The 57,050-nt window shown below is 65.4% G+C and carries 49 protein-coding genes and 1 tRNA gene (2 of these 50 running past the window's edge); 26 read left to right on the plus strand and 24 right to left on the minus strand.

Features of this window, described 5'->3' with window-relative positions:
• A protein-coding gene (locus EJV47_RS20595) for a WG repeat-containing protein (protein ID WP_126695095.1) crosses the window boundary here: on the minus strand, positions 1-1,323 show its 5' portion. Its footprint begins 948 nt before the window's first position; only the first 1,323 of its 2,271 coding nucleotides appear in the window; it begins with the start codon at positions 1,321-1,323; the stop codon falls past the left edge of the window.
• 220 nt (positions 1,324-1,543) lie between these two features.
• Between EJV47_RS20595 and EJV47_RS20600 the strand changes: the two genes are divergently transcribed.
• Positions 1,544-3,250 carry a glucose-6-phosphate isomerase gene (locus EJV47_RS20600; RefSeq protein WP_126695096.1) on the plus strand — a complete coding sequence of 569 codons (1,707 nt, stop codon included), beginning with the start codon at positions 1,544-1,546 and terminating at the stop codon, positions 3,248-3,250.
• A 195-nt stretch (positions 3,251-3,445) separates the two neighbouring features.
• Here the strand turns inward: EJV47_RS20600 and EJV47_RS20605 are convergent, their stop codons facing one another.
• On the minus strand, positions 3,446-3,949 hold the full coding sequence (locus tag EJV47_RS20605) for a cupin domain-containing protein (RefSeq protein WP_126695097.1): 504 nt from the start codon (positions 3,947-3,949) through the stop codon (positions 3,446-3,448).
• Between the two features lie 177 nt (positions 3,950-4,126).
• Between EJV47_RS20605 and EJV47_RS20610 the strand changes: the two genes are divergently transcribed.
• The 6 genes from EJV47_RS20610 to EJV47_RS20635 all read left to right on the plus strand — a co-directional run bounded on the left by EJV47_RS20610 (position 4,127) and on the right by EJV47_RS20635 (position 9,935).
• Entirely contained in the window at positions 4,127-4,672 is a 546-nt protein-coding gene (locus EJV47_RS20610) for a lipocalin family protein (RefSeq protein WP_126695098.1), read from the plus strand.
• Between the two features lie 237 nt (positions 4,673-4,909).
• Positions 4,910-5,359: a thioredoxin-dependent thiol peroxidase gene (gene bcp / locus EJV47_RS20615; protein WP_207895952.1), complete on the plus strand. Its 450-nt coding sequence runs from the start codon at positions 4,910-4,912 to the stop codon at positions 5,357-5,359.
• Between the two features lie 182 nt (positions 5,360-5,541).
• Entirely contained in the window at positions 5,542-6,429 is an 888-nt protein-coding gene (locus EJV47_RS20620) for a transketolase (protein ID WP_126695100.1), read from the plus strand.
• 235 nt (positions 6,430-6,664) lie between these two features.
• Positions 6,665-8,071 (plus strand): vWA domain-containing protein, encoded by a 1,407-nt coding sequence (locus EJV47_RS20625; protein ID WP_126695101.1) that lies wholly within the window; start codon positions 6,665-6,667, stop codon positions 8,069-8,071.
• Positions 8,072-8,133: 62 nt separating this feature from the next.
• Positions 8,134-8,901, plus strand: coding sequence for a phytanoyl-CoA dioxygenase family protein (locus EJV47_RS20630; protein ID WP_165903853.1), 768 nt, complete (start codon positions 8,134-8,136; stop codon positions 8,899-8,901).
• 77 nt (positions 8,902-8,978) lie between these two features.
• Positions 8,979-9,935, plus strand: a complete 957-nt coding sequence (locus EJV47_RS20635) for a transketolase family protein (RefSeq protein ID WP_126695103.1) — start codon at positions 8,979-8,981, stop codon at positions 9,933-9,935.
• A 188-nt stretch (positions 9,936-10,123) separates the two neighbouring features.
• Here EJV47_RS20635 and EJV47_RS20640 read toward each other — a convergent pair whose 3' ends face one another.
• Positions 10,124-11,236 (minus strand): ligand-binding sensor domain-containing protein, encoded by a 1,113-nt coding sequence (locus tag EJV47_RS20640; protein ID WP_126695104.1) that lies wholly within the window; start codon positions 11,234-11,236, stop codon positions 10,124-10,126.
• A gap of 172 nt (positions 11,237-11,408) precedes the next feature.
• Between EJV47_RS20640 and EJV47_RS20645 the strand changes: the two genes are divergently transcribed.
• Complete coding sequence (locus EJV47_RS20645) at positions 11,409-12,152, plus strand: DUF481 domain-containing protein (RefSeq protein WP_165903854.1); 744 nt, start codon at positions 11,409-11,411, stop codon at positions 12,150-12,152.
• 68 nt (positions 12,153-12,220) lie between these two features.
• Here EJV47_RS20645 and EJV47_RS20650 read toward each other — a convergent pair whose 3' ends face one another.
• From EJV47_RS20650 to EJV47_RS20675, 6 genes are all read right to left on the minus strand, one after another.
• Positions 12,221-12,877 (minus strand): hypothetical protein, encoded by a 657-nt coding sequence (locus EJV47_RS20650; protein WP_126695106.1) that lies wholly within the window; start codon positions 12,875-12,877, stop codon positions 12,221-12,223.
• Between the two features lie 4 nt (positions 12,878-12,881).
• A complete protein-coding gene (locus EJV47_RS20655; protein ID WP_126695107.1) occupies positions 12,882-13,391 on the minus strand; it encodes an RNA polymerase sigma factor in 510 nt (169 codons plus the stop codon).
• Between the two features lie 211 nt (positions 13,392-13,602).
• Entirely contained in the window at positions 13,603-14,259 is a 657-nt protein-coding gene (locus tag EJV47_RS20660; protein WP_207895943.1) for a zinc ribbon domain-containing protein, read from the minus strand.
• 58 nt (positions 14,260-14,317) lie between these two features.
• Positions 14,318-15,403, minus strand: coding sequence for a tetratricopeptide repeat protein (locus EJV47_RS20665; protein ID WP_126695108.1), 1,086 nt, complete (start codon positions 15,401-15,403; stop codon positions 14,318-14,320).
• A 65-nt stretch (positions 15,404-15,468) separates the two neighbouring features.
• A complete protein-coding gene (locus EJV47_RS20670) occupies positions 15,469-16,080 on the minus strand; it encodes a hypothetical protein (protein ID WP_126695109.1) in 612 nt (203 codons plus the stop codon).
• Positions 16,081-16,143: 63 nt separating this feature from the next.
• Positions 16,144-16,638, minus strand: a complete 495-nt coding sequence (locus EJV47_RS20675; protein ID WP_207895945.1) for a DUF2628 domain-containing protein — start codon at positions 16,636-16,638, stop codon at positions 16,144-16,146.
• A 189-nt stretch (positions 16,639-16,827) separates the two neighbouring features.
• Here EJV47_RS20675 and EJV47_RS20680 point away from each other — a divergent pair, with 189 nt between their 5' ends.
• The 5 genes from EJV47_RS20680 (at position 16,828) to EJV47_RS20700 (ending at position 20,926) form a co-directional block, all read left to right on the plus strand.
• Positions 16,828-17,373 (plus strand): RNA polymerase sigma factor, encoded by a 546-nt coding sequence (locus tag EJV47_RS20680; RefSeq protein WP_126695111.1) that lies wholly within the window; start codon positions 16,828-16,830, stop codon positions 17,371-17,373.
• A 30-nt stretch (positions 17,374-17,403) separates the two neighbouring features.
• Positions 17,404-17,886: a hypothetical protein gene (locus tag EJV47_RS20685; protein WP_126695112.1), complete on the plus strand. Its 483-nt coding sequence runs from the start codon at positions 17,404-17,406 to the stop codon at positions 17,884-17,886.
• 36 nt (positions 17,887-17,922) lie between these two features.
• Positions 17,923-18,408 carry a hypothetical protein gene (locus EJV47_RS20690; protein ID WP_126695113.1) on the plus strand — a complete coding sequence of 162 codons (486 nt, stop codon included), beginning with the start codon at positions 17,923-17,925 and terminating at the stop codon, positions 18,406-18,408.
• 453 nt (positions 18,409-18,861) lie between these two features.
• Positions 18,862-20,067 carry an aspartate aminotransferase family protein gene (locus tag EJV47_RS20695; RefSeq protein WP_126695114.1) on the plus strand — a complete coding sequence of 402 codons (1,206 nt, stop codon included), beginning with the start codon at positions 18,862-18,864 and terminating at the stop codon, positions 20,065-20,067.
• Positions 20,068-20,248: 181 nt separating this feature from the next.
• On the plus strand, positions 20,249-20,926 hold the full coding sequence (locus EJV47_RS20700) for a hypothetical protein (RefSeq protein ID WP_126695115.1): 678 nt from the start codon (positions 20,249-20,251) through the stop codon (positions 20,924-20,926).
• A 103-nt stretch (positions 20,927-21,029) separates the two neighbouring features.
• Here the strand turns inward: EJV47_RS20700 and EJV47_RS20705 are convergent, their stop codons facing one another.
• Positions 21,030-21,494 carry a tellurite resistance TerB family protein gene (locus tag EJV47_RS20705; protein WP_126695116.1) on the minus strand — a complete coding sequence of 155 codons (465 nt, stop codon included), beginning with the start codon at positions 21,492-21,494 and terminating at the stop codon, positions 21,030-21,032.
• Between the two features lie 281 nt (positions 21,495-21,775).
• Between EJV47_RS20705 and pfkA the strand changes: the two genes are divergently transcribed.
• Both pfkA and EJV47_RS20715 read left to right on the plus strand, forming a co-directional pair.
• The gene (gene pfkA / locus EJV47_RS20710; RefSeq protein ID WP_126695117.1) at positions 21,776-22,747 is read left to right on the plus strand and encodes a 6-phosphofructokinase; all 972 of its coding nucleotides are present in this window, start codon (positions 21,776-21,778) and stop codon (positions 22,745-22,747) included.
• Between the two features lie 215 nt (positions 22,748-22,962).
• The gene (locus EJV47_RS20715; protein ID WP_126695118.1) at positions 22,963-23,580 is read left to right on the plus strand and encodes a hypothetical protein; all 618 of its coding nucleotides are present in this window, start codon (positions 22,963-22,965) and stop codon (positions 23,578-23,580) included.
• Positions 23,581-23,650: 70 nt separating this feature from the next.
• On the opposite strand, the gene miaA is transcribed toward EJV47_RS20715, so the two are convergent.
• Both miaA and EJV47_RS20725 read right to left on the minus strand, forming a co-directional pair.
• Positions 23,651-24,553 carry a tRNA (adenosine(37)-N6)-dimethylallyltransferase MiaA gene (miaA, locus tag EJV47_RS20720; RefSeq protein ID WP_126695119.1) on the minus strand — a complete coding sequence of 301 codons (903 nt, stop codon included), beginning with the start codon at positions 24,551-24,553 and terminating at the stop codon, positions 23,651-23,653.
• Positions 24,550-25,680: a glycosyltransferase gene (locus EJV47_RS20725; RefSeq protein ID WP_126695120.1), complete on the minus strand. Its 1,131-nt coding sequence runs from the start codon at positions 25,678-25,680 to the stop codon at positions 24,550-24,552. Before EJV47_RS20725 ends, miaA begins: the two co-directional genes overlap by 4 nt.
• 144 nt (positions 25,681-25,824) lie before the next feature.
• Between EJV47_RS20725 and EJV47_RS20730 the strand changes: the two genes are divergently transcribed.
• From EJV47_RS20730 to EJV47_RS20750, 5 genes are all read left to right on the plus strand, one after another.
• Positions 25,825-29,907 (plus strand): PAS domain S-box protein, encoded by a 4,083-nt coding sequence (locus EJV47_RS20730; protein WP_126695121.1) that lies wholly within the window; start codon positions 25,825-25,827, stop codon positions 29,905-29,907.
• A gap of 59 nt (positions 29,908-29,966) precedes the next feature.
• A complete protein-coding gene (locus EJV47_RS20735; protein WP_126695122.1) occupies positions 29,967-30,344 on the plus strand; it encodes a response regulator in 378 nt (125 codons plus the stop codon).
• 94 nt (positions 30,345-30,438) lie between these two features.
• Entirely contained in the window at positions 30,439-31,206 is a 768-nt protein-coding gene (locus tag EJV47_RS20740) for an MBL fold metallo-hydrolase (RefSeq protein ID WP_126695123.1), read from the plus strand.
• 5 nt (positions 31,207-31,211) lie between these two features.
• Positions 31,212-31,853, plus strand: a complete 642-nt coding sequence (locus EJV47_RS20745) for a hypothetical protein (RefSeq protein WP_126695124.1) — start codon at positions 31,212-31,214, stop codon at positions 31,851-31,853.
• Positions 31,854-32,235: 382 nt separating this feature from the next.
• Positions 32,236-33,810: an NFACT RNA binding domain-containing protein gene (locus tag EJV47_RS20750; protein ID WP_126695125.1), complete on the plus strand. Its 1,575-nt coding sequence runs from the start codon at positions 32,236-32,238 to the stop codon at positions 33,808-33,810.
• A gap of 327 nt (positions 33,811-34,137) precedes the next feature.
• On the opposite strand, the gene EJV47_RS20755 is transcribed toward EJV47_RS20750, so the two are convergent.
• Positions 34,138-34,219: transfer RNA gene (locus EJV47_RS20755), tRNA-Leu, on the minus strand.
• Between the two features lie 231 nt (positions 34,220-34,450).
• On the opposite strand from EJV47_RS20755, the gene EJV47_RS20760 reads away from it, so the two are divergent.
• Positions 34,451-34,933: a low affinity iron permease family protein gene (locus EJV47_RS20760; protein ID WP_126695126.1), complete on the plus strand. Its 483-nt coding sequence runs from the start codon at positions 34,451-34,453 to the stop codon at positions 34,931-34,933.
• A gap of 161 nt (positions 34,934-35,094) precedes the next feature.
• Here the strand turns inward: EJV47_RS20760 and EJV47_RS20765 are convergent, their stop codons facing one another.
• Positions 35,095-35,844 carry a Dps family protein gene (locus EJV47_RS20765; protein WP_243651242.1) on the minus strand — a complete coding sequence of 250 codons (750 nt, stop codon included), beginning with the start codon at positions 35,842-35,844 and terminating at the stop codon, positions 35,095-35,097.
• A 168-nt stretch (positions 35,845-36,012) separates the two neighbouring features.
• Here EJV47_RS20765 and EJV47_RS20770 point away from each other — a divergent pair, with 168 nt between their 5' ends.
• Positions 36,013-36,717 (plus strand): VIT1/CCC1 transporter family protein, encoded by a 705-nt coding sequence (locus EJV47_RS20770; protein WP_126695127.1) that lies wholly within the window; start codon positions 36,013-36,015, stop codon positions 36,715-36,717.
• A 174-nt stretch (positions 36,718-36,891) separates the two neighbouring features.
• Positions 36,892-37,419: an MOSC domain-containing protein gene (locus tag EJV47_RS20775; RefSeq protein WP_126695128.1), complete on the plus strand. Its 528-nt coding sequence runs from the start codon at positions 36,892-36,894 to the stop codon at positions 37,417-37,419.
• 69 nt (positions 37,420-37,488) lie between these two features.
• Here the strand turns inward: EJV47_RS20775 and EJV47_RS20780 are convergent, their stop codons facing one another.
• From EJV47_RS20780 to EJV47_RS20790, 3 genes are all read right to left on the minus strand, one after another.
• A complete protein-coding gene (locus tag EJV47_RS20780) occupies positions 37,489-39,129 on the minus strand; it encodes a hypothetical protein (RefSeq protein WP_126695129.1) in 1,641 nt (546 codons plus the stop codon).
• A 112-nt stretch (positions 39,130-39,241) separates the two neighbouring features.
• Positions 39,242-40,042, minus strand: coding sequence for a DUF2490 domain-containing protein (locus EJV47_RS20785; protein ID WP_126695130.1), 801 nt, complete (start codon positions 40,040-40,042; stop codon positions 39,242-39,244).
• 77 nt (positions 40,043-40,119) lie between these two features.
• Positions 40,120-41,889 carry an alpha/beta hydrolase family protein gene (locus EJV47_RS20790; protein ID WP_126695131.1) on the minus strand — a complete coding sequence of 590 codons (1,770 nt, stop codon included), beginning with the start codon at positions 41,887-41,889 and terminating at the stop codon, positions 40,120-40,122.
• Positions 41,890-42,187: 298 nt separating this feature from the next.
• Here EJV47_RS20790 and EJV47_RS20795 point away from each other — a divergent pair, with 298 nt between their 5' ends.
• Both EJV47_RS20795 and EJV47_RS20800 read left to right on the plus strand, forming a co-directional pair.
• Positions 42,188-46,621 (plus strand): DUF4394 domain-containing protein, encoded by a 4,434-nt coding sequence (locus EJV47_RS20795; RefSeq protein ID WP_165903855.1) that lies wholly within the window; start codon positions 42,188-42,190, stop codon positions 46,619-46,621.
• Positions 46,622-46,697: 76 nt separating this feature from the next.
• Positions 46,698-46,919, plus strand: a complete 222-nt coding sequence (locus EJV47_RS20800) for a PID-CTERM protein-sorting domain-containing protein (protein ID WP_126695133.1) — start codon at positions 46,698-46,700, stop codon at positions 46,917-46,919.
• A 66-nt stretch (positions 46,920-46,985) separates the two neighbouring features.
• Here the strand turns inward: EJV47_RS20800 and EJV47_RS20805 are convergent, their stop codons facing one another.
• Both EJV47_RS20805 and EJV47_RS20810 read right to left on the minus strand, forming a co-directional pair.
• The gene (locus EJV47_RS20805; protein ID WP_126695134.1) at positions 46,986-47,549 is read right to left on the minus strand and encodes a hypothetical protein; all 564 of its coding nucleotides are present in this window, start codon (positions 47,547-47,549) and stop codon (positions 46,986-46,988) included.
• Between the two features lie 83 nt (positions 47,550-47,632).
• Positions 47,633-49,069 carry an RtcB family protein gene (locus EJV47_RS20810; protein WP_126695135.1) on the minus strand — a complete coding sequence of 479 codons (1,437 nt, stop codon included), beginning with the start codon at positions 49,067-49,069 and terminating at the stop codon, positions 47,633-47,635.
• Positions 49,070-49,304: 235 nt separating this feature from the next.
• Between EJV47_RS20810 and EJV47_RS20815 the strand changes: the two genes are divergently transcribed.
• A complete protein-coding gene (locus tag EJV47_RS20815; RefSeq protein WP_126695136.1) occupies positions 49,305-49,880 on the plus strand; it encodes a helix-turn-helix domain-containing protein in 576 nt (191 codons plus the stop codon).
• A gap of 194 nt (positions 49,881-50,074) precedes the next feature.
• Here EJV47_RS20815 and EJV47_RS20820 read toward each other — a convergent pair whose 3' ends face one another.
• From EJV47_RS20820 to EJV47_RS20840, 5 genes are all read right to left on the minus strand, one after another.
• A complete protein-coding gene (locus EJV47_RS20820) occupies positions 50,075-50,626 on the minus strand; it encodes a 2OG-Fe(II) oxygenase (RefSeq protein WP_126695137.1) in 552 nt (183 codons plus the stop codon).
• 260 nt (positions 50,627-50,886) lie between these two features.
• Positions 50,887-52,293, minus strand: coding sequence for an RtcB family protein (locus EJV47_RS20825; protein WP_126695138.1), 1,407 nt, complete (start codon positions 52,291-52,293; stop codon positions 50,887-50,889).
• 1,658 nt (positions 52,294-53,951) lie between these two features.
• A complete protein-coding gene (locus tag EJV47_RS20830) occupies positions 53,952-54,785 on the minus strand; it encodes a TIGR02452 family protein (protein ID WP_126695139.1) in 834 nt (277 codons plus the stop codon).
• 383 nt (positions 54,786-55,168) lie between these two features.
• Positions 55,169-56,698: a TROVE domain-containing protein gene (locus EJV47_RS20835; protein WP_126695140.1), complete on the minus strand. Its 1,530-nt coding sequence runs from the start codon at positions 56,696-56,698 to the stop codon at positions 55,169-55,171.
• 223 nt (positions 56,699-56,921) lie between these two features.
• Positions 56,922-57,050, minus strand: partial view of a PcfJ domain-containing protein gene (locus EJV47_RS20840; protein ID WP_126695141.1) — the 3' portion only. The gene runs 1,179 nt beyond the window's last position; only the last 129 of its 1,308 coding nucleotides appear in the window; its start codon lies beyond the right edge, outside the window; the stop codon is at positions 56,922-56,924.

The raw sequence follows: 57,050 nt of genomic DNA on the forward strand, positions 1-57,050 counted from the left end.
GTTGTCGCCGTAGACGACGCCCGGATTCTGCGGGGCGAAATTCAGGCCCCGCGGCGCCACCAGCAGCTCGTAAGCCAGCGGCGTCACCCACTGGCCGCGCAGGTTCAGCAGGCCCTGCCGCGGGCCGCGCTGCACCCACACGCGCCCCTGCCGGAAGTCGCCGGCCTGGGCGTTGAGCGAATCGGCAAACCCGGCGGCCCGGGCGGGCGGCGCAAGCAGCCGGACGCCGGCTTGCGCCGCCCGCTGCCGCACAAAGCCGGCTTCGTCCGGCTCGTCGAGCCCGGCGGCCTGGGGTGCCAGCTGGTACTGGCCCTGCCGGTCAATGATGCCGTAGCCGGCCGTGGTTTTCACCACGGCCCGGCCCTGCCGGAACGCGCTGGCTTCCTCGAAGCGCGGCCGGATGCGCCAGCGTCCGCGCTGGTCCAGGTAGCCCCAGCGTTTTTCGGTTGGCTCGTTGTGCTCGTCCCAGGCCGTTATTACGGCCGCCGGGGCCAGCCCACCCGCAAACGGCTCCAGCTCGGCGAAGCGGTAGCGGGTAAGGCGCCAAGACCGGCGCCCGTTCCAGCGGCCCACGGCCAGCGGGTGGTCTTCGCGCTGGCGCTGGCGGGGCGTCAGGGCCCGCCGAAACGAGTCGACCTCGTTGCGGAACCGCGGGCCGTGGCCGATGACGCGGTTGGCAATGGCCACGCGCCCGGCGCCCATCGTCCGCACCTGGAAACGTCGGTGCCGCAGAAAGTACTGCCGCGGTACGGTATCGGGCGCCACCCGGCGCGGCCCGAAATCCGCGTACCGACTAGGCTGCCGGGGGTAGCGGGGCCAGAAGTCGGCAAAAGCCGGAAAGGCTCCCGGCCTTTTTTCCTCCCAGGGATGCAGCTCCAGCTGCCCCACGGCCCGGCGGCGCCGCTGGCAAACCAAGCTGCCATCGGGCTGGAGCACGGCGGCCTCCCAGCGCCGAATGAGCAGCACCTCGCCGCGGGCGTTCAGGTACGCGGCGCGCCACCGGATGGTGTGGTGCAGCCCGTCCTGGGTGAGCCGGCGCTGAAACCGGTACGGCAGCTCCCCGCTCACCTCGGCGTAGCCCTGCTGAAAAAAACCGGGCTTATCGTCCAGCACCGGGGCAATGACCAGCCGCCCGGTGGTATCGGCGTAGCCCCAGAACTGACCGCGGCGGTAGGGCACCAGGCCGCCCGGCGGCTCGGGCACGGGCCGCAGCACGCGTACCTCCCGCAGCCGGTAGCCGCCGGAGGGAGGGCCCGCCTGCGCCCGTAACGCGCCGGGCAGCAGCAGGTAAATCCATAAATAAACAACGCAACTTATGCGCATAGCAGCAGGCATCGGCCCCGGATAGAAGCGGGCAAATTACGCGGTGTCTTTCAGCCCTTTATTAAGCAACGCTGCATTTCGCCGGCGTAAAATTGCGTTTTCTGCCGGGCGGTTTCGGAAAGGCGGTGCATTTTTACCGCCGCTGCCCGCGTCACGGTGCCCCGCGCCCGGCGTTAGCAGCACCCCAGTTCGTTCATAATTCAACCCGCTTCATACCCCGATGGGAGAAACGCAACAATCCGTGCCCGCCGCCGCGCTGCACCTGGGCCCCTACCAGGCCGCCGTCGACGCCAAACTCGCCGAATTCAACGCCAAGAACTTCACCGCCGGCTTCTGGCAGAAGCAGGCCGACCTGTGGGTGCAGGACGCCGCCGCCCAGGCCGAGCTGCGCGCCTACATGGGCTGGCTGCGCGTGGCCGAAACCATGCAGGAGCGCGTGCCCGAAATCGAGCAGTTCGTGCAGGAAGTAAAGGCCGCCGGCTTCACCCACGTCATCGTGATGGGCATGGGCGGCTCGTCGATGGCCCCGATTGTGTTCGAGAAGTCCTTCCCCAAATCGGCCGAGGGGCTGGAAATGCTGGTGCTCGACACTACCGACCCCGGCACCGTGCAGCAGATTGAGCGCGCCGTGCCGCTGGAAACCACCCTGTGCATCGTGGCCAGCAAATCGGGCACCACGGCCGAGCCCCTGGCCTTCGGCGACTATTTCTACGACCGGCTCAAGGCCCTTAAAGGCGATAAGGCCGGCGAGAATTTCGTGGCCATTACCGACCCCGGCTCCAAGTTCATTGCCACGGCCGAAAGCCTGGGCTACCGCCGCGTATTCCTGAACTTCACCGAGGTGGGCGGCCGGTTCTCGGCTCTCTCCTATTTCGGCCTGGTGCCCGCCGCCCTCTACGGCATCGACATCGAGGAATTGCTGCGCCGCTCGGTGGGCATGATGCAGGCCAACGGCTCCAACGGCGCCGTGGCATCGAACCCCGGCCTGGAGCTGGGCGTGGCCCTGGGCGTGCTGGCCCAGCAGGGCCGCGACAAGCTCACGCTCGTCACCCCGGCCGGCCTGAGCGACCTGGGCCTGTGGCTGGAGCAGCTCATTGCCGAAAGCACCGGCAAGCACGGCGTGGGCATCCTGCCCGTGGCCGGCGAGCCGCTGGCGGATATCAGCCTGTACGGCCCGGACCGCGTGTTCGTGTACGTGGGCTACGCGGGCGACGCCGACCAGGAGAATCAGCAGAAACTGCAGGCGCTGGAGGCGGCCGGCCACCCGGTTATCAGCATCCGGATGCACGACGCGCTGGACCTCGGCCAGGAGTTTTTCCGCTGGGAAGTGGCCACGGCCGTAGCCAGCGCCGTGCTCGAAATCAACCCCTTCGACCAGCCCAACGTGCAGGCCGCCAAAACGGCTACCGACAAGCTGATGAAGGAAGTAGCCGAGAAAGGCAGCCTGCCCCAGGAAGCCAAAACCCTGGAAGCCGACGGCCTGAGCTACTACGGCGGCGCGGCCACCACCGACGCCAAGCAACTGCTCGAGCAGTTCTTCCAGGCCGAGCCCGGCAGCTACGTGTCCATTCAGGCCTACCTGACGGAGACGCCCGAGCTGAACGCGGCCATAGCCGAGCTGCGCGCCACCCTGCAGCAGCGCCTGCACGCAGCCACCACCTTCGGCTACGGCCCGCGCTTTCTGCACAGCACCGGCCAGTACCACAAGGGCGGGCCGAACACCGGTCTGTTCCTGCAGCTTACCGCCGACAACAACCCCGACCTGCCCCTGCCCGGCCGCTCCTATTCCTTCGGCACGCTGAAGGACGCCCAGGCCCAGGGCGACCTGGAAGCCCTGCGCAGCGCCGACCGCCGCACCCTGCGCGTGCACCTCGGCGCCGACGCCCTGGCCGGCGTGCGTAAGCTCACCGCCGCGCTGAAATCTTAGTGCCTTGTGCCTGGCGCTTGGTGCTTAGCGCACAGGTCCGGGCACTTCGGCTCACAATGCAAAGCCCCGCTGGAATGGATTCCAGCGGGGCTTTTTGGTCGTTTTCGGGGCTGAAATAACGTGACAGGATCGTTTGAATCATCCTGCCAGGCTCCTTACTCTAAGCACCAAGCACTACGCATCAGGCACTAAACCCTACCGGCCGAAGTCATCCTGCACGCGCACGATGTCGTCCTCGTCGGAGGGCTGCGCGGCGTCGGTGTGCTGCCAGATTTCGGCCAGGATGCCCCAGCCGTCGAGGCCCACGAGGCGGTGCCGCTCGCCCTGGCGCAGGGTAATCTGCTCGCCCACCTGGTAGGTCTTCAGCTCGCCCTCGGCGTCGGTGTCGCTGGTGACGACGCCCACCGGGCCCTGCACCACGCGCCAGATTTCGGCGCGGCGGTGGTGGTACTGCCACGACAGGCGCTGGCCCGGGGCTACGATGAGGATTTTGGGGCTGAGCTTGCCCGAGATGCGCAGCTCGTCCACCGACAGGCCGTCGAAGTAGGTGTCGGCAAACTGCTGGGCCTGCCCTTCGTCGATGACGAAAAAGCCACCCCAGGGGCGCGTCTGGTCCTGGCGCTCCACGGCGAAGCCCTGGGCGCGGAGTTGTTGTTCGGTCTGCTGGAAAAGCTGCTGTTTGGTTGAGTCGAGGCTCATACGGGCACGTTGAGGTGAAATGACCAGGCGCGGCCGGCGCTGGCCGTTTTGCCGGGGCCGGACGCCGCGGCAAGACCGCAAATTACGAAGTCCCGGCAAAGTACGGCGCCAGCCTGGCCCCGAACGCCCGCTGCCCGCCCTGCGTACACGCTGCCTGCACCTCACCCTGACTGCCCCATGCGCAAACCTGTTCTCTGGCAGGTGGCCGCCGCCACCCTGGCCACCGGCGCCGCCGTGTACGCCCTCACCCGCAAGCGCTACCCCGAGCTGCGAACCGTCCCGCACGTCGATTTGCACCGTTACGCCGGCCGCTGGTACGAAATAGCCCGCCTCCCCCAGCGCTTCGAGAAGGACTGCACCCACGTGACAGCCGAGTACCGCCCCCTGGCCGACGGCCGCATTGAGGTGCACAACACCTGCCACAAAGACTCGGTGTACGGGCCGGCCGAAACCGTGCGCGGCCTGGCCCGCGTGGTCGATGCGAAAACCAACGCCAAGCTCAAGGTGCAGTTTCAGTGGCCCTTCGAGGGCGACTACTGGATTCTGGCCCTCGACGAGGACTACCGTTTCGCCCTGGTGGGCACGCCCGACCGCAAGGGACTGTGGATTCTGAGCCGGGAGCCGCAGCTGAGCCACCCCACCCGCCAGAACCTCACCGAACTGGCCCGCCAGAACGGCTTCGCGGTGGAAAAGCTGATTTATACCCAGCAGCCGGAGGAGTAGCGCAACTGGCGCCATTTTAGCCGTCTTCGACGGCGTAAACGGTGCCTGGAATAAAGCAGGTTCTCAACCTGCGTACCGCGTTGTTCCATAGAGCTAACATGCTCGTTCGGGCGCCGGCCGCAGGCTGAAAGCCTGCCTGATGTTAGGCACCGGTTACGCCGTCTTCGACGGCTAAACCGGCGCCAGTCGTCCAGCCGCGTCGCACATCCGCCCCAACCGTTTACCTTTGGGCCGATGATTACGCTCAACCCCGGCGACCAAGCGCCCGACTTCACGGCCCAGGACCAAAGCGGCCAGACGCACCGCCTCAGCGACTACCGCGGCCAGCGCGTGGCCCTGTACTTCTACCCCAAGGACGACACACCCGGCTGCACGGCCCAAGCCTGCTCCCTGCGCGACGGCGAAGCCCAGCTCAAGGCCGCCGGCATCCAGGTGCTCGGCGTGAGCCCCGACGACGTGGCCTCGCACCAGAAGTTTGCCGAGAAGTTCGAGCTGCCCTTCCCGCTGCTGGCCGACCCCGAGCGGCAGCTCACGGAGGCCTACGGCGTGTGGCAGGAAAAGAAAAACTACGGCCGTACCTACTGGGGCGTGGCCCGTACCACTTTCCTCATCGACGCCGAGGGCCGCGTGGAGCGCATCATCCGCCGCCCCGACACGAAGAACCACGCCGAGCAGCTGCTTAAGTAGCTCGTTGCGGCCGGCGGCCTCCGTACAGGGGCCGCCGGTTTCGTTTTCGGTAGGATTCGCGGCCACCGGGTTTGGCAGAAGCCGCCCACAGGGCCGAACTTAGCCGCTCATGCGCGTTGCGGACTGGCTCAATCCAGCCACTGCGCGCACTCACTCATTCGCTCAATCACTCTTTTCCCCATATGTCCGCTTCTTCTTCTCCCGCCGCCGAAGCCACGGCCACCCGCTCCGTTGCCGAGCTGAAACAGATTGCCGCCCAGGTGCGCCGCGACATCGTGCGCATGGTCCACGCCGTCAACTCCGGCCACCCCGGCGGCTCGTTGGGCTGCACCGATCTGCTGGTGGCCCTGTACTTCAAAGTGATGAAGCACCAGCCCGAGCCCTTCGACATGAACGGCATCGGCCAGGACCTGTTTTTCCTCTCCAACGGCCACATTTCGCCGGTGTTCTACTCGGTGCTGGCCCGCTCGGGCTACTTCCCGGTGAGCGAGCTGGCTACCTTCCGCAAGCTGAACTCGCGGCTGCAGGGCCACCCCGCCACCCACGAGCACCTGCCCGGCGTACGCGTGGCGTCCGGCTCCTTGGGCCAGGGCCTGAGCGTGGCCACCGGCGCGGCCCAGGCCAAGAAGCTCAACGGCGACGACCGCACCGTGTTCGTGCTGATGGGCGACGGGGAGCTGCAGGAAGGCCAGGTGTGGGAAGCGGCCATGTACGCCCCGCACCATAAAGTCGACAACCTGATTGCCGTGGTGGACCGCAACGGCCAGCAGATTGACGGCCCGACCGAGAAAATCGGCGGCCTGGGCGACCTGCGCGCCAAATTCGAATCCTTCAACTGGGAGGTGCTCGAAGCCAACGGCAACGACCTGGAGCAGCTGCTGCCCGCCCTGGAAGACGCCCAAGCCCGCCTCGGCAAGGGCCGGCCGGTGATGATTCTGATGGACACCCAGATGGGCTTCGGCGTGGACTACATGATGGGCAGCCACAAGTGGCACGGCGTGGCCCCGAACGACGAGCAGCTGGAAAAAGCCCTGCAGCAGCTCATCGTGGAAAAGGCGGCGGACTACTAGCAGTTCGGTCTTAACAGAACGCCATTCCGAGCTTGTCGAGGAATCTCGCGTGCTGACACCAGATAGTAAAATCGTTATCCAACGAAAGAATTGCTGGCTAGCATCAGCACGCGAGATGTCTCGACTTCGCTCGACATGACGTTCAAGTAAACCTTTCCAAACTTCTCCCCTGCCTGCTGACGTCAGGCTCCCCCTCTCCTTTTTCGGAGAGGGGGCCGGGGGGTGAGGCGCCCCGATGGCACGACTCGCACGCACGTTCTGGCTTCTGCTGCTAACCACGCTGGTGGTGGCCGGGCCGCTGCGTGCCCAGCAGGGTGCCCCCAGCAGCCAGCCCAAGACCACGCGCATCCTCTTCGTGCTCGATGCTTCGGGCTCGATGAACGCGCCCTGGGAGGGGCAGCCGCGCTGGAACGTGGCCAAGGCCCTGCTGGCCAAGATGGTCGACTCGCTCAACGCCTATCCCAACCTGGAGCTGGCGTTGCGCGCCTACGGCCATCAGCACCCCAGCACCGAAAACAACTGCGAGGACTCGCGACTGGAAGTGCCCTTCGCGGGCAAGAACGCCGGGGCCATCAAGCAGCGGCTGCAGGAGCTCAAGCCCCAGGGCAACACCCCGATTACCTATGCCTTGCTGCAGTCGGCCCAGGACTTTCCGGCTGACCGCAACGCGCGCAACGTGCTCATTCTGATAACGGACGGGCTCGAATCGTGCAAGGGCGACCCGTGCGCCACGGCCCTGGCGCTGCAGCGCAAGCGGGTGTTTCTGAAGCCTTTCGTCATCGGCATCGGGGCGGAGCGGGAGTTCGGGGAGCAGCTCAAGTGCCTGGGCCAGTACTACAACGCGGCCGACGTAAAGACCTTCCGCAGCATCCTGGGCGACGTCATTGCCCAGACGCTGGCCAAGACGACGGTGGCGGTGAACCTCACCGACGAGACGGGCCGGCCGGTGGAGTCGAACGTGAACCTGACCTTCATCAACAACGTGACCGAGCAGCCGGAGTACAACTACGTGCACTACCGCGACGCCAAGGGCCAGCCCGACGTGCTCGACATCGACGCGCTGCAGAGTTACGATTTGGTCATCAACACGGTGCCGCCGGTGCGCCAGCCGAACCTGGTTATCCGGCCCGGCAAGGCCAACGTGCTGACCTACAAGACCCCGCAGGGCACCCTGAACCTGCAGAACCCGCCGCTGACGCCCAACCCCTACGGCACGGTGCAGGCGGTGGTGCGGGCCCAGGCCTCGCCGGCCACGGTGCTGGCCCGCGGCTTCGGCACGAAGCAGAAGCTGCTGGCCGGCAACTACGAGGTGGAAATCCTCACGCTGCCGCGCATTATCCGGCGCATCAGCGTGAAGCAGGGCCAGGAAACCACCGTTACCTACGACGCGCCCGGCACGCTGAACATCATCAGCGACCTGAAAGGCTACGGCAGCATCTACCGCCTCAACCAGGACGACTCGCAAACCTGGGTGTACGATTTGCCGCCCGGCGGCTCGTCGAAAGTCAATCTGCCCATGCAGCCCGGCGTTTACCGCCTGGTGTACCGCACCAGCAACGCCACCGGCAGCCGCTTCACCGACACGCGCACCTTCACCATCCGCAGCGGGCAAACCACTTCGGTCAGCATCTTCGGCAAATGAGGAACGAACAGTTGAAGGAGCCGCTTGGTGAGGTGCCTGGCTCAGCCGGGCCTGCGGAGGCAGTGGTTGACCAAGCCGCAAGCCGCAAAACCAGCCTGCTGAACGCCTATCAGCGGGACGGTTTTGCCGTGACGGAGCCGCTGTACTCGGCCGCCGAAATCCAGGCCATGCTGGCCGTACTGGAACAGGCCGGCAGCGGCTCCGGCAACTTCCGCCGCACGGCCGAGCTGTTTGCCATCCGCAACCTGCTCACCGAGTTACCCGCCCTGCGCCCGCTGATCTGGAACGAGCGGTTCACCGGGCTGCTGAATCAGCTGCTGCCCGCGCCGCAGTACCTGATCAAAGCCATCTACTTCGACAAGCCCGCGGGCTCGAACTGGGTGGTGGCCTGGCACCAGGATCTGATGGTGGCCGTGGACCGGCGGGCCGAGTTGCCCGGCTTCGGCCCCTGGAAGGTGAAGCCCGAGGGCGTGACGGTGCAGCCGCCGCGCGAGTACCTCGCCAGCATTTGCACCCTGCGCATCCATCTCGACGCCTGCGACGCCGGCAACGGGGCCCTGCGCGTAGTGCCCGGCTCCCACCGGCAGGGCGTCATTGCGGCCGCCGACATTGCTGATTTCACCCCGGCCGCTACGTTCTGCCCGGTGCCGGCCGGCGCGGTGATGCTGATGAAGCCGCTGACCCTGCACGCCTCCCACCGCAGCACGGATGAGCGGCCGCGGCGGGTGATTCACCTTGAATTTTCGTCCCAAACCTTGCCCGGCGGTCTGCGCTGGCGCGAGGCTGCGACCTTACTTAATGATGCTGAACCGGTTCATTCGACGAGCTGACCCAGATTTCTCGCTTCGCTCGACCTGACAACCGATTCGGCCAAGACCCTAAGAACCTAAGACCCCAAGCTCCCATAATGAAAGACTTTCCCTACACCGAGAAAAAAGACACCCGCTCGGGCTTCGGCGCCGGCCTGCACGAGCTGGGCAAAACCAACCCCAACGTGGTGGCCCTCTGCGCCGACCTCATCGGCTCCCTCAAGATGGACGCCTTCGTGAAAGACTTCCCGGAGCGCTTCTTCCAGGTGGGCATTGCCGAGGCCAACATGATGGGCCTGGCCGCCGGCCTGACCATCGGCGGGAAGATTCCCTTCACCGGCACCTTCGCCAACTTTAGCACCGGCCGCGTCTACGACCAGATTCGCCAGAGCATTGCCTACTCGGGCAAGAACGTGAAAATCTGCGCCTCGCACGCCGGCGTGACCCTGGGCGAAGACGGCGCCACCCACCAGATCCTGGAGGACCTCGGGCTGATGAAGATGCTGCCGCACATGTGCGTCATCAACCCCTGCGACTACAACCAGACCAAAGCCGCCACCATTGCCATTGCCGACTACGAGGGCCCGGTGTACCTGCGCTTCGGTCGCCCCGTAGTGCCCGTGTTTACCCCCGCCGACCAGAAGTTTGAAATCGGCAAGGCCGTGATGCTGAACGAGGGCACCGACGTGAGCATCTTCGCCACCGGCCACCTGGTGTGGAAGGCCATCCTGGCCGGCCACCTGCTGGCGGAGAAGGGCATCAACGCCGAAATCATCAACATCCACACCATCAAGCCCCTGGATGTGGAAGCCGTGCTGACCTCGGCCCGCAAGACCCGCTGCGTGGTGACGGCCGAGGAACACCAGATGAACGGCGGCCTGGGCGACAGCATTGCCCAGCTGCTGGCCCGCGAGGAGCCGCTGCCGCTGGAAATGGTGGCCGTCAACGACTCCTTCGGCGAATCGGGCACGCCCGACGAGCTGATGGAGAAGTACGGCCTCAACGAGCAGGCCATCGTGGCCGCCGTGGAGAAAGTAATGGCCCGCCGCAAGTAAGCGTTGGCGTACGACGTAAAAAGCCCCTGCAGCGGCTGGCTGCGGGGGCTTTTTTGTTCAACGGTTTACGTGTTGACGCTGCTGGGGATATGACCCATGCTTTACATGATTACAAAGGTTGATTTTGCACCTACCACCCCTACTATCGTCAATACAATAGTAGCGTCAGTTATTGCGAATTTAGTTTACTAATTTGTCACAGGCCGTTTCCTATATTCCGAATATTTAATAAGTTTTTCTCCATCGTAAAGATAAAGATCAGTTTCTCTCGTACCTACCCAAATATTTCCATTTTTATCTTCCAGAATCGACCACACCCAGGGGTTATCTAGTCCATCTTTCCTCGTAAAGCGAGTAAATGTTCTACCATCGTAACGGCTTAGGCCGTCAGCTCCACCAAACCAAATGTTGCCCTTTCTGTCTTCTATAATCCGGGTAACTTCGCCGGGCATGCCATCTTCTTTTGAAAAGCTTATAAATGATTTACCATCATACTGGTATGCCCCACCCCAATTGCTGAACCAGATATTTCCGTTTCTGTCTTGCAATTGAGGCCATCCCCAATTATGAGCTTTTGGCGTTGGACCGTCTTGAAATAAATCGACTGGCTTGAGTATTGTTATGGCTTTTCCATCGTAGCGATACACACCTTCGTTTGTTCGTCCTCCAAACCAAATGTTACCTGCCTTATCTTCAAAAATACGTTCCACCTTATCGTTAGGGGTTAAAAAGCCATTTATGGCCTCATTAATTGGAAACAGGGTAAAGAGTTTACCATCGTAGGTGTAAACGCCATCTGCCGTCACAAACCATAGTTTTCCGCTTTTTGCTTGTATAATACCCCCCACCGCGTGCGACTGATGGCAAGGATTATTATTAGGAGGCAAGTTTTTGGGTAAAGGAATTTTGATTTCAGTAAATGTCTTACCATCGTAAAGACAAAGCCCTGCTTCAGTACCTATCCATATTTTACCATCTTTGTCTTCCAAAAGAGCAAAAATATTATTACTATTCAGCCCATCGTTCACCAAAAACCGGTTAAACGATTTTCCGTCGTATTTATAAAGACCGTTTTGTGTAGTGCCAAACCAAACGTTGCCGGCTTTGTCCTGCAAAATACATTGAACATTGCCATATTTGGGGTTACCTATGGTTTTTACCAATTTGGGATGATCTTTCGGCAAATCATTTTTATCTGGCCCGTTGCAGGCGTTGCTCAAAAACAACAGCGCCATAAAAGTCAATATTTGCCTTTGTGATAAATATTTATTCGTTACTCTAACTATCAATGATATTTTCATCTTTTTACCGGTTCGGGTGGCGCTGTGAAATGACTGCTAACGTTGAACGGCTTTGAGTTCGGTGAGGCATTTGAAGAACAATAGTTATGAATTATGCACAACAACGCGCCTAGCATACCCCTAATCTAAGGCCCCGGCGGCCCACTGCGGCGAAATGCCCGAATTTTGCCCCATGCGTTTCTTTCAGTACCTGCTTGCGGGCCTGCTGGCCGCCACGGCGCTGCTGCTCAGTCCGGCCGCCCGCGCCCAGCGCCCCGATACCACCATCATCCACTACACCGGCACGCTCACCGGGGCTTTTTCGGCCGGGGGCGTGTACCGCACGCTGCTGACCACCACGCACTCGGTCACCTTCAACCGCGGCCTGCACTTCGGCCTGCCGCTGACGGGCACCTTCATCTACGGCAAGCAGGACCGGCAGCTCAAGGAACGCGAAGCCCTCCTCAACGCCACGCCCTACTACTGGAAGGGTCATTTCCGCGCCTACGGCCTGGGTGGCTACGAGCGCAGCAACCTACGCGGCATTGCGGACCGCTGGCAGGTGGGCGCCGGCCCGGGCTGGTCGTTTTACCGCGACTCGCTGGGCAAGCGCGAGGTGGCGCTGAGCAACCTCGTCATCCGCGAAGCCACTTACTACATCGACGGCAGTGAGCGGGTGGTAACGCGCAACTCCCTGCGCCTGAAGTTGCTGTACACCCTCAAGCAATTCACCGTCTCGACCTTTACCTTCTACCAGCCTTCCATCCCTACCATTTCCGATTACCGCGTCAGCCAGCTGGCCACGGTGACGCTGCGCGTGACCAAGCGCCTGGCCGTGAATGCCACGAGCAACTACACCCACGAAAGCCGGGTGCTGGCCGGCAAGAACCCCGACAACTACAACCTGACGGTGGGCTTCAGCTACGCCACCCCGTAGGCACCGCAGCACCGCCGGTCTGGCCTTCACGCGCGGCCCCTGCCCTCCGCCTTGGCACCACCCGCGCGTCAGCGGCGGCCTGGGGCCGGGACTTCGCGCTGGTAGTCTTCGGTTTGTTCGAGCAGGTGCATGGCGCGCAGAATTGGGTCCCATTCGGGGCCGCGAAACAGCAGCTGGAACCACCGTTGGTGGCGGTTTTCGTAGCGCACGTGCACGAACAGCCAGCCCGCGGCCAGCGCAAACAGCAGCGCCGGGATAAGCAAGCCGGCCAGCTGCAGCGGGGATGCCTCGCGCAGCAGCCGCTCCGTCCAGAAAAAGGTCGCCCAGGCCGGCAGTTGCAGAAAGCCCAGGCGCACCACCCAGAGCGAAGACGTGCGCAGCCGGGCCACGCGCCGTTGCACCGCCACCACCGAGTGGCCCACGTCCACGCGCTGCACCAGCATTAGCTGGTACAGGTACAGGCCGATCATGAGCTTGGTCAGCAGCACCTGGACGACGGCCGAAACCAGGAAAAACGGGCTGGCTACGGCCCAGACGTGGTACAGCAGCGCATCGATGGCCACCACCCACGCCAGGCCTACGACGACGCCGAGGAGCTTGGCGGGGCGCAGTGGCCCCAGCACGCGGGTGAGAGACGGGCGGTCCGCCGGCCGCGGGGGCAGGGCCTGGTCGGCGGGGAAGGGGCGGGCCTGCTGCCACAGGTATTGCAGTTCATCGGGTTCCATAGGGTCAGGCGGTTTGGCGCGCAAAACGTTGGCGCAGTTGCTCTTTGATTCGACTTACTTTGGTGGCCACGTTGCTCACCGAAATGCCCAGGATGTCGGCAATGTCGGCGTGGCTCTTGTTTTCCAGGTAGAGCAGCATCAGGGCTTTGTCCAGCTCGCGCAGCTCCTCGATAAACTGCTCCAGCTGCCGCAGCTGCTGCTCCCGCTCCAGCGCCTCGGCGTCGGGGAGCTGGGGCAGCTCGGGCGGCAGGGGCACGCGGGCGGCCCGGCGGCCGGCGTGCCGGCGGTGGAAGGATATGGCCGTGTTCAGCGCCACCCGGTACACCCAGGTGGAAGCAGCGGCCCGGGCGGGGTCGTAGCGCGGCAGGGCCTGCCACAGCTGCACCAGCATTTCCTGCAGCAGATCCTGCCGGTCGTCCTCGTCGCGGCAGTACGTGCGGGCGACTTTGAACAGAATACTGCGGTGCTGCTCCAGCCAGCGCTGAAATTCCTGCTCGTCGGGAGGCGGGGCCATAGGCTACAGATGGGTAAACCAACCTCCATAAGAACAAGCAGGTTGGTGGGGTCTGCCCAATTATTCGCGGCCCCGGGCTCAACATCACACCCGCTGACGGAAATAGTTGACAGCGCCCCCAACGCTGCCGGCTGGGGGCCTAAAACAAGCGTCCCCGCCCGTGCCGGCCGGGGGCCAGACGCGGACGGGGACGCTGCCGGGTGCAATTCGTTTACTGCTTCGAGCCGCACTCGGCGCAGAACTTCTGCTCGGGCTTCATCGTGGCGCCGCAGTTGCCGCAGAACTTGTCCTTGGCCTGCGCCTGAGCGGCCGCGTTGGGCGTGCCGCAGTTGGGGCAGAACTTCTGGCCGGGGGCCAGCTTGGTCTGGCAGCTGCTGCACTGCTGCACGCTGCCCCGGCCGAGGAAGTCGAGGTCTTTGGTGTAGTCCTGCTCGCGGGTTTTGGTGTGAATCTGCTCGCGGGCGGCCTGGCGTTGCTGGGCGGCCAGTTCCTCGTGCTCGTCGGGGGCGCAGTCTTCGCAGAGGCCGGCCTGGTGGTTCCAGCACACGTCGGGGCACACCCAGTGGCCGCAGCGGGTGCACTGCTTGAAGTGCTGCTTGCCCTCCTGCACGGCTTTTTCCAGGGCCTCGTCGTGGGCCTTGCCGCCCACGGCGCGCTGCACGTGGTAGGCGGCGTTGCCCGCGTCGTAGAAGTGGCCGCCGAACAGGCTGCCGGCAGCGCGCAGCAGCTCCCCGGCAATGCCCACGGAATTGGCCTGGAAGCGCGACATGTGGCCGTTGCGGCACTTGTCGCAGTAGAACTTGAACTGGAAGCCTTTGTCGGTGCTCAGGTCGTCGTAGTTGGCGACGAATTGGATAAGGTTGCTCACAGCGGGGGCGCGGTTTGGTTGGTGCGGGGTAAAAATAAGAATTGCGCCGGCCCAATATTTAATTCGGCTGCCCGGACACGCGGTGCTTGGCGTCGAGCTGCAGGGGATTGTCCTTGAACCAAGTGGTAAACTGCTGCCACTGCTGCGGGTGGGCGGCAATCCAAGCGTCGGTTTCGGTTTCGCGGCCCTTCATCAGCAGCCAGTGGGTGTAGGCCTCGGCGTGGCCCAGCTCGGTCAGGCGCCGCTGGAAGTCGAACAGGGCGCTGGGGTACTGCCGCTCGTGCTGCTGCGCGTACCAGTTCTTGATGAAGCTGCTGCGCAGCAGGTGCAGCGTGGCCAGGGAGCGTTCCGACTCGGCGGCCATCTGCTCCAGGGGCAGGCTCATGGTCATGGTGGCCGTGTAGGGCACGCCCAGCGGCATCACCAGCTTTTTGCCCTTGGGCGGCGCCATCACCACCAGTCGGCTCAGCTGCACGCCGCCCGCGGTGGCCGATTTGGCGTACACGCCGTCCTTGTAGGTCTGGTAGAGCAGTTCGCTGATTTCGGCGGTGCGCGCCGAGTTGCGCTCCAGGTTCATGAAGGCTTCGGCGTAGAGCAGGCCCCACATGCGCTCCGAGGAGTTGCAGTAGAGCAGGGCGGCGCGGTAGTAGTTGGAGGCGAAATCGGGCTCCGCGGCAATGCCCTGCTCGTAGTAGGGCAGGGCGGCGTTGTAGCGCTTGGCGGCGAAGAGCATGTTGCCGCGCTCCAGGTACAGGCGCCCGGCCTTGGGGAAGCGCTTCAGCCCGGCCTCGTAGGTCGCCACCGCGGCCGTGGTGTCGCCGTTGAAGTCGTACAGGTTGCCGAGCATCTGGTAGCAACGGTCGGTGGCCTGCTTGAACTGCACCACTTCCTTGAACAGCGTCAGGGCCTGCGGGTAGTCCTTTTTCAGGTAGTAGGCGTAGCCCAGCTCGTAGGGGTAGTTATAGTCGGTCGGGTCGAGGCGGCGGGCTTCGGTGAGCAGGGCAATGGCCTCGTCAACCTTGCCCTCGTCCATGATGCGGACGGCGGTAATGCCCTTTTCCCGGGCTTGCTCCTTGGGGCTCTGGGCCCGGGTGGTGCCGGCCGCCAGCCCCAGGGCCAGCAGCGTCAAACAAAGAATCTTCATGGCAAATAGGTGGGGTGAGTAATGAGCTGATTGGGAACCGGCAGCGGCGCCGCCGACCGCGCTATCTATTCCCCGGCCAGCGTCAGGTGCGCCAGCGCGCGGCGCAGGGCGGCCGCCAGGGCAGTTTGGTAGCACTCGTCCACCCGCTTGTACCTGGCGTCGAGGCCGGTTCTGGTTTCGTTGTGCTGCCCCGTGGCCACCAGCAGCAGCTGGCCCTGGCCGTCGAGCAACGCCAACTCCACCTTGGCGTACGCGCCCACCATTTCCCGCTCAGCGGTGCGTATAAAGAGCTGGTAGGCATCTACAATGCGGCACTGCAGGGTGGCGGCGGGCCGGGTGGAGTCGGCCTGAAAGTGCGCCTGCAGGGTGGCCTGCAGCTGGGCCTGCTGCTCGGGGCTCAGGCGCGGCCACACCTTGTCGCCGCGGCCGGGCGTGGAGAACGTGGGCAGCTTGAGGGGCCGGTCCGACACCGCCGGGCGCTCATCGGTGATGCTGATGCCGGTGAGGCGGTACTGATTGGCCGCGGGCAGGCTGCTGAGCAGGGTTTGGGGCGCCGCCTCGGGTGCGGGCGCGGCCGGCGGGCCGCCGAGGGCCGGCTGCTGGGCGGCGGCCAGCGCGGGCGGCAGCGCGAGGCCCAGGGTCAGCAGCCAGCAAACACGGTTCGGGCGGAACGACATAGCAGCAACAAGGGAATAAGTGGCTGCCCAGGCGCAACGGCCCGGGCGGTAAAGGTGGGCACGTCAGGGCTGCGGGGCGTATAACTGGGCCAGCAGCACGATGGCCGCCACCAGCCCCAGGGCCAGCAGGAAGAACGTCCAGCTGGTGCCGCCGCGGCGGCGCAGCTGCTGCAGAATAGCTTCCTCGGAGGTTTCGCGGCGCAGTACGCGGGTAATCTTGCGCCGGGCGTGGCTGAGGTAAATCCAGTTGCCAAACGCCGCGTACAGGCTGGCCGCCACCAGGTTGACCACCACCACGCTGCCCGGGTTGGCGGCGTTGTAGCCGGGGATGAAGCGCGGCAGCAGCCACTGCTCCAGCTGCGCTTCCACGATGAGCAGGCCCACCAGCAGCAGGGCCACGCCGTACATGCGCCGGTAGATAAACCAGAACAAACCCACGAAAAAGGCGGCCGCGTTGAAGCTCACGCGCCGGCCAGCCTGCAGCTGCCGCCAGTAGTACAGGTAATAGTCCGCATTTTTGCCGAAGAAGGCAGCCAGGTATTCCTCGTTGATGGGCATAAGCGTGCTAGCCACGGCGCCGCGCCAGCCGGCGGCCCGCTGATTAGCGCAATATGGCGGTTGGCGGGCGGCCAGGAAAGTCCGGCCCGCCCCGGCGCGGAAAAAAATCGGTGCCGGCTTAAACTCCGGCCCGGCGGCGGCCTCTAACCCATCCGCCAACCGCCTCCACCTCTCGCCTCCCCTGCCTGCTTGGAAGATCAGGACATCCTCCTCAAGTTCCGCGACCCGGCCAGCCGCAACCTGGCCTTCAACCAGCTGGTGCGTAAGTACCAGAGCAAGGTGTACTGGCACGTGCGCAAGATGGTGGTGGACCACGACGACGCCGACGACCTTACCCAGGAGGTGTTTATCAAGGTGTGGAAGCACCTGGAGAACTTTCGGCAGGACGCCGCGCTTTTCACCTGGATTTACCGCATTGCCACCAACGAGTGCCTGAACTTCCTCTCCAGCAAGCGGCGCAAGTTCTTCCTGCCCCTCAACGACGTAGGCGCCGAGCTGACCCAGAAGCTGGAGGCCGACGAGCAGCTGGCCGGCGACGAGGTGGAGCTGAAGCTGCAGAAGGCCATTCTGCGCCTGCCCGACAAGCAGCGCCTGGTGTTCAACCTGCGCTACTACGACGAAATGCCCTACGAGCAGATGGCCGAAGTCACCGGTACCAGCGTCGGCGCGCTCAAGGCCTCGTACCACCACGCCGTCAAGAAAATCGAGCAGTACGTAAACCAAGCCACTGATTAAACCCCGGGCCTTCACGGGCCTCCAACCGATATGAAAACCCCGTTTCGCCTCGATGAGCACCCCCGGCGCCCCCTGCCGCCGCTGGCTTCGCCGCCCGAGGACTACTTCCAGCAGCTGCCGCGGCGCGTGATGCAGCGCGTGGGCCCGGCTGAGGCGGCCCCGCGGCTGGGCTGGCTCACGGCCCTGAGCGCCCCGCTGCGCACGGCTCTGGCCGCCGTACTGCTGCTCGTGAGCTTTGCAGCGGCTTTCTGGCTGCTGCCCACCGGCCCCACCGCCGCCCCGCCCCTGGCCGGTGCCCGCCTGGCCCTGCCCGCCGCCCGGGCCCTGGCCGCCGTACCCCGCGCCGAGGCCGTGCAGTACCTGCTCTCCGACGCCGGCCCGCGCGTGACCCTGGCCGACCTGGCCGATACCCACGTGGCCGACCACGACCTGGCGGCCGACTTCCTGCCCGGCACCAGCGCCGAAATCCAGGCCGCCCTCGACGAGCAGCCCAGCCTGGATGTGTATTTGTAGTGTTATTTCGCCCCCTTGCAGCCTCCCCTTCCCCGCATGATTCGCTTCCTCTCCCGCTTTTGCCTGCTGGTGGCCCTCGCCCTGCTCGGCAGCACCGGCGCCCGGGCGCAGGCGGCCCCGCAGCCCATGGCCGGCCAGCGCGGCACCCGCCTCGAAAACGCCCGCATTGCCTACATCACCAATAAGCTGGCCCTTACTCCCGAACAGGCCCAGCGCTTCTGGCCCTTGTTCAACGAGTTTACCGACAAGCGCAAGGAGCTGCGCCGTCAGACGCGCTTCAATCTGCGCCAGCAGGACTTCAGCGCCATGAGCGACAAGGACATCCGCGCCGCCCTCGACGAGCAGTTCAAGCTGCGCCAGGGCGAAATCAACCTGGAAAAGGAATACGTGGAGAAATTCGCCAAAGTCATCAGCCTGCGCCAGGTGGTCCAGCTCATGCAGGCCGAGCGCGACTTCACCAAGGAGTTGATTCAGCGCCTCGACAACCGCCGCTCCGGCGGCGCCCCGCGCGGCCAGGATTAGGCCGCCTATTCACAGATGAGCCGAGGCTGCCCCTGACAAGGCAGCCTCGGCTGTTTGTGGCCGCTTCCGGCCGCGGCGCCCGGGCGGAGTGTAGTCAATGCTTGTTCGGATACTAACTAACCCAGGTTGGGGAACGGTGCTAAGGCTAGTTCCCCTCCTCAGATGATTCCGCGCATCAAGCGGCGTGGGGTTAGGGGTGGACGAAAAACTAGAGCTGGAAAGCTAAAGCCTAAATGACGTTCAGACATTAGGTCAATCCCCTAGCCCCCTCAGTTGAGGAGGTGCACCAACCCTAGCACCGTTCCCCAACCTGGGGTAACCATACTCCCGGTAGCGGCCCTTGGAGGCCGGTGCAGCCAAATGGCACGCCTCCGACCCGGCCCTGGCCCCCACCGGCGCTGCTACAAGACCGGGCGGTACCTTTGCGGCTTCTTACCGCTTTGCTTACCGCCCATGCTCACGCCCCGCCAGCTTTTCCTGCGTCACCAGGCCCAGACTTCCGATTTTCCCCTGCTGCTCGAAATCGAGCGGGCCGAGGGCGTGTGGATGTACGGCCCCGACGGCCGGCGCTACCTCGATTTGATTTCGGGTATCGGGGTCAGCAACGTGGGGCACCGCCACCCGCAGGTGCTGCAGGCCATTCACGGGCAGCTCGATAAGTACCTGCACCTGATGGTGTACGGCGAGCTGGTGCAGACCCCACCGGCCGAGCTGGCCCAGGCCCTGCACCACACCCTGCCGCCCGCGCTCGACAACGTGTTCTTCACCAACTCCGGCACCGAGGCCGTGGAGGGGGCCCTCAAGCTGGCCAAGCGCCACACCGGCCGCACCGAGCTCATCAGCGCCCACAACGCCTACCACGGCTCCACCCAGGGCGCCCTCTCCGTTACCGGCTCCGAGGGCTTCAAGCGCAGCTTCCGCCCCCTGCTGCCCGACGTGCGCCACCTGCGCCACAACCACCCGGCGGACCTCGCGCTGATTACCGAGCGCACCGCCGCCGTCATTGTGGAGACGGTGCAGGGCGAGGCGGGCGTGCGCGTGCCCGCCGCCGACTACCTGCCCCGGCTGCGCCAGCGCTGCGACGAAGTGGGCGCCCTGCTGATTCTGGACGAAATTCAGTGCGGCTTCGGGCGCACCGGCACGTTCTGGGCTTTCGAGCAGTTCAACGTGGTGCCCGATATTCTGCTCACGGCCAAAGGCATGGGCGGCGGCATGCCCATCGGCGCGTTTATTTCCCGCCGGGAAATCATGCAGGGCTTCAAGACCGACCCCATCCTGGGCCACCTCACCACCTTTGGCGGGCACCCGGTGTCGTGCGCGGCGGCGCTGGCCACTCTGCGCGTGATTCAGCAGGAAAACCTGCTGGCCGGCGTGGCCGAAAAAGCGGCCCGCTTCCGGCGGCAGCTGCAGCACCCGGCTATTCGCGAGGTGCGCGGGCTGGGGCTGCTGATGGCCGTGGAGTTCGAGTCGTTCGAGGTACTCAAGCCCATCATCGACCGCGCCCTGCAGCACGAAGGCGTGCTCACCGACTGGTTTTTGTTCTGCGACAATTCCCTGCGCCTGGCTCCACCCCTGACCATCACCGACGAGGAAATCGATTGGGCCTGCGCGGCCCTGCTGCGGGCGGTGGCGCACGTCACCGGCACCGCCGCAGGCTAAAGCGGCCCGTCAAGCCAGCTAACCGCACGGGGCTACCCCCGATACGTCCGGGCCCGCTACTCTTTTGGTGGCGGGCCCGGGCTTTTTCGGTCCCTGGGCTGGTCGAGGAGCCGCATTACCCTTATCTTTCCATTGGTTTGACCGCCCGGAGCGGGTCTGCTCGTCCGCTTATTGCCGCCTTATGTCCCTCACCATCCCGCAGCTGCTGATTCGCCTCACCCTACTGCCCATGGTCCTGGCGGCCGTTATCGGGGTGCTGCGCTGGCGCGTGCTGCCGCCCAACCTGCGCGCCCTGGTGCTGCTGATGGGCTTCGTGCTGCCCCTGAACGTACTGGGCATGGCCCTGATGATGCAGCACCGCAACAACCTGTTTCTGATGCCGCTCTACGCCGCGGGCGAGTTTGCCCTGATGGCGCTGGTATACTACCGCACGCTGCGCGCCGGGCGGCTGCGGCGGGCGTTGCCCTGGCTGGCGGGCGGCTTTGCGCTCTACGTGCTCATCGACAGCCTCGACGTGGCCGCCCTGCGCAGCTTTCGCCCCGGGCAGCAGCTGGTGCAGGGCCTGCTGACGTTGCTGGTGACGGGCGGCTACTTCCGGCAGCTGCTCAACGAGCTCCCGGCCGGCCGGCTGCGGCGCGAACCGATGTTCTGGGTATCCTGCGGGCTGTTTATCTACCAGGCTGGCTACCTGCAGATTGCCTTGTTCAGCAACTACCTGCTGCGCTACTCCAAGGAGTTGAACATGTACGTCTGGGCCGGGCACTCGGTCCTGTTCATCTTCCACTACCTCTGCTACAGCCTGGCCCTGGCGCTACGCCCGCAACCCGAGCGGCGGCCCGCGGCGGCCGTACCGGCGTAGCCCGACGACGACCCGCATTTCGTTGCGGCCCGGACAGCAAACAGAGGCGTTCCTGCAGTGCAGAAACGCCTCTGTCGGGCTTGGTTGGTAAGGCTCGGCGCGCTTACAGGCCGCTGCCGTGGGTTGGTTCGCCCTTGCCCTGAAAGTTCAGGAAGGCCTCCGATTCGCCTTTGATTTGCTCGCGGGGCAGGCCGTCGCGCACGCCCATGGAGATTTTGCGCACCAGCACGCCCACAATGGCCTTACGGAAGCCCAGCTTCTCGGCCATGTCGATGCAGAAGTCCATTTCGTTGTCGTCGACTACGCCGTCGGCCAGCATCATGTCGACCAGGTCGAAAATCTGGTCGAACCGCTCGGAGTCGTTGTCGGGCAGGTGCAGGGCGGTATGGCTGGCGCCCGACACTACGCTGCGCACGTCGTTGGCGCTCAAGCCGTTTTTCTTACCGACTGCCACCAGGAAGTTCATTTCCCGCTCGTCGATGTGCCCGTCGACGCGGGCCAGGGCGGCAAGGTTGTGGATGTGGCTGCGGACTTTTTTGCTTTGTTCGCTTTCGAAGAAACCAAACATAGGTCGGGCAGGAATAAAACGGTGAGGGGGAGGGGCCGCGGGGAGGGTTGGGAATTTTGCTACCGGCCCGGCGACCTTGACGGGCAGTAGCGGGGTGCGAGGTTAAGATATGGTTTCGAACCCATCCCATCAATACGGGAAAGCAAAAAAAACTGCCATTTTGCGGCCCAATATTGCGGACAAAATTTAGGTCGGGCGGCCACGGTTGGCGGCTTCTTGTACCTTTGCCATTTCATGGACGGCCCATCCCGGGGTGGCCCGTCCTTCTGACCCCACGAAGAATGAAGCGAATTGGAGTGTTTACCAGCGGCGGTGACGCGCCCGGTATGAACGCCGCTGTGCGCGCCGTGGTGCGCACGGCCCTGTACCACGGAATTGAAGTTTACGGCATCATGCGCGGCTACTCGGGCATGATTAAGGGCGAAATCGTGAAGCTGGATTCCAGCTCCGTGGCCAACATTGTGCAGCGCGGCGGCACCATCCTCAAGTCGGCCCGCTCGCAGAAGTTCCAGACCAAGGAAGGCCGGCAGCAGGCCTTCGACCAGCTCGTGAACCACCGCATCGAGGGCCTGGTGGCCATCGGCGGCAACGGCACGTTTACCGGCGCCGAGCTGTTTGAGCGCGAATTTGGTATTCCGACGGTGGGCGCCCCCGGCACCATCGACAACGACCTCTACGGCACCGACTACACCATCGGCTACGACACGGCCGTCAACACCGCCCTCGACGCCATCGACAAGATCCGCGACACGGCCGACTCGCACGACCGGGCGTTTTTCGTAGAGGTGATGGGCCGCGACTCGGGCTACATTGCCATTCCCTGCGCCATCGGCGGCGGGGCCGAAATCGTGCTGGTGCCCGAGCAGGTGCAGAGCATCGACACGGTGATTGAGACGCTGCAAACGGCCCGCCTGCGCCAGAAGTCGTCCTTCCTCATCATCGTGGCCGAGGGCGACGAGGAGGGCAACGCCACCGCCATTGCCAGCAAGGTGAAGGAAGCCATTCCGGAAATGGACGCCCGCGTAACCGTCATCGGCCACATTCAGCGCGGCGGGGCGCCCTCGGCCGCCGACCGCCTGCTGGCCTCGCAGATCGGCATTGCGGCCGTGGAAGGCCTGCTCAACGGCATGCGCAACGTGATGGCCGGCATTGTGGACCGCAAGCTGGTGTACACGCCCTTCCAGGAGTGCATCTCGCGCAAGAAGATGATCAACCAGGGCTTCATGCGCATGGTGGAAATTCTCTCGGTTTGATGTGCGGAAGGTGGGAAATGTAGAAAATGTGCGGAAGGTGGGGAATGATTAACTCCCGCACATTTCCCACATTCCTCTACATTTCTCCGCATTAGCACATTTGCGGCTGTCAGATAGAAAATTTCGGGAGCGGGGAAGAACAACCAACCTTTCCGACCGTAGCTTACCCGTTGTGGTACTACCGTCCGAATCGTTTCATTTTCTTCCCCGTTCGCATGAAATTTCTCTACTCCCTGCTGCTGGCCGCTACCGTTGGCAGCGGCCCGGCCCTGGCCCAAACGACGGCGCCCGCGGCGGCCGAACGCCCCCATATGCTCGACTTTGGCATCGGCCAAAGCCTGAACGGCTCGGGCGACTTTTACTGCCTGAAAACCCACCTGGGCTACACCTATACGCTGGGCCGGCACCTGAGCGTGGGGCCGCGCCTGGCCATGATCAGCGGGGCCGACGTGATATACTTCGACCGCAACGCGTACGTGCCGGTCAGCTACCACGCCGTCAACCTGGAGGGCGAGGCTTACTACGCGCCCTTCGGCAACGACCGGCGCTTCGTTTTCGCGCTGGGCGCCGGGGCCTACGTGGGCCACACCAAGCAGTACGACGTGTTGTGGGCCAGCTACGGCATCGATAACATCGCCGACCCGGAGCCGCGGCTGCGATATGAGCCCCGCAACACCAAGGGCGTACACGTCGGCTACCTTGCCTCGCTTAACGCCGACCTCGCGGTGGACCAGCAGCGGCGCTGGCAGCTGGGCCTGAAAGTGGCCCTGCAAAACGACACCTACGCCAACATCCTGCCGGGGGTGCAGTTGCGGGTAGGGCGGCGGCTGTAGGCAGTGAGATGGTGAAATAGTGAAATAATGAGCGACGTTCAGGCAATTCGAACGACAACTCACCATTTCACTATTTCACCATCTCACCAATGGCCCGAAAGGCCTCGTCCGGGTGCAGCCACTGGTACTGCTCGTCGCGGCGCAGCCAGGTGAGCTGGCGCTTGGCGTAGCGGCGGGTGTTGCGCTTGAGCAGGCGCACCGCCTCGTCCCAGTCGTAGAGGCCGTCGAGGTAGCCGAAGATTTCCTGGTAGCCCACCGTTTGCAGGGCCTGGGCGTGGCGGTGGGGCAGCAGGGCCTGCACCTCGGCCAGCAGTCCGGCGGCCAGCATCTGGTCCACGCGCTCATCGATGCGCTGGTACAGCTCGTCCCGCTCCCGGTTCAGGGCTATTTTCAGGGTGCGCCAGGGCCGCTGCACCTTCGGGCCGGCCTGGTGGAAGGAGCTGAAGGGGCGGCCGGAGCTGCGGCACACTTCCAGGGCGCGCAGCACCCGCACGGGGTTTTGCCGGTCGATGCGCTGGTGGCTGACGGGGTCCAGCGCGGCCAGCTCCTCGACCAGCGCGGGCAGGCCTTGGTCCGTCAGCTCCCGCTGCAGCTGGGCCCGGATGGCGGCGTCGGCGGGGGGCAGCTCGTCCAGGCCATCCGTCACGGCCTGCAGGTACAGCCCCGAGCCGCCGGTAAGAATAACCACCTCATGGCGCCGGAACAGCTGCTCCAGCAGTTGCAGGCAGTCGGCCTCGTAGCGGCCGGCGCTGTAATCCTCCGTGATGCTGTGCGAATCGATGAAATGGTGGGGCACGCCCTGCATTTCCTGGGGCGTGGGCTTGGCCGTACCGATGTGCATTTCGCGAAAAAACTGGCGGGCATCGGCCGACACTACCTCGGTGCCGAGCTGCTGGGCCAGGCGCACGCACAGGGCGGTTTTGCCCACGGCGGTAGGGCCGGTAATGACCAGCAAAGTAGGCTGCTTGCTCATGCGGAAACGGGAGTGGAAGCTGAAGCCGCGGCGGGCCAGAGGGCGGCGTACAGGCGCAGCAGCTCCTGCTCCTCCTGCTGCCAGTTCAGTTGCCGCCGGGCGCGGCGGCAGTTGGCGGCCAGTTGCTGGTAGCGGGCCTCGTCGCCGAGCAGGGCGTTGAGGGCGGCGGCCAGGGCTTCGGGCGTCAGTTCGGGCACTACCTCGGCCACCGCGTGCTCGGCGTTCAGGGCCAGGTATTCGGGCAAAGGCGAAATCAGTTGGGGCACGGCGGCGTGCAGGTAATCGAAAAACTTATTGGCCAGCGAATAATAGTAGCTCAGCCCCCGGTTTTCGAGCACGCTGATGCCCACCGTCGCCCGAGCCGTGACGCGCCGCAGCTCCGCGGGCAGCACGTAGCCCCGAAACTCCACCCGTCCGGCGGCCAGCAGGCCCAGCGCCGCGGCCCGGGCGCGCAGCGGCGCCGACAGGTCGCCCTCCCCGCAGACGACCAGCTTTGCCTCGACCTGCGGCATGGCTTCGAGCAGGGCTTCGAGGCCGCGGCCTTCATTCAGGGCGCCCTGGTAGAGGATGTAGCCTTCGTTGGGCACTTCGGGGGCCGGCTCCTGCAGGCGGCTGATGTTGCGGATGGTGCCGAAGGGGCGGCCGTAGCGCTGCTCGAATAGCCGGGCCAGGGCCGGGCCCACGGTGTAGGCCAGCGTAGCCCGCGGCACGATAAACCGCTCCACCGCCAGCCAGATGCGCCGCACGGCCGGGCGGGCCACCACTTCGGGCACTTCGGTGAACAGCTCGTGGGCGTCGTAGACGAAGGGCTGGCCGCCGAGGCGGGCGCGCAGCCAGGTGGGCAGGGCCGCGTCGAGGTCGGCACAGCCGTAGGCCGCCCAGCCGCGCTGGCCCAGCAGGTACACGAGCAGGCGCAGGTTGTATTCGAGGTAAAACAGCTTGCCGCGCGTAAACCAGCAGCGCAGCCGGTGCTGCTCGTAGGGCTGCGGGGTGAGGGGCTTGGAGGCGGGCCACTCCCGCCCCACCAGCCGCACCCGGTAGCCGGCCGCGGCCAGCGAGGCGCAGATGCGCTGCATGCGCTGGTCGTAGTTGAGGTCGGTGGTGACGGCGAAAAGCAGGCGGCGCACGGTGGAGCTGCGGAGAAAAACCACTCCGGTGGCACAACCAATCGGCGCGGGGGTTCGGATATATTTGACAAATTTAAGAGGTTAACCCTGCTTGCCGCCGCCTTTGTCCCCGAAGGCCGGCCCGCTGGCCCCCCCCCCGCCCGCATGTCCTTGCTCCCCGCTTCTGCCCAGCCGGCGGCCACCGAGGCCGCCACGTACCGCGCCCTCTTCGACGGCGCCTACGACGCCATCCTGCTCTACGACGAGCACGGCCGGCTTTTCGACTGCAACCAGCGCGCCCTGCAGTTGCTGGGCACCTCGCGCCCGCTGCTGCTGAGCGCGGGCCTGATGGGCTTCGTGCGCCCCGACCACTCATCAGAGGAGCAGTGGAGCAGCGAAGAAGCCCTGCAGCAGGCCGTGCAGCACACGGCCCGCACCGGCCAGGACGACTCGCGCCTGTGGCAGGGCCGGCGCCCCGACGACACCCTGCTCGACACCTGGGCGACCCTGCACCGCCTGGAGCTGCCCGGGCAGCGCCCCGTGGTGCAGCTCACCCTGCGCGACGTGACGCAGAGCCGGCAGCAGTACCGCCAGCAGCAGCACGAGCGGTCGGCCAACCGCTCGCGCGAGCAGCTGCGCGAGGTGCTGGGCCGCGCCGATTTGGGCTTTCTGCAGCTCGACCGCACCGCGCGCATCGTCGACGTAAACGACTTTTTTCTGCACCTGACGGGCTACACCCGCGAGCAGGTGCTGGGCCAGGAATATTTCGGCCTGTTTGCCCCGGAGGCCGAGCGGGAGCCGCGCCGCTACGCCTACCGCCGCGCCCTGGAGCGCGAGGAGCTGCAGGATTTCTTCGAACGCTCCCTGCTCAGCCAGGACCGCCACCGCCGCACCGTGTACTGGTACGCCGAGTTCGTGCGCGACGCGCAGCACGAAATCGACGGGGTGCTGTTCGTGGGCCGCGACGTGTCGAAGGGCCAGTTTACGGCCCGGGCGCTGGGCGAAAGTCAGAGCAGGCTGCAGGACTTCCTCGACAACGCCCACGACCTGATTCAGAACCTCTCGATTGACAACCGCTTCCTGTTCGTCAACAAGGCCTGGAAGGAAAAGCTGGGGTACACCGACGAGGATTTGCCCACCCTCTCGCTCACCGACGTGGTGCACCCCTACTACAAGGCCAAGCTGCTCTACCAGCTGCGCAACCTGTACAAGGGCGAGCGGGTGAACAAGCTCGAAACGGTGTTCCTGACCAAGACGGGGAAGCCGGTGCACCTCATCGGCTCCATCACCTGCTCGTGGGACGACGGCGAGCCGGTGAGCACCCGCGCCATCCTGCACGACATCACCGACCGCATCAAGGCGGAGCGCCTGCAGAAGGTCTACTACAGCATTGCCAACCTGGCCATCAGTTCCAAGGATTTGCACTCCTTGTACGGAGCCATTCACCGGGAGCTGAGCAAGATCATCGAAACCAATAACTTCTACATTGCCCTCTGCGACGAGGCCCGCACGCAATTGCAGTTTGCCTACTTCGTCGACCAGAACTCCCAGGGCGAGAAGGCCATGGTGATGCGGCCCTTCTCCACGGGCGTGTCGGAGTACATCATCCGCACGGGCAAGCCCCAGATTCTGCTCAAGCCCGATTTGCAGGCCCTCATTGCCGACGGCACCATCTCGGCCTTCGGGCTGATGCCGGAGGTCATGCTCTGCTCCCCGCTCAGCATTGGCGACCGGATCATCGGCGTCATTGCGGTGCAGGACTACGCCAAGCCCGACGCCTACGCCCCTTCCGACCTCGAAATCCTGCACTTTATCTCGAACCAGGTGGCGCTGGCCATTGAGCGGAAGCGCAACGAGGTGCAGATCAACAAGCAGAACGCCCGCCTCAACGCCATCTTCGAGAGCGGGACCCACCTGATGTGGTCGGTGGATCTGAAGTCGCGGCTCACGTCCTTCAACCGCAACTACGCGGCCTACTTCCTGCGCCGCAACGGGGTGCACCCGGCCCTGAACATCAACCTCTGGCACGCCGACCTGGCCATGATGGATGAGGATGCCCGGCAGCTGTTCATCGAGCATTACACCCGGGCCTTCGAGGGCGTGCCGCAGCGCTTCGAGGTGCGCCTGCGCGACGTGCGCGGCCACGACACCTGGCGCGAAATCTACCTCAACCCCATTTACCTCGACGACGGCACCTTCGAGGAAATTTCGGGCATTGCCCACGACATCACCGATAAGAAACGCTCCCAACTGGAAATGGCGGCGCAGGAAGAGAAATTCCGCGCCATCTTCGAGTCGTTCCAGGACGTGTACTACCGCACCGACGGCAGGGGCTACCTCACCCTGCTCAGCCCCTCGGTGCACGATATGCTGGGCTACACCCCCGAGGAGCTGGTGGGCAGCCACATTGCCAACTACTACGTGCACCCGGAAGAGCGCGAGGCCTTGCTGCAGCAAGTGCAGCAGCAGGGCGAGGCGCGCAACTTCGAGATTGAGATGCGCCACAAGGATGGCCACGCCGTGTCGGTGCTGGTGAATGCGCGCCGCGTGGAAGACGGCCCCGGCGGTACCGAGGGCATCGGGCGCGACATCACCGGGCTGAAGCAGATGCAGGACGACTTGCGCCGCGCCAAGGACGAGGCCGAAACCGCCCTGCACGCCAAAACGCAGTTTCTGGCCAACATGAGCCACGAGCTGCGCACCCCGATGAACGGCATCATCGGCATGATTGACCTGCTGCACCAGACGGTGGCCTCCGAGGAGCAGGAAGAGTACATCGACACCCTGCGCAAGTCCTCCGACGCGCTGCTGGCCATCCTGAACGACATTCTGGACCTTTCCAAGATTCAGGCGGGCAAGATGGAGCTGAACGAGGAGGGCATGGACCTGCACTACACGCTGGAGAAAATCCACTCTTTGTTCGCCAACCGTGCCCAGCAGAAGCACCTGGATTTCACCTACGAAATCACGCCCCACACCCCGCGCTTCATCATCACCGACGAAACGCGCCTGCTGCAGGTGCTCAGCAACCTGACTTCCAACGCCATCAAGTTTACCCAGCAGGGCGCCGTCACGGTGCGCGCCACCTCGGTGTTTACCGACGGCATCGAGCACACCTTGCGCTTCGAGGTCAAGGACTCGGGCATCGGCATCTCGGCCGAAAACGCCAAGCTGCTGTTCACCAACTTCACCCAGCTCGACACCACGCCCACCAAGTCGTTTGGCGGCACGGGCCTCGGGCTGGCCATCAGCAAGCAGCTGACGGAGCTAATGGGCGGCCAAATCGGCGTCGACTCTACCGTGGGCGAAGGGGCCACGTTCTGGTTTACCATCCGCTGCCGGGTGGCCGAAAACGAGGAGGCCATCCTGCAGGAGCGGCAGGCCGCGCGCGACCGGTCGGCCGTGGGCGTGCTGCGCTTCGAGCAGGCCCCGCGGGTGCTGCTGGTCGACGACAACCCCATCAACCAGAAAGTGGCCGTGCGCCTGCTCGACAAGCTGGGCTGCCGCACCGACGTGGCCGGCGACGGGTTCGAAGCCATCGGACTGGCTACCAGCGGCATCCGCTACGACGTGATTTTCATGGACATTCAGATGCCGGAAATGGATGGGGTGACGGCCATGCGCGAAATCCGCCGCCGCCTGGGCCCCAGCTGCCCGCCGGTGGTGGCCATGACGGCGTATTCGATGAAGGAGGACGCGGAGCGGTTCGTGCAGGAAGGCATGGACGACTACGTGCCCAAGCCGGTAAAAAGCCAGGATTTGTACGAGGTGCTGGGCCGCTGGCGCCCGCAGCTGCTGCACGGCCCGGCCTCCGAGGCGACGTCCGGAGCAGCGGCGCCGGCGCTGGGGGCCGCGCCGACCAGCGTCGCGGAGGAGCCCGTGGTCGATTACGCCGCTGATGCGCGCCCCATCATCGACGCGGACATGGTGGAGCAGCTGCGCCAGCTGGGCGGGGCCGATTTTGCCGCCGCCCTCTACGCCGACTTCGAGCAGGAAGCCGGGCCGCTGCTGGAAGAAGCCCGGCAGTTGGTGGAAGCCGGCCAGTACGTCGACATTCTGCCCCAGCTGCACCAGCTCAAGGGCACGGGCTTCACCCTGGGCCTGACGCGGCTGGCCGAGCAAGCTAAACACTTAGAACACGACCTCAAGCAAGGCCGTACTGAACATGCTACGCGGGATTTTCAGGCGCTTTTGCATTACTTCGCGGAGTTCATCAACGAGTACCCTGCCCGCACCAGCGCGCCCTGAACCAGCCCGCCTGCGCCCCGCTCCACCCTACCCTTCCCCCAAACCCTTAGCTAGCAGTCATGTCCGACTCGAAAACCATTCTGATTGCGGAGGACAGCTCCGTGATTCTGAACCTGACCAAGAAGATTCTGGAGCTGCAGAAGTACCGCATCGTGTCGGCCAAAAACGGCGGCGAGGTGATGAAACAGCTCGAAGCCCAGCCCATCGACTGCATTTTGCTGGATATAAATATTCCGGTAAAAGACGGTATGACCGTGGCCCGCGAAATCCGCCAGAGCACCAACGACCAGATCCGGCAGGTGCCCATCATTGCCATTACCGGCAACGCCAACAACTACTCCATGGACGACTTCCGGGAGGCGGGCGTGACCGACTACCTGCCCAAGCCCCTGGACTTCGACGCGCTGGTGCGCACCGTGAAGCAGCACATTGGGTAAATGGTCAAATTGCTGAATGGTTAAATGGCTGGTCGTTCAACAAATTTCCTGAACGGTCAGCCATTTAACAATTTAACCATTTAGCCATTTAACAATGCAAGTTACTTTCCTCGGTACGGGTACTTCGCAGGGCGTGCCGGTTATCGGCTGCCACTGCGCGGTGTGCCGTTCGGTGGACTTCCGCGACAAGCGGCTGCGCGTGTCGGTGCACCTGCAGGTGCAGGGGCGCAGCATCATCATCGACTCAGGGCCGGATTTCCGCCAGCAGGTGCTGCGGGAGCGGGTTGATCGGCTCGACGCGCTGGTGTTTACGCACGAGCACAAGGACCACACGGCCGGCATGGACGACATCCGGGCCTACAACTTCAAGCAGCAGCAGGACATGCCCGTGTACGCCGAGCCGCGGGTGCTGGAGCAGCTTAAACGCGAGTACGCCTACATCTTCGCCGAGCACAAGTACCCGGGCGTGCCGCAGGTGAAAACCCAGGCCATTCAAAGCGACACGGCCGCTTTTGAGGTCGAGGGCATCGAGTTTCAGCCCATCCGCGCGCTGCACTACAAGCTGCCGGTGCTGGGCTTCCGGGTAGGCAATTTCTCGTACGTCACCGACGCCAACCACCTCTCGCCGGAATCCAGGGAGCAGCTGCGCGGCTCGGAGGTGCTGGTGCTGAACGCGCTGCGCCACGAACCGCACATTTCGCACTTCAACCTGGCCGAGGCCCTGGAGGTCATCGAGGACGTGCAGCCCGGCCGGGCCTACCTCACCCACATCAGCCACCTGCTGGGCCGCCACCGCGAAGTGGAAGCCACCCTGCCCGCCCACGTGCGCCTGGCCTACGACGGGCTGCGGCTACAGCTGTGAGCCTGATGATTGCTACTACTACTCCGCTGGACTTACTGACGGAGGTTATCGAAACCTCCTACCGCCTACTTGCGCAAAAACTCGCCAACGGAGGGGTAAAAGCGCGCAACGAAGCGGCCTTGCAGCACGAATTCGGCCATATTTTGCGCACAATTGGCGAACTGTACGAGTTCAGTTCGGCGCACCGGTTTCAACTTGAGTTCGAGTCCTACCTGGAGTTGACGGCTCCAACCATCAAGAGCACGACTACCCGCGCCCGGGTTGATTTAGTGCTGGATTACTCAACCCCGTCGGGCTCTGCGCGCGCTGCCATTGAGCTAAAGTTCTTCAAGAAGGCTAATCACCGGGAGCCAAATAACCGCTACGACGTCTTCAAGGACCTTTCAAACCTGGAACAGTACCGGCAGCACGGAATCGACCAGTGCTATTTCGTGCTGGTAACAGACCATGCGCATTATGTGCATCAGTCGGCATATTCTCCCGACACGGCCGGCTTTGATTTCCGCCACGGCAGTTCCTACGCAGCGGCTACCGAGTTAGTCTATGCTACTACCGTTCCATATGGGCCACCGGTGCGGTTGCAGCAGAGTTATCAGTTTGCCTGGGACAGTATCGATGATTTGTATTTTCTGAAAGTCAGTGTTTGAAATTCCTGTCAATAGTGCTTCGGCGTCTGCCCCACGTCGCCAGCATCTGCCGCGACTATGCCCGCCGGCTTCAGGGGCATCTGCCCCGCTGACTGTAGGCCGCTGAACGGCAGCAAACCCAAGTTGCGGGGCGCCCGCGCGTGGCCGCGTCGTAGCGCGAACTTTGTAGTTCGCGTATCCTGCGCGGTTGTCGTTGACAGATACCACCGATTGACGTAACAACGAGTCGTGAAGGATACGCGAACTACAAAGTTCGCGCTACGACGCACGCGGCGCGGCCACGCGCAGGCGTTACGCAACTTGGGTTTGCAAGTATCCGACTTGCCCGGCCCGCGCCGCGTGCGCCGATATTGCGCAACTTGCGCCGCTAGTCGACTTCCTCATGCACAACAACTACTTTTTCCTGCGCCTGCTGGCTCCGGCCCTGGCGCGCCACCTGGCCGGCTACCGCGTGGCGGCCTGTTTCTCGCAGGAAAAAGACGAGCTGGTCGTGGGGCTGACCAGCGGCGCGGCGGAGTTCTGGCTGAAGGCCCACCTGGCCGGCACCCAGCCCCTGCTAAGCGTGTCCGACAGCTTCCACCGGGCCCGGCAGAACTCGGTGGACCTGCTGCCCGGGCTGCTGGGCCAGGAGGTGACGCGCGTAACCGTGACGCCCAACGACCGGGTGCTGCAATTGCATTTTCGCAGCGGGGCGGCGCTGTGGCTGAAGCTGTTCGGTCCGCACGCCAACGCCGTTTTCTACCCCGCCGACGGCAGTCCGACCCAGCTGTTTCAGCAACGCTTCACCGCCGACGCGGCCCTGCGCGAAGCCGTTACCCGCCCCGACCCCACGCCCGCCGAAGTAGCCGCCCACCCCGACCCGGCCCGCCTCTACCCCACCCTGGGCGAAGTGCCCCGCCACTGGCTGCGGCAGCGCGGCTACGAGGCGGCCGCGCCGCCTGCGCGCGTCGAGCTGCTGCAGGAGCTACTTGCGTTGCTGGCCCAGCCGCCGGCCCTGTACATCATCAGCTTGGGCGGCCGCACCCGCCTGAGTTTGCTGCCGGTGGGCGAAGTGGAGCAAACCCTGCCGCCCGACCCGGTAGCCGCCCTGCGCGCCTTCGTGCCGCTGCTATTGGGCCGCGGCGCCTACGAGGCGGAGCTGCGGCAGCTGCGCCAGAGCCTGGAGAAGCGCGCCGACGAGGCCGCTACCAGCGCCAGCATGGCCCGCCGCCGCCTGCACGAGTTGGAGCACGAAGCCAGCTACCGCCAGACGGCCGACCTCATCATGGCCAACCTGCACCAGATTCCGGCCGGCGCGGCCCAGGTGGAGCTGCTCGACTTCTACCAGGACGATAAGCCGCGCCTCGTCAAGCTCAAGCCCACCGAAACGCCCCAGCGCACGGCCCAGAATCTTTACCGCAAGGCCAAAAACCAGCAGATTGAGCAGCGCCAGCTGCAGGAGCGCGCCGACCGCCGCGAAACCGAGGCCCTCTGGTGCCTGGAGCGGCTGGAAGAGCTGCCCACCCTGCCCGACCTGCGCCAGCTGCGCGCCTGGCGCAAGCAGCACGGCCTCGACCCGGCCCTGCAAGCCAAAGCCGCGGCCACCGAGCTGCCCTTCAAGGTATTCGAGGATTCGGGCTTTACCATCCTGGTCGGCCGCAATGCCCAGAACAACGACCTGCTAACCCAGCGCTACGCCCACAAGGACGACCTGTGGCTGCACGCCAAGGACGTGAGCGGCTCGCACGTGGTGGTGCGGCAGCGGCCGGGGCACGCGGTGCCCGCGCCCGTGGTGGAGCGCGCCGCCCAGCTGGCCGCCTGGTACTCGCGCCGCCAGAACGACTCGCTCTGCCCGGTCACCGTCACGCCCAAGAAGTTTGTGCGCAAGCCCAAGGGCGCGGCCCCTGGCCAGGTGGTGGTGGAGCGCGAGAAGGTGGTGCTGGTGGTGCCCGCCAACCCGTTTGAGCGGGCGGGCTAACGCAGCATGGGCTGGCGCCGGTTTAGCCGCGCAGCGGCGTAACCGGTGCCCACTATAAAGCAGGCTTTCAGCCTGCGGGTATAGCCCCCGGACAAGCATTCGACTACATTATGCGCTGCAAAAGGGCACTCTAAGCCTTCTGCGAGTAGCCCCGAACGAGTATCCGACCGAATGCAACAACGTCCGGCGCAGGCTGGAAGCCTGCGTTATTTCCGGCACCGGTTACGCCGCTGTGCGGCTAAACCGGCGCCAGCCGTGCGCTTTCATCCGGCAGGGCCAAACGACAGCGGCCGGCTCCTGATGCAGGAGCCGGCCGCTGGGCTGGTGTGCGCACAGGGAGAGTCGAACTCCCACACCCGAAGGCACCACCCCCTCAAGATGGCGTGTCTACCAATTTCACCATGTGCGCAGAACACGAAAACGACGCTGTTGAGGGCGTCCGCTCCGCCGTCGAGGGCGGCGAAGTGGCGACAAAAGTAGTAGATGCCCCGCGGCGTTGCAAGCCCGGAGGCGGCTTTTCTGCATTTCGGAGCGTAGCGCCAAGGCTATCAGGCATAAAAAATAGTGCGGCCGCCAAATTCATGGCTTGTTCACGCCCGTGGCGCTTAGCTTGCCGCCAGTCTTACTCTGCTCCTCGCCCATGACGTCCCACGACGCTTTTCAGGAAATCGGCACCAAGCATTCCGGCTCCTTCTTTCAGCGCTTTGCCCAGCGCATCACCCAGTGGTCGGGCTCGACGGCGGCGTTTCTGCTGGCTTTCGGCACGGTGCTGGCCTGGGCTGTTACGGGGCCGCTGTTTCACTACTCCGAGGACTGGCAGCTGGTCATCAACACCGGCACCACCATTGTGACCTTCCTGATGGTGTTTCTGATTCAGCGTGGGCAAAACAAGGATTCCCTGGTGCTGCACCTCAAGCTCAACGAGCTGATTGCCGCCACCAAGGGCGCCAGCAACCGCCTCATCAACGCCCAGGACTTCACCGAGGAGGAAATTGCGCTGTTGCACCAGTTCTACTGCCTGCTGGCCGAAAAAGCGCGGAAAGACAACAACCTGGGCCGCACCCATACGGTGGAAGAAGCCGAGGAAAACCACGCCGGGAAGCTGGAGCACCAGCGCCGCTAGGTTGGCCTGTCGTGTCGAGCGGCGCAGGACCTCCCGCCCAGCCACAAAGGGCTGGCCCGGATGTCGCCCGTTGTTCGCCATGACAGCTGAAACGCCAACGCGGCGGCCTTCCGGACTTGGAAGGCCGCCGCGTTGCGGTTTGGAATAAGGATGCGGGCCGCTTAGTCGGCGCGGGCCAGGGGCGTGTCGACCACGTGCTCCGACACGAACCACACCTGCATTTCGTTGGTGCGCATCACGTCGCTCACGATGAGGTCGTTGGTGCCGTCGTCGCCCGAGTCATCGGCCCGCTTGGCGTAGTCGTGGCAGTTTTTGAGCATGATCTGGTGGGCTTCCAGCAGGCGCGACACCTGTACGGGCGCTTCTTCGCGGTCCTTGGGCGGGCGCGGAATCGAGGTCAGTTCGGCCACGTCGGCGGCCATGGCTACGGCCACCCCACCCAGAATCTGAATGCGCTCGGCGATGGTATCGACCAGTTCGCTCTGCTCCTCGTAGTGCTTGTCGTAGAGCAGGTGCAGCTGGTAGAACGTGGGGCCGACGACCTGCCAGTGGTGTTTTTTGTACATGTCGCGCAGCGAGATGGTGTCGGCCAGCAGCTGGTTGAGCATGGTCACGCTTTCCTGGCGCACCTGCTCGGTCAGGCCGATGGGCAGGCGCTGCGACACGGTGCCGTATTTCTGCAGCGGAGCCGGGGCATTCTTCTGCTGGTTCAGGATGGGCTGCACCTGGGGTTCGTTGCGGTCGACGGGGCGCACGGGGGCGTCGATGTCGGCGGCCTGGGGGGCTTTGGCGGTGTCGGCGCGGCCGTTGTTGCCGGCAGCGGCTTTTTTGGCGGCGGCTACGCGCGGGGCGGGGGCAGCGGGAGCTTTCGAGGCGGGAGCCTTTTTAGCGGGGGTGGCTTTGGTTGCCATGAGGATGGTATCTGGGTACGGAAATGTTGAGAGCAGGCCGCGGCACGGCCGGTAAGGCGCCGCAGCAGCGCCCCACTGCCCGGCAATACGCCAAGGCGCGGCGCGGGGTTGAGGCCGGCCCGTATATTTAGCCGCCCGGTGGCGGCTGCCGGGCCGTTTTTTCGCGCTATGCTGGCTCCCACTCACCCCCACCCCGAAGAGCACCTGAGCAGTTCGGCCCTGTTGCAGGACATCGTCATTGGCTTGTCCGACGGCCTCACGGTGCCTTTTGCGCTGGCGGCCGGCCTGAGCGGGGCGGTGCGGTCTTCGGGGTTGGTGATTACGGCGGGCCTGGCCGAAATCGTGGCAGGCTCCATTGCCATGGGCCTGGGCGGCTACCTGGCCGGCCGCACCGAGCTGGACCACTACGCCGCCGAGCTGCGCCGCGAGTACCGGGAGGTAGACGAGGTACCCGAGGTAGAGCGGGCCGAAGTGCAGGAGCTGCTGGCCGATATGGGCCTCTCGCCGGCCACCCAGGCGCAGGCCATGCGCGAGCTGACCGCCGACCGGGACCAGTGGGTAAAATTCATGATGAAGTACGAGCTGGGCCTGGAGCAGCCCGACCCGCGCCGGGCCCGCAACTCGGCCGCCACCATCGGGCTAGCTTACGCGGTGGGCGGCCTCATTCCGCTCAGCGCCTACTTCGTCACGGCCACGCCCGCCGAGGGACTGGTCTGGTCGGCCGTTATTACGCTGCTGTGCCTGCTGGTTTTCGGCTACTTCAAGAGCCGCCTGACCGGGCAGCCGCCGGTGCTGGGCGCCCTGAAAATGGCCGGCATCGGGGCGCTGGCCGCCGGCGCGGCCTTCGGCGTGGCCCGGCTGGTGGGCGGCTGATGCGTGTTTCCGTGTTGGTTGTTCAGTTCCCGGCGGCGGTTTTTCGTACGCACAGACCGGGCAATCCGCGGGGCGGGTCCGCTTTGGCCTGATGGAGCCGAACGGGGCGACCGATTAAGCCCGTAGCGGCCCGACCCCGACGAGCAACGAACAACCAGCAACGAAACACGAACAATGCCTTTTCCCAATTTCGGCGACGACAAATCGGTGGTGAACCGCCTGCTGTCCACCCTGCCCCAGGTGGGCCGCCTGGAGTGGATTGGGGTGCGGCCCAAGCGCCGGGAGCCGCTGCGGGCGCTGCCCGAGGTGGAGGTACTCCCCGATGCCCACCTGGCCGGCGACCATGCCCGCATCAAACCCGGGGGCAAGCGGCAGGTCACCCTGATTCAGCACGAGCACCTGGCGGCGGTAGCAGGCTTTCTGGGCTTGCCCGAGCCGGTGGCACCCGGCCGGCTGCGGCGCAACCTGGTGGTGAGCGGCCTGAACCTGCTGGCCCTGAAAAACCGCCGCATCCGCCTCGGCGACGAAGTGGTGCTGGAAATTACCGGCGAGTGTCACCCCTGCTCCCGCATGGAAGACGAGCTGGGCCCCGGCGGCTACAACGCCATGCGCGGCCACGGCGGCCTGACGGCCCGCATCGTGCAGGGCGGCCGCATCCGGGTGGGCGACGCGGTACGGGTGGAATCGTCGGGCGAAGCCTAGCCCTGGCAAGCACAACGGCCCCGGCAGCTGAAGTTGCCGGGGCCGTTCGTCATCGAAGAGAATAGGGGGTTACTGCTTAACCACCCGCACCGTCTGCTGCCAGGGGCCAGCTTCCAGCGTCAGGAAGTAGCTGCCCGCGGCCACGCGCTGTAGATCGAGTTCCAGCGCCTGCGGGCCGGCGGCCTGCCGGGCTCCCCCGACTGTGGCAACCGTGCGGCCCAGCTGGTCGCGCAGCAGCGCCTGGGGCGTGGCGGCGGCGGGCAGGGTGTAGCGCAGGTGCAGCGGCCCACCAGTGGGCACGGGCGCGGCCAGCAGCTGCAGGGCCAGCTCCGACCGGCGCAGGGCCGTGGGGCGGGCGGCGGTGTAGCGCGTTAGGCGCATGTCCATGCCATTGCTCGTGTTTCCGACGCCCTCCCAGGCCAGCAGCTGGTCATTGGGCAGAGTGCTGAGCGTGCGCACGATGCTGCCCGTGCCGGCAACATATAAGCCGGCCGGATAGCCAGTTACCGTCGCGAAAGAAGCATCCAGCACCCCGGCCGGGGAGTAGCGGGCCAGCATTCGCTGCTGCCCAAAGGAGCCCCCAACCACAATGCTGCCGTCGCTCTGCAAGGTTACGGCCGCAAAGCCCCCGCCCAGGCTGGTGCGGATGCTGGCGGCCACGGCCGTGTTAAACGCCGCGTCGGGACTGCCGTCGGCGTTGAGCCGGAACAGGGCCGGGTTTTCGCCGGCGTTACCGCCGCTGACCTGGCCGTTGTCGACGCAGCCCGCCGCCAGAATCTTGCCATCGGGCTGTAGGGCCAGGCTGTGGATGGCCGTGTTCCGCGGCGAGTTTTGCTGCCCCGGAATGGTGCTATAGCCCGTAATGGGCACCTCACCGTTCGTGCCAAAGCCCGTATCGGGGGTACCGTCGGCGTTGTAGCGGGCTAGGCGGGCGCTGGTGATGGGAATACCACCCGCATTGCCGAACCCCGTGGTTGTCACCAGGATCTTGCCGTCGGGCTGCACTAGCAGGTCGCGAAACATCCCGTTGTAGGCGTAGCCCATGTAGCTGTTCGTGCCCGAGCTGACGAACGTGTTGTCGGGCTGGCCGTTGGCCAGCAGCCGCACCAGCCGCGTCGGGTAGTTGCGGTCGTAGCTGGCTGCGGCCAGCAGCTTGCCGTTGGGCAGCACTACCACCCGGGCCAGCTCGGAAGGGCCAGTACCCGAGCTGCCGTAGGCCAGGCCATTGGTACCAAAACTGGTGTCGAGGACGCCCTGGGGGCTGTAGCGGGCCGCCGCCCACACGTTGCCTACACCGCCCGGCACGCCGCCCACCACCACGATTTGGCCGTTGGGCTGTAGGGCCAGGCCGCTGGCGTTACCGGCCGGAAACGTACTGGTGACGCTGCCGCCCGTGCCGAAACCGGTATCGGGGGTACCGTCGGCGAGGTAGCGGCGCAGCGTCCAGCGGTTGGCATCGGCGGCGCACACCAGCACCTTGCCGTCGGGCTGTACCAGTGCCTGGCCCATCACCGACCACACGGGGCTGCCCGCCGAAATGGAGGAAAAGTTGAAGCGCGGGCCCGTCAGGCCGGTAGTTACCGTGCCGGCCGTGCCAAAGTTGGCGTCGGGGCCAACCTGCTGGGCCAGGGCCAGCGGAGCGAGACTCGTTAGCAGTACCGCGGTCAGTCTAGCACGCAGCGTCGGAGCGAGGGTAAAATTTCTCAGCATGCAATAAGTGGATAAAAGTGGAGCTGGGCAGAATCCTTCGTGAATCACGATAGGCCGCCAAAAACTACATGATTTCCCACAGAAATATCCTAGCAATAGCCCTAAAGGCCCGCTAATCCTGCTGCGAAGGCAGGCTTTCGGGCCGCGCGGCGTTGGCCCGGTGGGCCAGACGGTAGCTCACGGCCAGCACCACGTTGTTTTTGGCGGAGGTGTTCTGCGGAATGAACTGGCCCTGCCGGAACGCGGGCAGGTTGTAGTTGGCTTGGTCGATCCAGCCGGCCTGGGCGGTCAGGTGCTTGTTGAACTGGTAGCCCACGCCGGCGTAGAAGCGGTTACGCTCAAATACCGGCCCCCGCAGGTTCAGGAATATTTCGTCGTACACCGAGAGAAACACCGTTTTGGGGCCGATGGTCTTGGCGTTCAAGGGCATAAAGGCGTTGAGGCGGTAGCGCAGCCGGTTGCGGGTGCTGGTGCTGTCGTCGCGGTAGCTGAACCAGCGCTGCTCGGCGCGGTAGCGGTGCTCCAGCTTCAGGCGGCTGGAGTACTGCGTCAGCACCACCTGGGCCCACAGGCGGGCTTCCACGTTCAGCGGGCCGGCCGACAGGTCGCGGTAGTCGCTGGTAGCGTAGCGGCCGCCGCCCAGCAGCGCGGTAAAGTTCTTGTCGATGTCGTAGCTCAGGCCGGCCTTCAGCTCGTGGTAGAAGTACTGGCGAAACAGCGCGTTGGTGCGCACCTGCACTTCGGCAAAGCCGCCCCAGCGCTTCTCGGGGCTGCCCGGCAGCTGCACCGTACCGATAAACCAGCTGCCCCAGGGCTGGGCGGGGTTGAGGGGCGTTTGGGCCCGGGCGGCCGGGGCCAGAAGCAACAGCAGGCCCAGCAGGCTGCCCGGGGCAAGTACAAATCGGTGGCGCATGTCGGGCGGCAAAGGTAGCGGCTGGCGGCCGTAGCGACGCACCCGCCCGGGCGCGGCCGGCCTTCCCCCGGTTTTGCTCAGGCGAAGATGCGCTGCCGAATCAAGTGCGCCAGCAGGTGATTATCCCAGTACTGCGAGTGGGCCGCTACCGGCGTGCTTGAGTCCAGGTCGCGGCGGTTGCGCACGGCCCAGTCCTTGGGCGGCTCGGCATTCGGCTGGCCTGTTCGGGGGCGGGGCAGGTCGTAGTAATCCAGCGGGCCGCTGATGGGGTCGGCTTTCGAGTAGATGTTGTACCAGACAATCTGCTTGCGCGCGGCCTCGTCGCGGATCAGCGGCTGCACCGAGGCCGTCAGCGGGGGGCGCAGCGAGTTAGGCGCGCTGCGGGTGTGAAAAATGTAGGCCGTCTTGTCGAGGGGGGAGCCAAAGGTTATCAGTCCGCCGGTACGCCCGGCCGTGTGCAGGTGCCCGCCCAGGCCTTCGTCGAGGTTGAGCGTGGCGTTGAGCGCGTCGTAGGCCACTACCGAGCCCAGCGAATGACCCACCACGATGATGCGGTCGTAGGCAAAGGCCAGCGGCGCGGTGGCCGGCGCGTCGGGCGGGGGCTGCTCGCAGGCCCCGTAGATGACGCAGGCCGTTTGGTGAGCCAGTTTCTTGACTTGTTCGCGCACGCGGTGAAAACGGTCCACCTTGTAGGAATCCAGGTAGATGGCCACGTCGCCGAGGTACTGCACCAGAAAGTTGCGCAGCACCAGGCTCACGCCCGCGGTACCGCCCCACACCAAGGCAATCAGCAGCATCCGGACTACGGTAGCGCCCCCGGGCCGCCAGGCGTCTTTTGAGCTGTCGTAGCTACCGCCGAGGCGCGTCAGCAGCCAGCTCGGGTCGGGGCTGCCGGGCGGGCGCACGTGCGGCATGGAGAAATAGTGGTAGGCCAGCAAGCCGGCCGTCGTCAGCAGCGCCAGCACCGCCAGCCCCAGCGCTGCGGTGGTAGCCACGTTGAGCCGCTTGCGCTGCCGGCGGCGCTTGTGCAGGGCCCGGCGCAGCTTGCGCGGAGTACGGCGGCCCGCCTGCCGGCTCAGCCGCCCGAGCTGCCGGGTAAGGCGCTGGCTCCACCACAAGCCCAGCCCGCCGAGCACCGCCGGTACCAGCAGCACGAGCAAATCCAGGGTCAGCCAATCGACCAGCGCCGTGGGCATCTTGGTCAGCTTGGACATATCCAGCAGATTGGCCCCAATAACCAGCCCCAGGATGGCGTTAATCGATACCAGGGCCATAACCAGGACCAGGGCCCCCAGCAGCTTGAGCGGCGTGCTGTTGGGAATCACAAACTCCCGCGCGCTGCCGAACATCCAGCGCCGGTAATACTTGTCGAGCCGAAACCAGCGGCGCAGCCACTTCAGCTGGTTTTTCAGGCGCAGGCCCCGCCAGCCGGCCGTAGCCAGAAAGCGCACCACTTCCGGCAGCTTGATGACGTCCTCGGTCAGCGGCGCCCAATAGGCCTCGTAAATGTGGACGCGCCGGGCGGGGCCGCCGTGCCGGTCGGCCAGCTCCACCTCGGCCCGCGGCAGCCAGGTTTCCTGCCGGGTGTCGGGGTCGAACAGGCGCACGTGGCCCACCACGGGCGGGGCCGCCCCTAGGTCTTCGCGGGCCTGCAGCAGCTCCGCCACCCGCGTCAGCGTTTCGAAGGGCACCTGCTGGCCCATGCCGTGACTCACGAACACCGCTACCGGCTTATCCGGGTTGGGCGGCCCGGGCGGCGGGGCCGGGCGCTGCAGCGAGGTAAGCTGGGTGTGGGGGGCGGCCACCCGCGGGAGGGCCGGGCCGGCAGACTGGGTAGAAGCGGGCATTTGGCCTCTGACGGTGATAGATGAAAAATAAACCCTGGTTAATATAAAGGCGGGCGTTACATCAGCAATGCGGTGCGCGTATATGCCAGGGGCTTATTGAAGAATGGCGCGGCGGTAATACCGCAGTGTAAAACAAGCCGCTTCTTTTGCTCATTATTTTTAATACCTTTTTAACTAAATAATGCAATCCATCCGGCCCACCTCGGCCGTATGCTTGTTGCGCCCTGGCTCCCGGGCTCAGCGTGCCTTTTCCCCAACACTTTCTTCTGCTTTTTCCAACCAAACTCCACGCTTGTATATGCCCACACCCCTACTAAGGTCCACCTCTTCCAGTGCCGCCTTCCGCCGCTCCCTGGGGCTGCTGGGCGGCGCCATGCTGCTGAGCCTGGCTGCCAATCCCGCCAGCGCGCAAGTAGTGTTCGGCCTTTCCGGTACCGATCTGACTTCGGTGAACCTGGCTTCGCCTGCCACCTCGCAAACGCGCACGGCCATTACCGGCGTGGCGGCGGGCCAGACGCTGGTGGGCCTGGATTTCCGCCCCAACACCGGCGAATTGTTTGCCCTGGGCTACGACGCCAGCACGACCGGCGTCAATAGCCGCCTGTACGTCATCAACCAGACGACGGCCGTGGCTACGCCCGTGGGCCCGGCGGCCGTTCGCCTGGAGCTGGGTGGCGCCTCGGAGCGCATTGCCTTCGACTTCAACCCGACGGTGGACCGCATCCGGGTGGCCAGCACCAACAACACCAACTACCGCCTGAACCCCAACAACGGGGCCGTGGCCGCCACCGATATCAACCTGGCCTTCGTGGCCGGCGACGCCAACGCCGGGCAGGACCCCTTCGTGGGTGCGGGGGCTTACACCAACTCCTTTATCGGGGCAGCCACCACCACGCTGTACTACGTCGATGAGCAGCGCAGCCTGCTGCTGCGCTCCGACAACCCCAACGGCGGCACGCTGGCTACCGTGGCCACGCTCAGCCCGGCGGCCGGCGGCAACCCCACGCCCATCAACGCGCCCGGTGCCAGCACCGACCTGGACATCGTAACCAACGGGCTCAATGACCAGCAATACTACCTGAACGTGAACCAGGTGGATGGCAGCGGTAACTTTGGCTCCTTCCTCTACCGCGTCAACCCGGCTAACGGGGCCACGACGTTTGCTGGATTCATCAATGGCCAGGGCGTAGGCATCACCGACATTGCCATCCGCATCGACCGCACGGCCCCGGCCCCCAGCGGACAGCTGCTCTACGGCGTGACGACCAACAACAACCTGATCAGCTTCTACTCGGGTACGCCGGGCTTCGTCAACACCTCGGTGGCTATTACGGGCATTACGGCCGGGCAGACGCTGGTGGGTACCGACTTCCGCCCCAACACCGGGCAGCTGTTTGGCCTGGGCTACAATACCGATACCGGCGAATCGCGCCTCTACACCATCGACCTGACCACGGCCGTGGCGACGCCGGTGGGTAGCGGCCCCATCACGCTGGGGCTGGGCGACGCCACCGACAACATCGGCTTCGACTTCAACCCCACGGTGGACCGCATCCGCGTGGTCAGCACCAACCGGGCCGACTACCGCCTGAACCCCAACAACGGCGCGCTGGCTGCTACCGACGGCACGCTGGCCTACGCTGCCGGCGACCCGAACGCGGGCCAGACCCCGCGCATCGGCTCGGTAGGCTACACCAACAGCTACCCCGGCAGCACCAGCACCACCCTCTACGACATCGACGAGGCGCTGAGTGTGCTGGCCACCCAAAACCCGCCGAACGCGGGCACGCTGAACACGGTGGGCAGCACCACCGGCCTGACAGTGAGCAGCTCGAACGCGCTGGTGGACCTGGACATCTACTTCGACCGCACCAACTTGGTGAACCAGGCCTTCCTGGCAGCCAATCCCAACGGGCAGGCCACCAGCAACCTGTACACCCTCACGCTGGGCTCGGGCAACGCCACGCAGGTGGGCGCCATCGGCCTGGGCATTCCGGTGCGGGATATTTCGGCCCAGCTGGAAGGCGCCAACGCCTCGGCGGCCCTCACCGGCCGCCTGCTCTACGGCGTGGCCGGCGGCAACCTGGTGTCGTTCGACTCGGGCAACCCCAACGTCATCCGCACGGCGGTGAACATCACCGGCCTGCCCGCCGACGGCTCGCAGGTGCTGGTCGGCACGGACTTCAGCCCCGCCACCGGGGAGCTGTTTGCCCTGGGCTACAACGTCAGCACCCAGCAAGGCCAGCTCTACACCCTGAACACGAGCACCGGCGCGCTGACGGCCGTGGGCAGCCTGAACGCCTACGGGTTGGGCACCACGGCGGCCAACATCGGCTTCGACTTCAACCCCACGGTGAACCTCATCCGGGTGGTGTCGGGCACGAACCAGGCCAACCTGCGCGTGAACCCCAACTCCGGCGTCGTGACGACGGATATCAACCTGAGCAACCCCAGCGGTACACCGCTGCTGACCGGCGCGGCCTACACCAACAACGACAACAACGCCAACACCGGCACCACGCTCTACGGCATCGACCAGGCCCGCAACGTGCTGCTGCGCTCCACCAATGCCAACGCCGGCACCTACGTGGACCAAGGCGCGCTGAACGTGGTGCTGAACTCCTCGCAGGGCGCCGATTTCGACATCTACTCGGACCTGACCAACCCCTCTTCGCCCGCCAACGCGGCCTTCCTGGCCGCCTCCGGCTCGGGCCTGAGCACCGACAACCTGTACATGGTGGACCTGGCAACCGGCGCCGCCTCCTCGGTCGGCCGCATCGGCTCGGGCACCAACCTGACCGGCCTGGCCGCCTTCCTCACCCCCGGCCCGGTCATTGCGGCGGGCCTGACCTGGACCGGCGCCCTGAGCACCGACTGGGGCACGGCCGGCAACTGGAGCCCGGCCCAGGTGCCCACCGCCACGGATAACGTGACCATCCCCGACGTGACCAACGACCCGGTGGTGAGCAACGCCCAGCAGGCGGCCAGCGTCGCGCTGACCAGCGGCGCCACCCTGACCACGGCCAACGGCGGCACGCTGACGGTGAACGGCTCGTTTACCAACAACGGCGGCACCACGCTGGGCAGCGGCACCGGCACGGTGGTATTTGCCGGCGTATCCCCGCAAACCATCAGCGGCACCACTACCTTCTTCAACAACCTCTCGGCCGGCCCGGCCGGGGTGGTGGCCTCGGCCCCGGTGCAGGTGCAGCGGGTGCTGACGCTCAACGGCAACCTGACCTCCAACGGCAACCTGACCCTGCTCAGCAATGCCACCGGCACGGCCCACGTGATAAACAACGGCTCGGCCGTGGTGACGGGCAACGCCACGGTGCAGCGCTACCTCGACCCGAGCCTGAACCCCGGCGCGGGCTACCGCCACTTCTCGGCGCCGGTGAGCGGAACCACGGTGGCCGATTTGACCACTGGCCCGTTCACGCCGGTGGTAAACCCGGCCTACAACAATTCGCCCACGCCCAACAACGTGACGCCCTTCCCCACCGTGTTCGGCTACGACGAGACGCGCGTGAATACCAGCGGCAACCCCGCCCCGCAGGATTTCGACAAGGGCTTCTTCTCGCCGGGCGCTACCACGGACCCGATGACCGTGGGCCGCGGCTACACCGTCAACATCCCGGCCGGCCTCACCCCTGATTTCGTGGGCGCGCTGGGCAACGGCGCCATCACGCAGGGCGGGCTGACGCGCGGCACGCAGACGGCCTCGGGCTGGCACCTGCTGGGCAACCCCTATCCCGCCCCGCTGAACTGGGACCTGGTGGGCCGCTCGAACGTGGACGCGGCCGTGTACGTGTACCGCTCCACCGGCCAGTACGCCGGTACTTACTCCAGCTACGTGGCGGGCGGCGCCGGCACCAACGGCGGCACCAACGTCATCGGCTCGGGCCAGGGCTTCTTCGTGCGGGTGACCACGCCGGGCTCCTCGAACGGGCAGGTATCGTTTACCAACGCGGCCCGCTTCACCACTTACCAGAGCCCGGTGTTCCAGCGCAACGCGGCCATTACCGGCCCGCTGGTGCGCCTGGAGCTGCGCGCCGCTTCCGGCCCGGCCGATGAGGCCGTGGTGTACCTGGAGCCCGGCGCCACCGTCGGCTTCGACGCCTCGATGGACGCCTACAAGCTGCTGGCCGGCGGCGCCCCGGTGCTGGCCACCGAGCTGGACGCCACCAACCGCCTCTCCATCAATGCCCTGCCCCCGCTGAGCAGCAGCACCCCCGACCGCATCGTGAACCTGCACGTGCAGGCCCGGCAGGCCGGCGCGCACACGCTGCGGGCCACCGAGCTGCTGAACCTGGCCGGCGGCGCCTTCGCCTACCTGCGCGACGCCGAGACGGGCACCATCATCGATCTGCAGAGCCAGCCGAGCTACAGCTTTACGCTGGCCAGCACGGCCGTGACCAGCCGCTTCACGCTGCTCATCACCCAGAACCGCGTAACGGCCACCAACAACCCGCAGCTGAGCGCCCAGGTGGGCCTGTACCCCAACCCGGCCCGCTCGCAGGTAACGCTGAGCCTGCCCGCCGCCCTCGACCGGCAGCCGGTGGCCGTGTCGGTGCTGAACGCGCTGGGCCAGCAGGTGCTGACCCGCGTGCTGCCTGCCTCGCGCGGCACCGAAGCCGTAACCCTGCCCCTCACGGGCCTGGCCAAGGGCGTGTACACGGTGCGCCTGACCACTGCCGAAGGCCTGCTTACCAAGCGCCTGGTGGTCGAGTAATTGTCTAGTAAGTCGGAGCCCGGTGGCGCCAAACGGCCACCGGGCTTATCTTCCCACCGTCATCAGCCCTGATTGCATGCATCACGTTGCCTCTTCCCTGCGCCTGCTCGGCGCCTGCCTGGTCTTTTCCCTGGTTACCTTGTCCGCTCAGGCCCAAACCGACCCCGGCTCGGGCGGCCCCGTGCCCGGCAACCAGCCCGACCCCACCGCCGTGCCCATTGACGGCGGCGCCTCGCTGCTGCTGGCCGGCGGCGCGGCCTACGCCCTCAACCGCCTGCGCAAACGCCGAACTGCCTAACGGCGCACTACTTCACGAAAAAGCCCGGATTTGCGTCCGGGCTTTTTTGTTGCTAATCCGTGCTGCTTACTGCTGCCGGGTCAAGCCCTGGATGAGGATGGTGCCCGGCGGATGCGGCCGGGGCGGCAGGCGCACGAGGCGCACATTAATCACCGGCGCGGCTCCGGGCGCGGTTTTAATGTCCAGCGCCTCAATATCCGCCGTGGCGATACGCAGTTTGGCATCTTCCAGCGGCAGCCCGTCCAGCTCGAAGCGCGCCGCGGCGGGCAGCTTCAGCCGCCGACGGATCTGCGCCTGGCTTCTGCTGCTCAGCCTGAGCCGGACCTCCTTCTTCAGCGTCAGCACCATGAGGCCGTGGGGCACCAGGCTGCGCCACCGCACCGGAGTGGCCAGCACGCTTCTGTACAGTTCAAAATTCTGAATGGCCTGGGGACCAATTGCCCGCAGGCCCCGGTCGCCGACGATGAGGCGCGCGTTCAGCAAGTACACCGGGAAATACTTCGGCACGAATACCGGCTGCAGCGCGGGCGGGTGGAACACCGAGTCGGGCTGCTGGGCCCGGGCGGGCAGGGCCAGCAGAGCCGCGACGAGGCCGGGCAGCAGCGCGGAGCGTAATGGTGAGTGGGGCATACGTCAGCGGGCTGGAATGGAAGGTACGCGGTAGATGCATGGCCGCCCGGTTTTGCACACGGCCGCCGGTCCCGCCGCCCCGGCTACTCCCCGCCGTACTTGCTTTTGCCCGAGCCGCCGGCGTCCATGCGCACGATGCGGGGCTGGAAGGAGCCGAGCACGTCGACCAGGTCGCGCTGGTGGTCCATCACCTGGTGAATGTCCTTGTAGGCCATCGGTGCCTCGTCGAGGCCGCCGCCGATCAGCTCCACGCCCTGGTCGCGCAGCAGGCGGCGCAGCTCTCCTTCGCTGACCTGCTGCTTGGCCTGGGTGCGCGAGAGGCGCCGCCCCGCCCCGTGCGCGGCCGACTGAATGGAATCCCGCTCGCCCCGGCCGCGTACGATGAAGCCCGGGGCCGTCATTGAGCCGGGAATGACGCCCAGCACGCCCCGGCCGGCCGGCGTGGCACCCTTGCGGTGCACCACGGCCTGGCGGCCGTCGGCCAACTCCTCCTTCCAGGCGAAGTTGTGGTGGTTTTCCACTGTGGCCAGCACTTCCTGGCCCAGGGCCTTGCTCAGGCGGCGGTGAATGTCGCGGTGGCAGGCCGAGGCGTAGTCGCCGGCCAGATTCATGGCCGCCCAGTACTCCTGGCCCTCGGCGGTATCGAGGTCGAGCCAAGCCAGGTAGCGGGCTTCGGGCGGCAGGGGGCGGCGGTTCATGGCCAGCTTGGTGTAGTGCTGGGCAATGGCCGCCCCCAGCCCGCGGGAGCCGCTGTGCGAAAGCAGCCCCAGGTACTGGCCCAGCGGCAGGTTCAGGTCGTTGTCCTCGGCGGTGATGTCGACGATGCCCCACTCCACGAAGTGGTTGCCGGAGCCGGAGGAGCCCAGCTGCGCAATGGCCGCCTCGCGCTTGCCGCGCACCACCGCAATTTCCCGGAACTCGGGGCGGTCGAGAATGGGGTCGTCGGCGGGCGTCTTGAACACCTCCTTGTTGCCGAAGCGGGTGTGGTTGTGCAACAGCTTTTTCAGCTCGTCGCGGCGCTGCTCCAGGTAGCGCGGCGGCACGTCGAACACCGACAGGGCCATGCGGCAGCCGATGTCCATGCCTACCCCGTACGGAATAACCGCGTTGTCGACGGCCAGCACCCCGCCGATGGGCAGGCCGTAGCCCTGGTGGGCGTCGGGCATGAGCGCCCCGTCGATGGTAATGGGCAGCTGCATGGCCGTGTCCATCTGCCGCCGCGCCCCGTCCTCGATAAACGAGTCGCCGTAGCGGCGGTAATCCTTCACGTCGGGGCTCAGGCGCACCTCGCGGCTGGGCTGGGGCACCAGCTCCTGGGCCAGGGGCCGCCAAGTGGAGTCGCGCACGTACTTAAACGGGTCTTCCTTGATGTCGCGCAGCAGGGCCAGGGCACTGCCCTTGTCGAGGCGGCGCAGCTCGCGCTGGGCGAGGATGTCGAGGGCCAGGCTGATGTGCTTGTCGTCGGTGAAGCCGAGCTGGCGCAAATCTTTGCCGTGGAGCTTGGTGGTGTTCTTGGCCATGGGGCGGGCGGGAGGAAGGTTGGTACCCGGTGTAGCGCAGCGGCACGGGCGCGGGTTACGGTGGAGGTAGCCAGCGCGCCGCTGGCCGCACGTTCTGCTCGTCCTGAACTGGCATATATTTCTTGCCATGACCAATTATTTATGCCACCTACTGGCATAAATAATTCTTGGCGGGCTTTTATCTATGCCAGCAGGCGGCATAAATTTTCATCGTTCACCAGTTATTTATGCCAGTATGGCCCGAGGTGCCCGCTTCTCCGATTCGCTGTTGCAGCGCATACGACGATATTTTGGCCTGGATCAGCACGAAATGGCCATGTGGCTGGGCCTGACGCAGCCGCAGCTCAGCCGCTACGAATCCGGCGACCGGGCCATGCCCATAGAGGTAGACATGGACCTGGAACCCTGGCGCGTCCAACTGCCCGCCGAACCGCTCACAACGCCCGCGTACGGACCGCCGCAACGCGGCCCCCTCGAAGCCCGCCTTAATTATTGCCAGCACCACGCCCGGCGCCTGCGGTGGCAGCTGCGGCCGCTCGAAGAACAGGCGGTTCTGGCGGCCCGCCTGGCAGCCGCCCTGCCCCATCTGCGCGCTGCCCTGCCACCCGACCCTGGCCCTGAAGCTAACCCTGACCCGGTCACTGACTGGCCGGGGGTGCTCAACCAACACCGGCACCGCTGGCTCAGCCACCGTCGCACGACCCTGCTGCCCGGGCAGAGCGCCCAGTACCAGCTGTGGCGCCTGCAGGCCGAAGCCCTCGAAACCGAAGCCGCCGCGCTGCGGGAGCTGCTGAAAACGGCCGTGGAGTGAGCACGCAAAAACGCCCGCCCCAGGGCGGGGCGGGCGTGGTCAGGCCGGGCCGTAGCGCGGGCTTTAGCCCGCGTCCGTTGGCTCGTTGTCCGGACCGTATCAGGCCAAAGCGCAAGGAAGCAGGCCCGCACGCTGCATGGCCCCATCAGCCTTTGCAGCCGGGGACGTTCAACGGACGCGGGCTAAAGCCCGCGCTACGGCTCGGGCAGGCGGAACATCACGTCGGTGCGCAGCACGTACTTCACGCCCTCCTCCACGGTGCGGCCCAGGTGGTAGAGGCCGTGCTCGAACACCAGCAGGCGGCCCTGCCGGGGCCACACCCGCAGCTGGCGGAAAGCGGTGTCGCCGCCGCGGAAGTTGTCGTTCAGGTACACCATGAAGGTGAGCAGACTGGCCTCGGTGGGGCTGCGCACGAAGCTCTGGTCGTAGTGCCCGCGGAACTGCTGGCCGCGGCCGTAGCGGTAGAAGCGGAACAGCTCGTTGAGCCCCAGGGCCGTGCTACGGCCTAGCTCGGCCGGCACAAAGTCCTGGGCCCGCTGCCACAGCTGCTGGGCCAGCTCCTCGCTGCGGTGGAAGGCGCGGCTGTTGTTGCGCACGGCGGGCATGAGTCGGGCGCCCTTGGTCGTGTTGATTTTGGCCGCCTCGTAGCCCAGCTGCTCGCTCAGGTCCATGTACTGCAGGCACTCCTGCCGGCTCAGAAAGTCGTCGACGGTAAAGATGGATTCGGTTAGCTGGGTACGGGTCATCGGTGAAATGGTGATTGGTGATTAGGCAAAAGGAACGTCATCCTGACGAAGGAAGGACCTTCCTCGCCCCCTGCACCACCTGACAAGCGCAGCCACAGCCGCCCATCTTCCGGGCCGCAGTGGCTGCGCTTCGGTCGTTCTGGTTGATTGGCCTCGGCGCGTTGCTGTCAGCGGTGGTGCGGGGTTTGAGCAAGGTCCTTCCTTCGTCAGGATGACGTTCCTTTTGACTGATTCACCCCATCACCCAACCACCCTCAAGCCTACTCCCCGCCGCCGTCCATGCGCACGATTTTCGGGGTGAAGGTGCCCAGCACGTCCACCAGGTCGTGCTGGCTTTGCATCACCTGGTGGATGTCCTTGTAGGCCATCGGCGCCTCGTCGAGGCCACCGCCGATCAGCTCCACGCCGTGCTGGCGCAGGTGGCGGCGCACCTCAGCTTCGCCCAGCTCCTTTTTGGCCTGGGTGCGCGACAGCAGCCGCCCCGCCCCGTGTGAGGCCGAGCCCAGGGACTCGGCTACCCCGCGGCCCCGCACAATGAAGCCGGGGGCCGTCATCGAGCCGGGAATGACGCCCAGCACGCCCTGGCCGGCCGGCGTGGCGCCCTTGCGGTGCACTACCACCTCGCGGCCGTCGGCCAGGCGCTCCTTCCAGGCGAAGTTGTGGTGGTTTTCCACCTTGGTCAGGGGCCGCTCGCCCAGGGCCCGGGCCACGCGCTGGTGAATCTGCTGGTGGCAGGCCGAGGCGTAGTCGCCGGCCAGGCTCATGGCGGCCCAGTACTCCTGCCCCAGCTCCGCGTCGAGGTTCAGCCAGGCCAGGTGCTGGGCTTCCGAGGGCAGCTGGCAGGTTTCGCGGGCCAGCTTGGTGTAGTGCTGGGCCACGGCCGCCCCCAGCCCGCGGGAGCCGCTGTGCGACAATAGCCCCAGATACTGGCCCGCCGGCACGCCCAGCTCGGGCGCGGGCGCGGTGATGTCGACAATGCCAAACTCCACGAAGTGGTTGCCGGAGCCGGAAGTGCCGATTTGCTGCGCGGCCGTCGCCTGCTTGTTGCGCAGGAAGGGAATCGAGTTGAACTCGTCGCGCTCCAGCACTTCGTGGCCCAGCTTCTGGCCGGGGCGAAACCCTTCGCGGTTGCCGAAGCGGGTGGTAGCGAGCAGCACATTGCGCAGCTCCTGCACCCACTGCGTGATAAACTGGGGCGGCAGCGGGAAGATGGACAAGGCCATGCGGCAGCCGATATCCACGCCCACGGCGTAGGGAATCACGGCGTTATCCGTCGCCAGTACCCCGCCGATGGGCAAGCCGTAGCCGTAGTGGGCATCGGGCATCAGGGCCCCGGCCACCGTCACGGGCAGCTTCATGGCCGTTTCCATCTGGTGAATGGCCGTGGCCTCCACGTGCTCGGCGCCGTAGAGGGCGTAGGGCTTGCGCTGGGTGAGGGCAATGTGGCGCGTGGGCGCGGGCAACAGCGCGGCCGCCGTGTGGCTCCAGTCGAGGTCGGTGAGGAAGTTGCCGGGGTCGGAAAGAATGAGTTTGAGCAGCGCCAGCTGGTCGGTTTGGGACAGGCGCTTGAGGTGCTTGCGCTGCAGCTGGGCCAGCGCCAGCCCGATGGCCCGACCCTCCGGGAAACCCAGGTGGCGAAGGTCGTTGCCGCGTAATTGATTGGCCATAACGGTCGGTGCGACGGTGTCGCGGAAAGTTGAAGAAAAGCGTCGCCGGACGTAGCGCCGACGGTATAGTCGGCGCTGGTGCGGAACGCAACAAGGTGGTGCGGCGTAGCGCGGGCTTTAGCCCGCGTCCACCGGGGCATCATGCGCCTGGCATCATTCGAATAAACGCGGGCTAAACCGCAGGAAGGCGTAGCCAAGCCCGCGCTACAGCCGGAGCAACAGACGGTTCGCGCACTGTGGGATACGCCTGGCGGCGTACTACCCGACGTGGCAGGTCGAAGTAGCGCGGACCTACGGCATCCGGCCGCATGGGCGGGCTGGTTTGGGCAAGGGCAACCGGTGAGCAGCTTCAGATTCAATGTTCAGTCGAAGGAATGCTGCCCGACGACACCTTGCCCGCCCCACCCCGGAGGGGGCAACGGGGCGCGCCGCCTTCGATAGTACTGCGCCCTAACCACTAGGCCACCGTTTCCGCCGGAAACGGGAGGGATTCGAACCCCCGACCTCAGTATAACCCGACGAAGTAGGGCGGCGCTACGGCACCACTCAGAAAAACCAGCTGCTGACCGGGGCAACGGGCGCGAGGCGCTGCCGACGCACGGGTGAGGTGCGTCGCCGGCCGCGGCAGCAGCCGGCTGCGGGGGTCGAACCCGCTCAACCCGAAGGTCTCGCCGAAGTAACGCCTCCCTACGACACCCGGTAAGCAGTAAAAACCAATCCATCGGGGCGAAAGGGCGCCCAGCCCGCTATCCTGCTCTAACCGACTGAGCTACCGCCGGCTCTTGCCGACCGACGGGCGGGAATCGAACCCGCGACCCGGGCATTAAAAGTGCGAAGTAAGGCTGAGCTACGGCACCCGATGGAAAAACTGCCCCCGCACGGGGCAACAAGCGAAACAGCGCGGTGCCCTACCACTGGCGACTTTCCCGGGTGAAAAAAGCGGCGGGAAAGGCGGGATTCGAACCCGCAACTCGTGAATCGACGAAGTAGCGCGGTTTCGACGGCACCCAATGCGGGGTTATATGTTGAGCCGGAGCGGGGCAACAGGCGGAGCGCCCTTTTTTATAGCGCGTCTACCAATTTCGCCACCAGTCGCCTCGCGGCAACCGGGCAGGACTCGAACCTGCAAGCCTTGCGGCACTAGCTCCCAAAGCGAAGGAATGCGCTCCTACGGCACCCGTCTGGCTCGGTGATTCAAAAAATTCGCCGGGGTAAACAAACGACGCGCGCAACGTGCGGCTAAATAGCCGTTCTGCTCTACCAGCTGAGCTATTTCCCGCAGCAGTAAGCTGCTGCCGGGAAAACAAGAATCGAACTTGTGACCCGAAGGAACGCGCGTCTACGACACCCGGCGAGGGTATCAAAAGCAAGGGCAACAAGCGGGGCAGCGTGGATATTTCCCTCTTGAATCAAAATCAAGCGAAGTAGCGCGGCGCCAACGGCACCCTGCCGTGTGTTGTTTATACTGTTCTCGACCATCCGACCGGCAGGGCAACCAGCGCGGGGCGCGTGCGGGAGTCGAACCCGATGGGGCCGCCGAAACGGCCGCTCATTTCTACCAGACGAAGTAACGCCCCGCTACGGCACCTGCCGAGTTGGCGGTTGAGAACCTGAAACTTGTTTACGTGAGCTGCATGAGAGTGGAGAGTTGAAAAGGTCTAGGTCAAAGCCGATTCGAAGGCCCGCAACGTAGCGTGCGGGGGCTTGGGGTCGAAGACGGCGAAGTCGATGCGGCGGAAGCGGCTCCGGACGCCGGGCTCTTGCAGGGCCTCGGCAAACAACTGGGCCACCTGGGCCGGCTCGTTGCCGAAAACCCCGCAGCCCCAGGCCCCGAGCACCAGGGCCTCGCAGCCGTGGCGGGCTGCCGCCGCCAGCACCAGCCGGATGCGGCGCTGCATGGTGGGCACCAGCTCCGGCAGCAGCTCGGGGCTGTTGCGGCGCAGAGCCCCGGCATTCACCGCCGGCGCCGTGACGACGTCGATGCGGTAGGGCTCTTCCAGCCAGCGGCCGGCGTCGTCGCGGATGACGGGCACGCCGGGCGAGTAGATGAAATAGTCGCTGTAGAGGCCGTTGAGGTGGGCGTTATGCTCATACATCTCGCGAAACTGCGCAATGCACGGGTACAGCCCCGAGGAGCGGGCCAGGCTTTCTTCCTGGGCCTGGCTGCCGCCCAGAAAGCCCCCGCCGGGGTTGCGGGCCGAAGCAAAGTTCAGCACGCCCACGCGGCCGAATTCGCGGCCCAGGGCCTGGGCGGCTTCCAGGGTGGTGGCCTGGTACACGCGCAGCTCGGCGGGGGCCGCATCGGTCGGGGCCGCTGCAAGTTCCTGCCCCAGCGCGTCGGCGTCCGCCGGCCGGTAGAGCAGGCTGCCGTGATGGGCAGCGTGTTGCCAGGCCTCGATACTGACTTCCCGGCCATTGCTGGTCGGGTAGCGGCCCTGTTGCAGGGCATCGAGGGTGAGGCGGGCCAGTTGTTGACGGTTTTCGCGGTTCATTGGGGCAGGTGGGTTTGCAGGCAGGCGCCGGGGCGGGTACGATGGTTCGGGCAAGCGTAAAGCAGAATAGCTCCGGGCGCGGGGCGCGGCGGCCCAGTTGCCGCCGCGCCGTACCCCGCTGGGGTTAGTTGCTGATTCGGGGTAGTTATTGCGGTAATGGTCAGTCGATAGGCTAAGAGGCAAGGCCGGCGGCAAAGCAGCGCACGAGCATCGAGGGGGCGGATAGAGCTAAACCGGGCTAAGCGAATGACGGGTAAGAATGGGCACGTAAGCAGACGGCTTTGCTGCCGGGGTTTTGATGGGTAGGGGTTTCGTCAGGATGTCGAGCCCGTCGAGACATCTCGCGTGCTGACGTGCTGATTCTACCGTTCGGACCGGAAGTCCTACAGCGCAATTCCCTCGATTTCATCCAGCGCGGTGCCGCCGTCTTCCAGGGCCTGGAGCACGTCGAACACTTTGTCGGACCAGCCGGCAATGAGCGCCACGCCGTCCGGCTCGCGCACGTCCAGCGGGGCGTGCCCGTGGCCGGCCAAATCGAACAGGTACAGGCGGGCCTGCGGGGCCACCGTGCGGCGGTACTGGCGCCAGGCTTTGGCCAGGTCGTTGCCGTCGCCGGTGCTGTTCCAGAGCTGGCAGTCGGTGAAAATCATCACCTTGTCCACCCGCTCGTTGTGGCGCGTCAGGTCCTCCACCACCAAGTGGCCGTTGGTGCTGTAGCCCACCTCGCCTTCGCGGCGGTACAGCTCCTGCACGTTGCCGAGCACCTGGGTTTGCGGCAAGGCCACGCGCTTCCAGATGTTGCCGAACATGCCGGTTACCACGTTCTGGCAGCGGCGCTGCAACAGCATCCCGAGCACCAGGCCCACGTCGTAGAGCAGGACCTTGCTGCGGGCCGAAACCGGCTGCTGCATGGAGCCCGACACGTCGCAGGCCACGACCACGCGGGTGTCGGCCCCGAAGCCGCGCAGGTTCTGCGCCGAGTGGCTGATGGCCGTTTCCAGCGCCGTGAGCAAGCCTGCCACGTGACCGGAGCGCACCCCGAGCACTTCGCGGTAGGCCGCCAGGAAGCGGAAGGGCAGCTGCTTGCTGCGCGCCACCGCCCGCTCGTCGGTGAGGGCGGCCGTCAGCTGCGCCACGGCCCCGGCCGAAACCTCGGCTTCGAGGATGTTGCGCAGGTTGCGCAGCAAGGCCATGTAGCCCAGCTTGCCGCTGCCAATCAGCTCCTCCCACTTCTCACGGAAGGCCGTCTGCCGGTCCGCGTCGGAAGCAAAAGCCTGCTGGCCCAGGGCCGACAGCTCCGTCTCCCAGGTGTAGGGCGTGGGCAGCTCGCCGCGCACCAGCTGGTCGAACAGGGCCTGCTGCTCGGGGCTTTTGGCCTGCGGGTGCACCAGGAACAGGGCGTCGCGCAGGCGCACCTGGCCGGCGCGGTCGTACTTGGCCAGCTGGTAGCCGTCGAAGCGGTTGAAAGCCAGGGCCAGGCCCTTCTGCAGCTGCTTGGAGAGGCGGTTCAGCTGCTTCTGCCCCTGGCGCTGGTTGGCCAGGGCGTAGAAGGCCAGCAGCTCGGTAATCTCGTCGGCGCGCTGCACCACGCGGGCCACCAGGCGGCTCACCAGGTTGTCGCCGCGGTGCACCTGGGCCAGCTCCACGCACAGCACCAGGGGCACGGTGCGCAGGTACATCTTTTCGCGGGCGTACACGGCCAGCTGGGCCACGAAGAGCGGGTCGTTCTGGGCCACCAGCTCGCGCAGGCGCTGCAGGCGGGTATCGGCTTTTTCGTAAAACTGGTCGCTGAGCGCGGCCGTAGCCACGGCGGCGTACAGCTCCAGCTGGGGCGTGAGGGAGTAGGCAGCCGCCCCTTCGTGGTTCACCACGTCGGCCGGCTTGTTTTTGCGGAAGCTAAAGTTGAAGCGCATGGCTGCTTGTTAGTTTCTGGTTGCTGGTTTCGATAGACCGGTCATCCTCCGACAACCAGAAACTATCAACTGAAAACCAGCAACTCTTTTTTCAGGCCAGCCGGGGCATTCCGTTGGCTGACATTCTTCCCGTTCTGCCAGCCGGCAACGTGCGCGGAATGCCCCGGGGGCCTTTATGGAAGTCCGCCGACGGTATCAGCGGAGTGGTTTATCGGGTGGTCGATTACCCAAACAGGTGCTTGGGAATCACCAGGCGGTTGTCGGCGGCCCAGCGCTGCACCCAGCTCAGCTCCTCCTCGTTGAGGCGGCGGTTGAGCAGGCCCCGGGCTTGCACCACGGTGCGGTTGGCCTG

Origin of the sequence: Hymenobacter gummosus (genome assembly GCF_003970915.1) — a bacterium.
Classification (GTDB): Bacteria; Bacteroidota; Bacteroidia; order Cytophagales; family Hymenobacteraceae; genus Solirubrum; species Solirubrum gummosum.

Bases quoted from the DNA above. Each gene is read 5' to 3' on its own strand.
- EJV47_RS20665 (WP_126695108.1), bottom strand. From the start codon at position 15,403: ATGAAGATTCTTTGTTTGACGCTGCTGGCCCTGGGGCTGGCGGCCGGC.
- EJV47_RS20770 (WP_126695127.1), top strand. From the start codon at position 36,013: ATGCTGGCTCCCACTCACCCCCACCCCGAAGAGCACCTGAGCAGTTCG.
- EJV47_RS20635 (WP_126695103.1), top strand. From the start codon at position 8,979: ATGAAAGACTTTCCCTACACCGAGAAAAAAGACACCCGCTCGGGCTTC.
- EJV47_RS20795 (WP_165903855.1), top strand. From the start codon at position 42,188: ATGCCCACACCCCTACTAAGGTCCACCTCTTCCAGTGCCGCCTTCCGC.
- EJV47_RS20745 (WP_126695124.1), top strand. From the start codon at position 31,212: ATGATTGCTACTACTACTCCGCTGGACTTACTGACGGAGGTTATCGAA.
- EJV47_RS20830 (WP_126695139.1), bottom strand. From the start codon at position 54,785: ATGAACCGCGAAAACCGTCAACAACTGGCCCGCCTCACCCTCGATGCC.
- EJV47_RS20625 (WP_126695101.1), top strand. From the start codon at position 6,665: ATGGCACGACTCGCACGCACGTTCTGGCTTCTGCTGCTAACCACGCTG.
- EJV47_RS20775 (WP_126695128.1), top strand. From the start codon at position 36,892: ATGCCTTTTCCCAATTTCGGCGACGACAAATCGGTGGTGAACCGCCTG.
- EJV47_RS20805 (WP_126695134.1), bottom strand. From the start codon at position 47,549: ATGCCCCACTCACCATTACGCTCCGCGCTGCTGCCCGGCCTCGTCGCG.
- EJV47_RS20790 (WP_126695131.1), bottom strand. From the start codon at position 41,889: ATGCCCGCTTCTACCCAGTCTGCCGGCCCGGCCCTCCCGCGGGTGGCC.
- EJV47_RS20605 (WP_126695097.1), bottom strand. From the start codon at position 3,949: ATGAGCCTCGACTCAACCAAACAGCAGCTTTTCCAGCAGACCGAACAA.
- EJV47_RS20750 (WP_126695125.1), top strand. From the start codon at position 32,236: ATGCACAACAACTACTTTTTCCTGCGCCTGCTGGCTCCGGCCCTGGCG.
- EJV47_RS20765 (WP_243651242.1), bottom strand. From the start codon at position 35,844: ATGGCAACCAAAGCCACCCCCGCTAAAAAGGCTCCCGCCTCGAAAGCT.
- EJV47_RS20640 (WP_126695104.1), bottom strand. From the start codon at position 11,236: ATGAAAATATCATTGATAGTTAGAGTAACGAATAAATATTTATCACAA.
- EJV47_RS20675 (WP_207895945.1), bottom strand. From the start codon at position 16,638: ATGCCCATCAACGAGGAATACCTGGCTGCCTTCTTCGGCAAAAATGCG.
- EJV47_RS20620 (WP_126695100.1), top strand. From the start codon at position 5,542: ATGTCCGCTTCTTCTTCTCCCGCCGCCGAAGCCACGGCCACCCGCTCC.
- EJV47_RS20785 (WP_126695130.1), bottom strand. From the start codon at position 40,042: ATGCGCCACCGATTTGTACTTGCCCCGGGCAGCCTGCTGGGCCTGCTG.
- EJV47_RS20705 (WP_126695116.1), bottom strand. From the start codon at position 21,494: ATGTTTGGTTTCTTCGAAAGCGAACAAAGCAAAAAAGTCCGCAGCCAC.
- EJV47_RS20815 (WP_126695136.1), top strand. From the start codon at position 49,305: ATGGCCCGAGGTGCCCGCTTCTCCGATTCGCTGTTGCAGCGCATACGA.
- EJV47_RS20800 (WP_126695133.1), top strand. From the start codon at position 46,698: ATGCATCACGTTGCCTCTTCCCTGCGCCTGCTCGGCGCCTGCCTGGTC.
- EJV47_RS20700 (WP_126695115.1), top strand. From the start codon at position 20,249: ATGTCCCTCACCATCCCGCAGCTGCTGATTCGCCTCACCCTACTGCCC.
- EJV47_RS20780 (WP_126695129.1), bottom strand. From the start codon at position 39,129: ATGCTGAGAAATTTTACCCTCGCTCCGACGCTGCGTGCTAGACTGACC.
- pfkA (WP_126695117.1), top strand. From the start codon at position 21,776: ATGAAGCGAATTGGAGTGTTTACCAGCGGCGGTGACGCGCCCGGTATG.
- EJV47_RS20820 (WP_126695137.1), bottom strand. From the start codon at position 50,626: ATGACCCGTACCCAGCTAACCGAATCCATCTTTACCGTCGACGACTTT.
- EJV47_RS20825 (WP_126695138.1), bottom strand. From the start codon at position 52,293: ATGGCCAATCAATTACGCGGCAACGACCTTCGCCACCTGGGTTTCCCG.
- EJV47_RS20655 (WP_126695107.1), bottom strand. From the start codon at position 13,391: ATGGCCCCGCCTCCCGACGAGCAGGAATTTCAGCGCTGGCTGGAGCAG.
- EJV47_RS20740 (WP_126695123.1), top strand. From the start codon at position 30,439: ATGCAAGTTACTTTCCTCGGTACGGGTACTTCGCAGGGCGTGCCGGTT.
- EJV47_RS20810 (WP_126695135.1), bottom strand. From the start codon at position 49,069: ATGGCCAAGAACACCACCAAGCTCCACGGCAAAGATTTGCGCCAGCTC.
- EJV47_RS20600 (WP_126695096.1), top strand. From the start codon at position 1,544: ATGGGAGAAACGCAACAATCCGTGCCCGCCGCCGCGCTGCACCTGGGC.
- EJV47_RS20835 (WP_126695140.1), bottom strand. From the start codon at position 56,698: ATGCGCTTCAACTTTAGCTTCCGCAAAAACAAGCCGGCCGACGTGGTG.
- EJV47_RS20735 (WP_126695122.1), top strand. From the start codon at position 29,967: ATGTCCGACTCGAAAACCATTCTGATTGCGGAGGACAGCTCCGTGATT.
- EJV47_RS20685 (WP_126695112.1), top strand. From the start codon at position 17,404: ATGAAAACCCCGTTTCGCCTCGATGAGCACCCCCGGCGCCCCCTGCCG.
- EJV47_RS20730 (WP_126695121.1), top strand. From the start codon at position 25,825: ATGTCCTTGCTCCCCGCTTCTGCCCAGCCGGCGGCCACCGAGGCCGCC.
- EJV47_RS20695 (WP_126695114.1), top strand. From the start codon at position 18,862: ATGCTCACGCCCCGCCAGCTTTTCCTGCGTCACCAGGCCCAGACTTCC.
- EJV47_RS20715 (WP_126695118.1), top strand. From the start codon at position 22,963: ATGAAATTTCTCTACTCCCTGCTGCTGGCCGCTACCGTTGGCAGCGGC.
- EJV47_RS20645 (WP_165903854.1), top strand. From the start codon at position 11,409: ATGCGTTTCTTTCAGTACCTGCTTGCGGGCCTGCTGGCCGCCACGGCG.
- miaA (WP_126695119.1), bottom strand. From the start codon at position 24,553: ATGAGCAAGCAGCCTACTTTGCTGGTCATTACCGGCCCTACCGCCGTG.
- EJV47_RS20610 (WP_126695098.1), top strand. From the start codon at position 4,127: ATGCGCAAACCTGTTCTCTGGCAGGTGGCCGCCGCCACCCTGGCCACC.
- EJV47_RS20670 (WP_126695109.1), bottom strand. From the start codon at position 16,080: ATGTCGTTCCGCCCGAACCGTGTTTGCTGGCTGCTGACCCTGGGCCTC.
- EJV47_RS20650 (WP_126695106.1), bottom strand. From the start codon at position 12,877: ATGGAACCCGATGAACTGCAATACCTGTGGCAGCAGGCCCGCCCCTTC.
- EJV47_RS20760 (WP_126695126.1), top strand. From the start codon at position 34,451: ATGACGTCCCACGACGCTTTTCAGGAAATCGGCACCAAGCATTCCGGC.
- EJV47_RS20690 (WP_126695113.1), top strand. From the start codon at position 17,923: ATGATTCGCTTCCTCTCCCGCTTTTGCCTGCTGGTGGCCCTCGCCCTG.